The sequence below is a fragment of the Microbacterium sp. genome (assembly GCF_003248605.1).
Taxonomy (GTDB): Bacteria; Actinomycetota; Actinomycetes; order Actinomycetales; family Microbacteriaceae; genus Microbacterium.
In genome coordinates, this window is sequence record NZ_QFPF01000002.1 from 1 (window position 1) to 55,621 (window position 55,621).

The window sequence follows — 55,621 nt, forward strand, 5'->3', positions numbered from 1 at the left end:
CGCCTCGGCCAGCACCGCCATGACCTCAGCTTCGGCCGAGGCCACCCCTGCCACCGCGGCCGCGTACTTCGCCGCAAGGGCCGCCGCGACAGCATCCACGCCGTCGACGTTGTCGTCGTGCATGTCACCCCCGGGCTTCGTCTTCATGTTCGAAACTCTACGCGGGGCCTCCGACATCGACCCCCGGAAATCGACCCTCAAGAGCCCCGATCCGAGAACTTTCTTGGTGAGACCTTTCTCATCTTCACCGGCCCTTCGACAGCCCTTCGACAGCCCTTCGACAGCCCTTCACCGGCCCTTCGACAGCCCTTCGAAGGCCCTTCGACACCTCCCGCCCTCGTCGCGAGATGCCGCCCGAGACGCCTCCGCTCAGCGCCCGTCCGCCCGTCGACGTCCCCGCCGCGGCCACCACCGAAGGCGATCGCGCGCCGAACGCGCCGAAGCCGCCGACGCCGCCCGAGCCGCGGCCCGCGCCTCCACCTCCGCGGCCTCGCGCGCGGTCCGGCGCTCTCGCCACGCGTCGACCTCGGCATCCACCTCTCGCGTCGGCGTCACGACGGGAGGTCCGCCCAGCAACTGCCGGCGCGCCTCGACGACGCGGCGGTTGAAGTCCTCGAGCACCTCGCGCACGTCGGCCTCGCGCGCGAGCTCGTCGAGGCGGGCATCGAGCTGCCGGTTCTCCACCCGCAGCGTGAGCGCGGGCGGCCCCAGCCCGCGCAGCTGCTCGGACTCGATCTTGCGCTTGATCCACCAATCGGGATCATGCGACGCGCCCAGCCCGACGAGCGGCTTTCCCGCCCCCGGCAGGTCGTCGAAATCGCCGCGGCGGATCGCCTGCTGGATGGACTGCTCGATGAACGCCGCGCGCTCGGCCTGCGACATGCCGCGCGGCTCCGCGGCGTCCCCGCCAGCCGCGGCGCCCCCGCCAACCGCCCCGGGCGGCTCCTCGCCACGCGCGCGGGCCTCGTCCGCGGCCGCGCGCTCGAGCCGGTATCGTGCCGCCGCCTCCCGCGGATCCTGCGCCGAACTCACCCCTGCGTCCTACCAGCCGGTGAAGAGCAGATGCTGCACGACGATCGCGAAAACGACCTGCAGCACGAGCCCGGGACGGCGCCACGCCGGCGGCAGCAGGGCGGTGCCCACCAGCATCCACGGCACGAAGGGCAGCCAGATGCGCTCGACCTCGGCCTTGCTCATGCCCGAGAGATCGGCCAGCACGACCATCGCCAAGCCCGCCAACGCCAGCAGCACGGTCGTCGCGAGCGCCGGCGTCAGCGTGCGAAAGCCTCGCACGCGCGCGATCGCGACGGCGACCGCGGCACCCACGAGGGGCCCCGCGCTGAAGGCGAGGGCGGCGAAGTTGCCCCAGATCCAGTACTCGATCGGGCGTCTGGTCGCGATCCCCGCCCAGTAGCGCTCGACGAGCACGGGGTAGGCCTCCCACCACGCGAAACCCGCGACGGCGAACGCGAGCACCACCGCGAGCGCCGCGACGATCGCACCCGGCAACGGCTTCCATGTGCGCCCGATCACCAGCACCGTCACCGCGAGCACACCCAGCAGCGGCAGTCCATACGAGAGCATCACGCAGTACCCGAGAATGAGGCCGGATGCTGCGCTCCAGGCGATCATCGCGCCTCGGGAGGCCGCGGTGGCCGAGTACGCGAGAGCACAGATGCCCCACGCGGCGACCGCGGCGAACATGCCGTCGCCCGACACCGCCATCCAGATCGCGGCGGGCCCGAAGACGAGGAACGGCGCCGCGAGCCGGGCCGAGTCCTCCGCGCCCAGCCGGCGCAGCGTCAGCAGCACCGCGACCGGAGTCGTGGCGGCGACGAACAGCACGGCGAACCCGGCGGCGAGCCCCGTGTCGAGGCCGACCTGCACGAGCACGTAGAAGAACAGCAGCGCCCCCGGTGGGTGCCCGGCGATGTGGACCGGCCAGTTGTCGACCGAGTCGAGCGGGATGCGCGAGATGTACTCCTGCAGCGTCGCGCCGAAGTCGGTCACGGCCCGCGCCGTGTTCATGTACTCGTACTGCGTGTCGAGGATCACCCCGATGCCATCGAGCCCGTCGACGAGCGCGAGCGAGAGCAGCCACGCGGACGCCGCGAGATACACCCAGAGCAGCAGCCACCCGTAACGGGCTCGGCCTGCGATCCGGGCGGCGTACGCGACGGCGAGCCCGCCCAGCACCACGGCGGCGATCGTTCCGGGCCCGAGTCGCGGCATCCACTCGGCGTGCAGCGGCGGAAACCAGCGCACCCGAACGTTCCATCCGGTCGCGGCCGGGATGATCATGGCGGCGGCGATCAGCACGAGGGCGACCGCCAGGCCCACCCAGGCCGCGACGCGCCCCGGTGCGTGGCCGGTTGGGGCCTCGTGCCCGGGAACGCGCGGGACGCGTGGGACCGCGGGCTCGTGCGCGCGCGCGGCGGCGGATGCGGGCTCGTGCGCGGGGGTGGCGTCGGGCATCCTCCGACCCTACGAAACACCCGCGGTCCGGCGAACCCCCTTGCGCTCTGGGCGACCTTACGAATCGCGGACAGTGGCCCCCGGCATCCCCCTCGTCATACCGCGAGACGGCGGGGCGACCTAACCTGTCGACATGACGTCGCCGCAGCCGAACGCCTCGCCCGCCCGCGAGGTCGTCGATCGGCGCGTGCTCGTCGTCGAGGACGACCCGACGGTGCTCGAGGTCGCGACGAGCTACCTGCGCTCGGCGGGTCTCATCGTCAGCGAGGCCGTCGACGGCCCCGGCGCCCTGGCCGCCATCGCCGCCGATCCGCCGGATCTGATCGTGCTCGACCGGATGCTGCCGGGCATGGACGGCATCGACGTGTGCCGCCGTGTACGGGAGAGCTCACGCGTGCCGATCCTCATGCTCACGGCGCTCGGCGCCACCGACGACCGCATCACGGGGCTCGAGGCGGGCGCCGACGACTATCTGACCAAGCCGTTCTCGCCGCGCGAGCTGACCCTGAGGGTGCAGTCGATCCTGCGGCGCAGCCCCGTCGAGGCGTCGGCCACGGGCCCCGTGACCCTCGGCCCGTTCGTGCTCGACACGACCGCCCGCACCGTCACCAGCGACGGCGCACCGCTGGCCCTGTCGGTGCGCGAGTTCGACCTCTTCGCTTTTCTGCTCACCCACCCGCAGCAGGCGTTCAGCCGCGAACAGCTGCTCAAGTCCGTCTGGCACTGGGAGTTCGGCGACCTCTCGACCGTCACCGTGACGGTGCGCCGGGTGCGCGAGAAGATCGAGGCGGACCCCACCGACCCGATCTACCTCGTCACGGTGTGGGGCGTCGGCTACCGCCTCGACCTCGGAGGGGGCCACACCCGTGCTGCCGTTTCCTGACCTGGTGGCGGTCGTCGCCACCGCGCTGGTGTGTGCGGCGATCGTCGGCGCGCTCGGCCTTCTCGTGTTGCGCCTGACCCGCCGACGGTCGATGCTCGTGCAGCTCTGCGTCGTCGTGGCGGCCCCCGTCGTCGCGGTCGTGGCGGGCCTGATCGCCGTCGCCCAGGCGATGTACATCTCGCCGCACGACCTGACCGTCGCCTTCTGGATCACGGGGGTGGCGGCCGTCATGGCGCTCGGGGTGGCCCTCGTGCTCGGTCGCGCCTTCGCCCGCGACAGCCGCCGCCTTCGCGAGCTGACGCGTGCCCTCGGGGACGGTGCCCGCGTCGAGACGACAGCGACCAAGCGCGAGAGCACCGAGTTCGCGGCGCTGGCCGCCGACCTCGCCGACACGAGCAGGCGGCTGGCCGAGGCTCGCGAAGAGGTCGAGGCGCTCGATTCGTCGCGCCGCGAACTCGTGGCCTGGATCTCGCACGACCTGCGCACACCGCTGGCGGGCCTGCGCGCGATGGCGGAGGCACTGGAGGACGGGATGGCCGATGACCCCCAGCGCTTCCACCGGCAGATGCGCGCCCAGGTCGACCGGCTCTCGGCGATGGTCGACGACCTGTTCGAGCTGTCGAAGATCCACTCCGGCACCCTCGCCTTGAGCATGGAGCAGTTCTCGCTCTACGACCTCGTGAGCGACGCCGTGGCGGGCCTGGCCGACCTCGCCCGCGCACGGGGCGTGGTGCTGCGCGAGGCCGGTGCGCGCGACGTCATGGTCACGGGCGATCCCCGCGAACTCGCCCGCGTGGTCGGCAACCTCGTCACGAACGCCATCCAGCACACGCCCGCGGGCGGCGAGATCTCGGTGCGCGTGGAGCGCACCGGCGACGAGGTGGTGCTGAGCGTGCAGGATGCCGGGGGTGGAATCCCCGAGGGAGACCTGTCGCGCATCTTCCAGGCCGGGTGGCGCGGCACTCCCTCGCGCACACCCGCGCCGGTTCGCGAAGGCGGCACGGGCCCGATCGACTCCGCGGGGGCGGGTCTGGGGCTCGCGATCGTGCAGGGCATCGTGCACGCCCACGCGGGCCTGGTGTCGGTGCAGAACATCCCCGGCGGCTGCCGGTTCGACGTGCGGCTGCCGCGGCACGTCGCGGCATCGGCCTGATACGACGCCATGAACATCGCCCCCCGCCTCCAGCGCCTGCTCCATCAGACGCGCCACGCGTTGCGCGCACCCTCCCGCAACGCCCGCACGGCCGTCGTCATCGGGCGCCTGCTCGGGGCCGCCTTCCTGATCTGTTCGCGACGGGCCTCTACAGTCACTTCCTTCAGGATCCGCTGCCGTGGATGGTGTTCCCGACCCGCCCGCTCTGGCTCTATCAGGTGACCCAGGGGCTGCACATCACCGCGGGCATCGCCTGCCTGCCGCTGCTGCTGGCCAAGCTCTACGCGGTGTTCCCCCAGCTCTTCCAGTCGCCGCCCGTGCGATCTGTCGCGCATCTGCTCGAGCGGGCATCGATCGCGCTGTTCGTCGCGGCCTCCCTCGTGCAGGTCGCGATCGGGCTGCTCAACACGTACCAGCTCTACGCACTGTTCGGCTTCTCCTTCCGCACCGTGCACTTCGCCCTCTCGCTCGTCGTGATCGGCTCGCTCGCGATCCACATCGGGGTCAAGCTCCCCGTCATCGCCCGCAACTGGAGCAAGAGGAGCGCGGCGGATGCCGAGCGGGACGCCCCGACCGATCCCGACGCCGTGCTCGACGTGCCCGACGAGCTGCGCCGGCGCACCGGCGAGAGGGCGGATGCCGGGGTCACCGGGCGCCTGTTCGCGTGGATCGATCGCGCCCCGGCTCCCGAGCCGCCCGACCCGCGGGTGAGGCTGAGCCGCCGCGCCTTCTTCGCCACGACGGCGACCGCGACGGGGGCCGTCGTCCTGCTCACCGCGGGACAGTCCTTCCGCGTGCTCGATCCGATCAACGTCTTCGCGCCGCGCAAGGCGGGGGTCGGCCCGCAGGGGCTGCCGGTCAACCGCACGGCCCGCGCCGCCGATGTCGTCGAGCTCGCCACCGCGGAGGACTGGACGCTCACGGTCGCCAACGGTGCGACGACCCGCGTCTTCGACTATGCCGCGCTGACCGCGCTGCCTCAGCACGATGTGCGCCTGCCGATCGCGTGCGTGGAGGGCTGGAGCCAGATGGCGAACTGGTCGGGTCCGCGGCTGCGCGACCTGATGGACGAGGTGGGGGCCCCGGCATCCGCCGCCGTTCGCGTGGTGAGCCTGCAGACCAACAGCAGGTTCGGCACGTCGCAGATGACGCGGGAGTTCGTCCGCGACGATCTGACCCTCGTCGCCCTGCGGCTCGAGGGCGAGGTGCTCGACATCGACCACGGCTTCCCCGCGAGGATCATCGCCCCGGCCCGCCCCGGCGTGCTGCAGACCAAGTGGCTGAGCCGGCTGGAGGTGATGTGATGCCCACAGTGACGCAGCGCGCCGACGCGATGCAGATCTGGCGTGTCGCGCTCATCGCCTCGGGTGTCGTGCTGCTCGCCGGTGGCGCCCTGGTGTTCGTGCAGGACGTCCCGCCCGAGCGATATCCCGCGGTGGCCGCGTGGCTGATCGGCGCGCTCGTCGTGCACGACGGCGTCGCGGCGATGGCGGTCGTGGTGGTCAGCGTGCTCGCGCGGCGCGCCGGCCATCGGATGCCGTTCGTGCCGTTCCTCATCGCGCAGGGCGCGCTCGTCGTCGCGCTCATCATGTCGGCCGTCGTCGTGCCGCAGATCCTGAAGAAGGCGGCGGGCACCGCGAACCCCTCGGTGCTGCCGCTGGACTACGCCCTGAATCTCGGCGTCTTCGTCGCGGTGCTCGCGGCGGTCACCGCGGCGGCGATCGCCGTGTGGGCGTGGCGCGTCAGGCGACCGCGGCGGACCGGAACGAGCGGATGAGGCGCGCCGTCGCCGTCTGCGGTGCGAGGGCGGCCACGGCGTCGGCGTCGGCGATGGTGTCGACATCGCGCAGTGTCGCCAGCGTGCCGACCCGCAGGCCCGCATCGGTCAGGCGCCGCCGCTGACGGGCGCCGGTCTGGGGATGCGACATCGTCACACCCCGGATCAGATCGCCGCGGGGTTCGCGCATGCCCAGAGCCCAGAACCCGCCGTCGAGGGCCGGACCGAACCAGGCATCGATGTCGTCGGGCCAGGCGCCGAAGGCCGGCGCGAGATCGCGGGCGCGCACCTGCGGGGTATCCATGCCGATCAGCAGCGTCGGCCCCGCGCAGGCGTCGAAACCCGCCGCGAGGCGCTCGTCGAGGCCGCCCTCGGACTGCGCGATGACGTCGTAGCCGACGGCGGATGCCGGCACCCGCTCGCCCGCGTAGAGCAGCACGCGTCGCGAGGCCGGCACCGACGCCATGGCCTCGAGGGTGTCATCGATCGCGGCGGCCGCGAGCTCGGCGGCCTGCTCGAGCGAGAGCGGGGGATGCAGGCGGGTCTTCGCGCGGCCGGGAAGCGGCTCCTTCGCGATCACGATCAGCGTCGTCATGGGCGCACCCTCTCGGTCCGGCCGCGTGCGGCGTCCTTCTTGTGTTCGGCCAGCAGCTGGGACATGTCACGGATCGCCGTGATCGTGCCCTTGATCGTGCCGGTCACCTTCGATTGCCCGACGCGCGCGGAATAGGGTGTGTCGACCTCGAGGATCGACCAGCCCTCGCGGCGGGCGGTGAGCACCATCTCGAGCGGGTAGCCGCTGCGCCGGTCGCGCAACCCGAGGGCGAGCAGCGGCTCGCGCCCGGCGGCGCGCATGGGGCCGAGGTCGTGCAGGGGGAGCCCTGTCGCGCGGCGCATGAGGCGCGCGAGGGCCCAGTTGGCGAACCGGGCGTGCGCGGGCCATGTGCCGCGGCTCGTCGTGCGCCGCCTGCCCAGCACGAGATCGTGTTCGCCGGCGAGCACGGGGCCTGCTACGAGCGGCAGATCACCCGGATCCATCGAGGCGTCCGCGTCGCAGAACGCGACCACGGGTGCGGTCGCCGTGAGCAGCCCGCGGTGCACCGCCGCCCCGAACCCGCGCTGCGCCTCGTGCACGACGAGGGCGTCGTATCCGCGCGCGATGTCGGCCGAGCCGTCGGTGGAGCCGTTGTCGACCACGATCGCCCGATATCCCGCGGGCAGCCGCGTGAGCACCCAGGGCAGGGGCCCCGCCTCGTTCAGGCAGGGCAGGATCACATCGACGGCGGGCGTCATCGCGCACTCCCCGCGGGTGCGCCCGCCGCGGCGCGCAGGGGAGCGGTGGCGAACTCCCGCATGCCCTCGTCGAATGACACGGCGGGAAGCCAGCCCAGCTCGCCCCGCAGCCGCGCCGACGACGCCGTGATGTGGCGCACATCGCCGAGCCGGTATCCGCCCGTCACGACGGGCTCGGCGCCGCGCGCGTGGCGGGAGAGCGCGGCCGCGACCTCGCCGATCGTGTGCACCTCGCCGCTGCCGACGTTGAAGGCACGCGCCTCGCCTCGGGGTGCGTGCGCCGTCCATTCCAGTGCCGCGACGTTGGCCGAGGCGATGTCGCGCACGTGAACGAAGTCGCGGCGCTGCCGGCCGTCCTCGAACACGCGCGGCGCCTCGCCGCGCTCGATCGCGGAGCGGAAGAGCGACGCGACACCCGCGTACGGCGTGTTCTGCGGCATGCCGGGGCCGTAGACGTTGTGATAACGCAGCAGCGCGGCGGATCCCGCCGCCCCGCGCGCCCACGCCCGGGTCAGGTGCTCCTGCGCGAGCTTGGTGGCGGCGTAGACGTTACGGGGGTCGAGGGTCGCCGACTCGTCGAGCAGCGCGGGCTCGAGGGGTTCGCCGTCCGCCCCGAGCGGCTCGAACCGTCCCGCATCGAGATCGGCGATGCGGCGTGCGACGGGACGGCTGGGGCCGTCGGCGCCGGTGTAGGCGCCCTCCCCGTACACGACCATGGAGCTTGCGAGCACGAGTCGGGGGATGCCGGCGCCCGCCATCTCGGCGAGCAGCACAGCGGTGCCGAGGTCGTTCGAGGCGACGTAGTCGGGCGCGTCCGACATGTCGACCCCGAGCCCCACTTTCGCGGCCTGATGCGCGACCGCGTCGACGCCGTCGAGAGCGCGGCGCACGGTGGCAGCATCCCGGACGTCCCCGGCGACGAACTCGACGCCTTCGGGCGCCGCAGCGTCGGCCGCGTGCACGTCGGCGCGCAGCGAGTCGAGCACACGCACGCTCCACCCGCGCGCCGCGGCAGCGTGGACGACGGCGGCGCCGATGAAACCGGCGCCGCCGGTCACGAGCAGTCTCATCCCCCGAGTCTGGGGTCTGGGAGCGCCCGCGTCAGGGGTCTTGACGCGGCTGTCCCGGGATCGTAAGGAGTGACGCCTGGGTCACCGCTCGGCGCGCGCGAGATTGGCTTCGAGCTCGTCCGCGCTCTGGCGCACCACGTATGCGGGCTGATCGCGCTCGACGCGCCAGCTCTCGGCGAGCGCGCCGGTGCTGACGGTGTCGTAGCCGAACTCGTCGTACAGGCGCGTGATGAACTCGACGCCGACGGTGGAGTCGCTCGCGGTGGCAAGCGCCCGTCGTCCCTCTGTGCCCGCGGGTGTGCCGTCGGTGAGGATCTGTCCCGACATGATGTGGTTGAAGCCCTTGACGACGGTCGAGGCGGGCAGGCGCTCCTGCAGCATCTCGCTGGTCGTGGTCGTCTTCTCCTCGAGCTGCGCGATACGGCCGTCGCGCTCCCAGTAGTAGTTGTTGGTGTCGACGACGATCTTGCCCGCGAGGGGCTCCACCGGCACGGCGTCGATCGCCCTGAGCGGCACCGTCACGATCGCCCAGTCGCCGGCGGCCGCGGCCTCGGCGGGCGTCGCCGCCCGGGCGCGGGGACCGAGGTCGGCGACGAGTCCTTCGAGCGTCTCGGGCCCGCGCGAATTGCTGATCACGACGTCATACCCGCGGTCGACGAGACCGCGCGCGAGTGTCGATCCGATGTGTCCTGCTCCGATGATTCCTACGGTTGCCATGTCGAGCCCAACACCCGGCCCCGGCGCGAGAATTCCCGGCCGGATGAGCCGGGGATCACGGCAGGGGGCCGAGAAGATCCTGCGCGTCAGTGCTCGCGCAGGATCTCGAGGAACTCGTCGGCGTACTCGAGGTGCAGTCGCAGACGATCGCGGCGCTCGGTCGCCTCGGCCGCGATGCGCGCGAAGGCCGCGCGCTGGTCGGCGTCGTCGGGATCTGCGGCGAGCGCCGCGATCACCCCGAGCAGCTCGCCCATCTGCTCGAGCGTGTAGCCGAGCGGCTTCATCCGGCGGATGAGAAGCAGGCGGACGAGGTCGTCCTCGGTGTACAGACGGAATCCCCCCTCGGTGCGACCCGAGGGCTTGAGCAGCCCGACGTCGTCGTAGTGCCGGATCGTGCGGAGGGACATGCCGGCGCGGTCCGCGAGCTCGCCGATGTGCATCATGTCGTCATTGTGCCGTGTTTTGTTTCAGCCGAGTGAATCCGTGCGCCCACGTCGGCGTTCAGACCGGAAAGTCGGGGCGCAGATTCCAGGCGGTCTGCGTCCGGAGTCCCTCGAGCAGCGACAGGGCGTGCAGGCGCGCGTGGTCGCCGGAGACGCTCGAGTAGACATCGATGGCGAGGGGTGGCGGCTCCCCGAACTTGGGGATCTCGATCTCGGCCCAGCATCCCTCGGCGAGCGGGACGTACGGTCTTGCCGTCCGCTGATACCGCACCTCGGCATCCGCGACCAGCGCGACGATCATGAGCCCCTCGAGTTTCGTCACGGCGTTGCCGACCACGATCGTCGCGCAGTGCAGAGCGGCGGACGATTCGAAGGACGTGGCCATTGTGCGGTCCATCGTAGGCGTGTCAGGGGCAGGATGGACTCATGGTCACGATTCCCGGCATCACGCTCAACGACGGTCAGCCCTTCGCAGAGATCGGTCTCGGTACGTACAACCTGCAGGGGGAAGACGGCATCGAGGCGATCGTCTCGGCGATCGACGCCGGCTACCGCGTGCTCGACTCGGCGGTCAACTACGAGAACGAGGTCGAGGTGGGTGAGGCGGTGCGCCGATCGGGCGTCGCCCGCGACGACCTCGTCGTCACGACAAAGGTGCCGGGCCGGCACCATGGGCGCGACGAGGTGACGGCGAGCGCCGAGGAGTCGATCGAGCGACTGGGGCTCGATCGCATCGATCTGTATCTGATCCACTGGCCGAACCCGGCGGTCGACAAGTACGTCGACACCTATCGCGGCATGCTGGATCTGCGCGAGCGGGGGCTCGTCCGATCCGTCGGCGTCTCGAACTTCACCGTGCCGATGCTCGAGCGCCTCATCGACGAGACGGGCGTCGTACCGGCCGTCAATCAGGTGGAGCTGCACCCCTACTTCCCGCAGGCGGCGCTGCGGGCGTTCCACGCCGAGCACGGCATCCGCACCGAGAGCTGGAGCCCGCTGGCCCGGCGCAGCGAACTGCTCACCGAGCCCCTCCTGCGAGACCTCGCGGCGGTGCACGGGGTCACCCCGACGCAGATCGTGCTGCGCTGGCACGTCGAGTTGGGCAGCACCGCGATCCCCAAGTCGGGCGACGCCGACCGTCAGCGCGAGAACGCCGACGTCTTCGGGTTCGCCCTCGACGCCGACGAGGTCGCCGCGATCGCAGCCCTCGAGCGAGGACGCCTGTGGAACGGCGACCCCGACACGCACGAGGAGTTCTGATCCGCCCCCGCGGGTGTCGTGGTGGCGCACTCGCGCTGGGACTCCTGGTGCTGGTGGGGTGTTCCGCGCCTGCAGCCGCGCCGTCGACGCCGTCCGCGGTCGCGCCGGCGCCCTCGCCTGCGGCGTCGACCGCTGCGCCGCTACCGCAGGCGCCCACCGATGTCGTGACGGGACTTTCCGCACCGTGGTCGGTGGTCTTCGCGGGCGGTTCGGTGCTGATCTCCGAGCGCGATTCCGCCCGCGTTCTCGAGGTGACGGCGGCGGGCACGGTCCGCGAGGCGGCGGTCATCGACGGCGTCGCGACCGGCGGCGAGGGTGGGCTGCTCGGACTCGCCGTCGCCCCCGCGGGTGACGCGCTGTACGTCTACTCCACGGGGGCCGACGCCAACCGCGTGCAGCGCTACCCGCTCGAGGGCGAGGCGGGCGCCTGGGCGCTCGGCTCACCGACCATCGTGATCGACGGATTGCCCAGGGCAGGCAACCACAACGGCGGGCGGATCGCCTTCGGGCCCGACGGTGCGCTGTACATCACGACGGGGGATGCCGGCGATCCGGCCACCGCGCAGGATCCCGGCTCCCTCGCGGGCAAGATCCTGCGGGTGACGCCGGCTGGCGGCATCCCCGCCGACAACCCGGTCGCGGGATCGCCGGTCTACAGCCTCGGGCACCGCAACGTGCAGGGACTGGCGTGGGCCGACGACGGCCGCCTGTTCGCGAGCGAGTTCGGTCAGAACGCGTTCGACGAGCTCAACATCATCGAGCCGGGCGCCAACTACGGATGGCCCGAGTTCGAGGGTGCAGGGGGAGCGGCCGCGGGGTTCGTCGATCCCGTGCAGCAGTGGCCCACCGACGCGGCGAGCCCGTCCGGTATCGCCGTCGTGGGCGACACCCTCTACATCGCCAACCTGCGCGGCCGGGTGCTGCGGGCCGTCGCGGTTGATGACCCGTCGACGGCGACCGAGTATCTCGCGGGGCAGTACGGGAGGCTTCGCGCCGTCGCGGCGGCTCCCGACGGCGCCCTCTGGATCGTCACGAACAACACCGACGGGCGCGGGGAGCCTGCGCCGGGGGACGACCGCATCGTCGCGATCGACCCCACGGTCGTCAGTCCCTGAGCGCCTCAGTCCTCGGGGGCGTTGAGCGCCAGCATCCAGTCGATGCCGAAGCGGTCGGTGAGCATGCCGAAGCGGCCGCCCCAGGGCGGGGTGTCGAAGGGCATGACGACGGTGCCTCCCTCGGCGAGGCCCGCCCAGTACTTCTCGAGCGCCGACTCGTCGTCGCCCGAGACCGACACCGACATGCCGGCGGGCTAGCGGTAGGGCATGCCGCTCGGGGTGTCGGCGGCCATCAGCACAAAACCGTCGGGGGTCTCGAGCTGCGCGTGCATGACGAGGTGGTTCTCGCTCGGGTCCTGTCCCATGTCGTAGGACTCGAAGGTGTCGATCGAGAGCTCACCCCCGAAGACTGCCCGATAGTGCTCCATCGCCTGGCGGGCGGTGTCGCGGAACGAGATGTACGGGTTGAGGCTGGCCATGAGCATTCCTGTCTGTCGTTGACGGATGCCGCGCCCGGCCGTGCGGCACGCCCAGTGTGGCCCCGACCACCGACACGCACAAGGGCCCCGATGCGCGCCGTCGACGCCCTCAGTGCGGGGCGTGGTACTCGGCGGTGTCGCGCTTCCAATAGCCCTTGATGACGACCTGTTCGGCGGAGAGCCCCCAGCGCTCGAGCAGCAGCGCGCGGCCGGAGCGGACGATCGACTGCTCGGCGGCGACGAACCCGAACACAGCGCCGTCGGGGCGTTCGCCGGCCCCGATCTCGTCGAGCCGGGTGGTCAGCGCCGACCCCGCCGGCTCCGCGCCGCGGTGCACGAACTCCACCCGCACACCCACGGGGGCGGTGAGGGGCAGCTCGTGCGCGGCGTCCTGCACCTCGATCACGATCCGCCCCCGCGTGTCGGGCTCCATCAGCGCGACGAATCGGCGGATCGCCGGAATGGCGGTCTCGTCGCCCGCGAGCAGCCACGCGTCGGGGGTGCCCTCGATCACCATCGATCCACGAGGCCCGCCGACGCCGACCTCCGATCCCAGCGGGGCGTTCGCCGCCCACACGCCCGCCACGCCCGAGTCGCCGTGCACGACGAACTCGAGCTCCAGCCAGTCGTCGCCGAACGCCAGCGGCGTGTACTCGCGGCTGGGTGCCGCCCGCATCTCCTCGATCGAATCGACCGGGGCGTCCGGGAAGAACACGCGGATGTGGTCGTCGCTGCCGAGCGAGGTGAAACCGCGCAGATCCTCGCCCTGCAGACGCACCCGCACGTAGTGCGGGGTGAGCCGCTCCCGGGCGACGAGGACCGCCCTGCGGAATCGCAGCTCGAGCGGGGCGCGTCCGAGGGAGAAGCCGGAGGAGATCGCGGAATCGGTCGTCGTCATGCAAGTTAGGCTAACCTACATTCCGCCGCCGTCCCTACGGCCCCGCAACGATCTCGCAGTCCGATCCGGGCGCGAGGATCCCCTCGTGGCCGTCGTCATAACGCACCACCAGCAGGGGTTCGTCGTCGCGTCCGCGGATCTCGATGACTTCGCCGGTGCGTTCCGGCGTCCCGACCGTGCGCCCGTGGATGAGCACGCGGTCTCCGACTCTGGCTCGCATGCCGCTCACCTCCTGCCGCACACGATACGTCGCCTACGCCGCGGAGGGTAGGCCCCGCACGACGGATCGCCCGCTACAGCTGGATGCCGTGATCCTCGTCGTTCACGCCCACGTTGCGTCCCCGCCAGGACTCGTAGGCGAGCAGCCAGCCGAGCGAGACGATGACCCCGATCGTGAGCCCGAGCAGCCAGTTCTGCAGGACCAGTCCCACGAGCACGCCGGCCGCGAGCAGTCCGATCGTGCCGAGTAGCCAGGTCCATCGGCCGCGCGGCCAGGGGGTTCGCTCCGTCATGCGCCCCAGCCTAGGGCTCGCCGGGCGTGTGGGCCGGGAGCGGGTCTTGCCGCACCCGCCCCGGGTGGAGTTGAGTAGTCGTGGAGTGTGATCGCATGTCCAGGCATCTGCTGCTTCTTTCGCGGGGGCTCGGCGCCCTCCCCGAGTTCGTCGAGACGAGGGTGCGCAAGCACCCCGGTGCCGTGCGCGTCGCGTTCGTGCCGACTGCCGGCCGCGAGCGCGCCGACTCCGGCCTTGTCGACGCCGACCGGCGCGCGCTCGCCGCGATCGGATACGACGTGCACGATGTCGACATCGCCGAGGTGACCGGTTCGCGCCTCAGCGCCGCGCTGCGTGAATCCGACCTGGTCTACGTCGCGGACGGCGATGTGTTCGTGCTGCTGCATCACATGCGGGCCTCGGGATTCGCGTGGATGCTGCCCTCTATGCTCGATGAGGGACTCGTCTACGTCGGAACGGGCGCCGGGGCGGTCGTGATGGGCCCCGACGTCTCGCCCCTGACGCCCATGCACGACCGCGCGAGCGCGCCGGATCTGACCTCGACGACGGGGCTGCACCTTCTCGGGGTGGTTCCGCTGCCGCACGCGGACGGGGCGCTCTTCGGACGGGAGGTGATCGAGCGGGTGCGCGCGCAGTACGCGCGCGAGTTCCACCTCGAGCCTCTCACCGACGATCAGGCCATCATCGTCGAGGACGACGCGGCCGCCGTCGTCGAGTCGGTGCTGGTCGATGTCGCGTCCTCGCCGGGCTGAGTCGGCGGGGTCACCGGTCTCGGTGGTCCTCGGGGGCCAGGCGCGGCCCCCGCCTCGGTTCGACGACGCCGCTGGCGTAGATCAGCCGGATCACGCGCTGCCGATGGCCCGCCCACGGCGAGAGCAGCTCCAGCATCCCGTCGTCGTCGGTGCGCCGCCCCGTCAGGGCGAAGCCGACCTGATGCGCGAGGTGGTAGTCGCCCACGCTCACGGCGTCGGGGTCGCCGAAAGCGCGTATGCGCGCCTCTGCGGCGGTCCACACGCCGATGCCGCGCACGCTGGTCAGCACCGCATCACGATCGGCGCCGGTCGCCGCGGCGGCACGGGCGAGCGAGGGTCCCACGCGGGCGGCCTCGACGATGGTGCGGGCCTGCGGCGGCTCGAGCCCCGCGCGGTGGAAGTCCCACGACGGGATCGCGCGCCAGCCCTCGATGCTCGGCGGCGCGTACATCGGGGCCGGTGTCGGTCCGGGGGCGCGCTCGCCGTGCCAGGTGACGAGTCGTCGCCACGCCGCGAAGGCCTGCAGCCCCGTGACCTTCTGCTCGATGATCGCGCAGACGAGGGGGTCGAAGACGATGTCGGTGCGGCCGAGGCGCAGTCCGGGCGAGCGACGATGCGCGTCGGCGACGAGGGGGTGCAGCCCGGCGTCGAACCCCGTGGTGTCGTCCTGTGCGCCGCACAGCGCGGGCAGCTGATCGAGCGCCCATTCGGCACCCGGCCCCCACGCGGCGCCGCGGACGACTCCGCCCGGCGCCGCGCGAAGCGCAAGCGTCGCGACTCCGCGGGGGGTGCGACTGGCCCGCCAGATCACCGGCCCGTCGACGACAAAGGCGGGATCGTTGCGTCCCCGCTTCTGCACACCGACCACCCGGCGCAGATCGAGAGGGTGCGCGGGGCGGTACTCCGTCTCGAGGGGGCGAGCGGATGCTGTGGTCACAGCATCCCGTCTCGTCGTCATGGGGCCACCCTACGTCGCCCCGCCGACGTCAGAACCGGTCGGGCGAAGGGGTGCCGTGGCCGTAGCGGATCGAGACGTCCGCGTGCCGGTCGAAGCGGTAGCCGACCCCGCGCACGGTGCGCACGATGTCTTCGTAGCGGCCGAGCTTGGCGCGCAGACGCCGCACGTGCACGTCGATCGTGCGCTCGCCGGGCGCCTCGTCGTCGGTCGATGCCGACCAGAGCGACGAGACGAGCTCGGTGCGCTCGATCGTGCGTCCCTCGCGCAGCACGAGGTACTGCAGCAGCTCGAACTCCTTGTAGGTGAACGCCGCCGAATCACCGTCGAGGAACACCTTCTTGCGCGAGATGTCGACGACGACGCCCGCGGGGGCGCGGTTCTCGTCCTCGTCATCCGGCTTGGCGCGGGCGACCGCGCTGGGCTCGTGCAGCGCCAGACGCACCAGGTCGACGTCGCGGCCTCCCGCGTTGGTGGGAGCGAGGGCGACGGTGGCGTACGTCTCGGCGGAGGGGGCGATCTCGGCGAGGGTGCGGCGCAGTGCCTCGACGATCGTGCCGAGGCTCACGCCGTCGGCGGCGGCCTTGGCCTCGTCGAGTCCCACGTAGAGCGCGAAGCCGCGGGGTGCGGTGCCGGCAGGAAGGGCGCGTGCGGCGGGAGCTGCGGGTGCGGCCGCTGCGGGTGCGGGCTGCACGGGTTCGACGGCGCGAAGGTGCGAGGGGCGAGTGGCGGGACGCTCGAGAAGGGCGGTGTTCGACATGGTGGTGGTGTCCTCGGAAGGAAGGGAACCCTGCGGGTTCGGAAGTGCTGCGATGGTCCGGCCCGGGGCCGGGGGCGAAGCATCCGGATCGACGCGCGTCTCGCGCGGATCCTGTGCTCGGGGGCTCTTCACCGTGGTTTCAGAAGCGGCGGACGAGCCCGGCGGTATCACCGAGTCAGCGGCACATTCGACAGCACATGACAACGCGGCCGGCCATCATCGTGCCGGCACTCCCGTTCGCCTCCCAGGCGGACAGCGGGCGTGCGTAGTCAGTCATGCGCCTGATTATGACCGAATGAGTCGGAATGTGTCAAACCGCACGGATGCTGCGGCGCCACGCCCGAGGAGATGTGACAGATTGCTCAGCCCGCACCGAAGCGCTCTCGCAGGTCAGAGTCGATCGCGCAGCCAGGCCACCTGGTCGTGCCAGTGGCGCATGCTGCCGCCCTCGTGTCCGTTGAAGGCGTAGACCTCGATCCGCTTGTCCGTGCTCGTCGCCGCGTTGTAGGCCGCGAAGACGGTCGAGGGGAGGACGATCTCGTCCATCAACGCGACGGAGAAGAGCGCCGGCTGCGTGATCTTCGCCGCGAGGACGGCGCCGTCGAAGTAGGAAAGCGTCCGGAAGACGTCGTCCACCCGGTCGCGGTGGATGGAGAGGTACCGCGTGATCTCGGTGAACGGCGGCTCGGGCGTTCTGGTGATCGCCCGAGGGAAGTCGCAGAGGAACGGCACGTCGGGCAGAAGAGCGAAGGGGATGTTCGAGAGGGCGGCCGCCGCGAGGGCGATGCCGCCGCCCTGGCTGGCGCCGGAGACGGCGATGCGAGACGCGTCCACGAACGCGAGCGCCGCCACGTGATCGAGCAGGCGCACCGCGTCGGTGTACACGCGACGGTAGTAGTACGTCTCCGCATCCTCGATTCCGCGCGTCATGAAGCCGGCAGTCGCAGGCCCTGACCCGTGCGGGTCGGCTGTTGCGCCGCCATTGCCCCATCCGCTGCCCTGGCCGCGCGTGTCCATCAGCACATGCACAAAACCCGCGGCGGCCCACGCGAGCTTCTCACCGGGCACACCCCGCCCCCCGTTGTATCCGACGTACTCGACGACGGCGGGCAGCGGCGAATCCGCGCGCGGCCGCGTGATCCAGCCGCGTATCGGCTCGCCGGCGAATCCCGGAAAGGTCAGGTCTTCGACGATCAACTCGGTGAACGGCGAATCGAGAGGGTGCACCTCGACGGCGCCCTCGGGCGATCGGGCCTCGCGCAGAGTCCGCTGCCAGAATTCGTCGAGGTCGCCGGGAACGTCGAGCGTCGGCCGGTACTCCCGCAGGAGTTCGAGCGGCATATCGGTGTGGGAGAGGGCCATGATCGCTCCGTCCGCGGGATACATCGGATGTTTACTGCCGAAAGGGCTTGACTTTTTGTTTCACATGAGGACAAAATGCCGTTGGGTCGAGCGTAACATCCGACAACCTGCGACCGCGCCGGCCCGATCCCACAGCGAATGAACGCGACGGGAGATGACAGTGTCGTCTGGAAAGGACATCTGATGATTGCAAGGACGCGTGGTCAGCGCCCCGTCATGCGAGCCGCCGCGGCTGCCGCGGCGGGTGCGCTCCTCGTGGGAGGTCTCGCCGCCTGCTCCGCGAGTGGTGGCGACGACACCGCAGACGGCGGTGTGCGGGAGGTGGACTTCTGGGGCTGGGTGCCCGGCCTGGAGGATCTGGTCGCCCAGTGGAACGAGGAGAACCCCGAGATCCAGGTGAGCTTTCATCGGATGACTGGCGACGACGGGCAGAAGGTCGAAGCGGCCGTCGATGCGGGTCAGGGACCCGATCTCGTGCAGCTGAGCACACACGATCTGCCCGACTACGTCATCGCCGAGCGTGTGATCGACATCACCGATTACGTCGCCGAGGACGAGTCGAACTACACGCCCGCCTCGTGGGCGTCGGTGTCGTTCGACGGGCGCGTGTACGGGGTGCCGCAGGGGATCGGCCCGGCGGGCACGATGTACCGCACGGACATCTTCGAGCAGTACGGGCTCGAATTCCCCGAGACGTGGGACGAGTACCTCGACGCGGCTCGCGCGCTCAAGGCCGCCAACCCCGACATGTACATCGCCAACCTCTCGCCGAGCGAGATCGGCCAGTGGGCACAGGAGATCCAGCAGGCCGAGAGCAGCTGGTACGGCATCGACGGCGACGCATGGACCGTCGGCGTGAACGACGAAGGCAGCCAGCTCGTCGCCGAGCGCTGGCAGACCCTGCTCGATGAGGGACTGGTCACCACCGAGCAGATGTGGACGCCGGAGTACTGGGCGCTGGTGAACAACGGCACGATCGCCACGATCAGCTACGCGGCCTGGTTCCCGAGCATCCTCGCGGAGAACGCGTCAGGGCTCGCCGGGCAGTGGGCGGTGGCCCCGCTCCCCAAGAATGCAGGGTCGGAGAACTCGGGTGATTCGGGCGGCGCTGCGGTCGTCGTGCTGAAGAACACGGAGGATGCCGAGGCGGCCGCGGAGTTCGCCAGCTGGCTGAACGGCTCGGACGACACGCAGGAGACGCTCATCACCGTCGGCGGTCTCTTCCCCTCCACCCTGAACGGGCTCGCCTCGCCGGCGCTGCTCTCGGAGAACGAGTTCTACGGGGGACAGGTCATCAACGAGGTGTTCATCGAATCCGCCGAGGAGACACCCGCGACCTGGGTCGAAGGCCCCAACTACGGCACCATCCAGACCGCGATCCTGGACGAGTTCGCCAAGGTGATCAACGGTGAGCAGACGTTCCTCGAGGCGCTCGACATCGCGCAGGCCGCGGCGATCGCCGACCTCGAGGCACGCGGACTCAGCGTCGTCCAGTGATGACCTCGCTCGCCTCCCCCCGGGTTCCCCGGCGCCGGTTCTCCGGCGCCGGGGGGCCCTGGGCCCCCTACCTGTTCGTCGCGCCGTTCGTCGTCCTCTTCATCGTCTTCCTCGTCGCGCCGATCGTCGTGGCCGTGGTGAACAGCCTCTACTCGCGTCAATCGAGCGGGCTGGGGTTCGGCGGATCGGCGATCGAGTTCGTCGGGCTGGACAACTTCATCCGTGCCTTCGGCGATCGCGACTTCCTGATGGGCTTTCCGCGGGTCATCCTCTACGGCGTCGTCCAGGTGCCAGTGATGATGATCATCGCTGCGGGCCTCGCCCTTCTCTTCGACACCGCTCTGGTGAAGGGGCGGCGCTTCTTCCAGTTCGCCGTCTTCCTTCCCTACGCCGTGCCCGGTGTGATCGCCGCCCTGCTCTGGGGCTTCCTCTACCAGCCGTCGGTGAGCCCGATCCTGCAGTTCTTCTCGTCGATCGGCATCGATCTCAACCTGCTGGCGCCGGGCACCGTGCTCTGGTCGATCGCCAACATCAATCTCTGGTCGCTCATCGGCATCAACATGATCATCCTGTTCGCCGCTTTGCAGTCCGTGCCGCGCGAGATGTACGAGGCGGCGCGATTGGACGGCGCCGGCGAGGTGCGCACCGCGCTGCAGATCAAGCTCCCGATGATCGCCCCGGCCATCCTGCTCACGACCCTGTCCTCGATCATCGGAACACTGCAGCTGTTCAACGAGCCGCAGGTGCTGCAGACGATCACCTCGAACATTCCGAGCGATTACACGCCCAACATGGCCATCTACGCCGCCTCGACACTGGGCAAGGACCCCAACCTCGCGTCGGCGATGGCGGTGATCCTGGGGTTGGCGACTCTCGTCGTCTCGCTCCTCGTGCTGTCCGTGAACCGGCGAACGACGAAACGAGCCGCAGATGGCATTTAGCACCCTTCCCGTCGACGCACCGGTCGAGCCGGCGGCGTCCCAGACCCCCGAACCGACACCTCGACGGCGCACGGCCTTCGTCAACGGCGACCGCGTGAGCCGCGGATGGATGATCGTGGTGACGGGTGTCATGGTCGTCGCGGCCGCGTACTTCCTCATCCCGGTGCTGTGGCTCGTCATCGCCTCGACCAAGTCGACGGGCGATCTGTTCTCGACGCCCGGCTTCGCGTTCGCCGAGTTCAATCTGTTCGAGAACCTCGCGGAGCTCAGCACCTACGACGGCGGCATCTTCTGGCGATGGGGCCTGAACTCCATCATCTATTCCGTCATCGGATCGGCGTTGACCACCCTGGTGTGCGCGATGACCGGCTATGCCCTGGCCGTCTACCGATTCCGGGGGCGCAACGTCCTGATCTCGGTGGTGCTGGCCAGCCTCCTGGTCCCGGGGACGGTGATCGCCCAGCCCACCTACGTGCTGCTCGTCGGCATGGGCCTCGACAACACATACGCCGGGCTTCTGCTGCCGGCCCTCGTCTACCCGTTCGGCGTGCTGCTGTGCTTCATCTACGCGCAGTCCTCCGTGCCGATCGAACTGGTCGAGGCGGCGCGTCTGGACGGTGCGAGCGAGCTGCGCATCTTCGCCTCACTCGGGCTGCGCCTGATGGGAACAGGATTGGTGACGGTGCTGCTGTTCGCCTTCCTCGGCAGCTGGAACAGCTACATCCTGCCCCTGCTGGTGCTGACCGATCAGGAGCTGATGCCGCTCACTGTCGGACTGACGGGATGGAGCCAGGCCTCCATCACCATCCCCGGCCTTCAAATCCTCACCGTGGTCGGCTCGCTCGTCTCGATCATCCCCATCGCGATCGTCTTCGTCTCGCTGCAGCGGTTCTGGCGGGCGGGTCTCACGGCCGGCAGCGTGCGTGGATGACGTGTCACGATTGATCTACCGCACCCCCGCGCACGAGTGGGTCGAACGGCTTCCCCTCGGCAACGGCGCGCTCGGGGCGATGCTCGACGGCGACCTGCCCACGACGCGGATCCTCCTCAACGAGGAGACGGCGTGGTCGGGTTCGCCCTCGAGCGAGCGCTCGGGCGGTGTCGTGTCGGCCGAGCGCGCCGCGGGCCTGCTGAGCGCGGCGCGCGAGGCGGTCGGCGGCGACGACCCCGGTGCGGCGGCCGCGGCCCTCGCCCCTCTCCAGGTCCCGTACTCGCAGGCCTACCTCCCGCTGGGTGAGCTGCGCCTCACGCGGAGGGGGACGTCGGACGCGCCTGGGTACCGTCGCGCACTCGACCTCGCCACCGGCATCCACCATGTGGGCCTCGGCGGATTCGACGAGCATACGTTCGTCTCCTACACCCGGGGCGTGCTCGTGCACCGCATCCGCGGTGGCGGTGAGGCGGCGTGGCACCTCGATTCCGCCCATCACGTCCTCGCTCGCGCCTCCGGCAGCGACGGCGCCGAACTGCAGCTCCGGCTGCCATCCGATGTCGCGCCCACCCACGAGCCGCAGGCCGTGCCCGTGACCTGGTCGGATGCGCCGGGGGACGCGCTCGAGGCCGCTGTCGTCGTCGGCGTCCGCCGCGACGAGGGTGAGATTCTTCTCGTCCTCGCCGCAGAGACCACCTTCACTGATATGGGCCGACCCCCGGAGGGATCCGCCGCAGACGCTGCCGAGCGCGCGCGAGAGCGGGTGGATGCCGCGTTGGAGGCGGGCTGGTCGGAACTCGCGGCAGAGCACACGACCGAGTTCGCCATGCGGATGTCCCGATGCGCGGTCGACCTCGGCTCGGTCCCGCTGTCGGAGTCCGGCGAAGAGCTCCCCACCGACATCCGGCTTCGCCGCGCTCAGAGCGCCGCATCCGGTCCGCTCGCCGAGGATCCGCACCTGGCTCAGGTGCTGTTCGACTACGGCCGGTACCTGCTGCTCAGCTCGTCGCGACCCGGCGGGCTGCCCCCGACGCTCCAGGGCATCTGGAACGACACCATGCAGCCCCCGTGGAGTTCCAACTACACGCTGAACATCAACATGCAGATGAATCACTGGGCGGCGCACCCGACGGGACTCGATGAGAGCGCGGAACCGCTGTGGGATTTCATCTCCGCGCTCGCGATCGCCGGCACCGAGACTGCGGCTCGCCTCTACGGCGCGCGCGGGTGGGTGGCGCATCACAACTCCGACGCCTGGCTCCTCTCCTCGCCGGTCGGGGCAGGTCACGGGGATGCGCGATGGACGGCGTGGCCGATGGCCGGGCCATGGCTCGTGCTTCACATCGCGGACGCGATGGGCTTCGGGGCCATCGACTCGGCGCGCCTTCGGAGGCTGTGGCCCGCGATGCACGGCGTCGCGATGTTCCTCCTCGACTGGGTCCGCCCCGACGGAGCGGGTGGCTGGTCGAGCGCGCCCGCAACATCGCCCGAGAACGCGTTCGTCATGGCGGACGGGAGCATCGGCGCGATCGACGCGACGACGACGATGGATCTCGCCCTCGCGCGCGAGGCGCTGCACGCCGTCGCCCAGGTGGCCGATCGTCTCGGTGAGGGTGATGATCCCGTCGCCGTCGCAGCGCTCGCCCTGGCCCGCTCCCTTCCCGGCAGCCCCGCGGTCGACGGCGGCCTGCTCCGGGAATGGGCGCGTCCTCGTGCGGAGGAGGACGCGCACCACCGCCATGTCAGTCATCTGGTCGGCCTCTTTCCGGGAACCCAGCCATGGGACCTGCCGACGAGGGACGCGGCGGCGGCATCCCTCACTCGTCGAGGCGACGAGTCCTCCGGCTGGTCACTGATCTGGAAGAGCGTGCTCTGGGCGCGGCTCGGGCGCGGCGATCGCGCCGAGGATCTGCTGCGGCTGCTCTTCCGGGACGCGGCGCAGGTGACCGGACCGTGGGCGGGTGGGCTCTATCCCAATCTGTTCGCGGCGCACCCGCCGTTCCAGATCGATGCGAACCTCGGCTACCCGGCTGCGCTCGCCGAGATGCTGCTGCAGAGCCACGACGATCTGAGGCTGCTGCCCGCGCTTCCCCCCTCGCTCGCCGCGGGGTCGGCCCGGGGGCTGATCGCTCGACCCGGAGTGATCGTCGACCTGACGTGGCGTGACCGCGCGCTGGTCACGGCGAGCCTGCGAACCCGCGACGAGCGGACGCGCAGCGTGCGCGTCCGCTCGGGCGCATCGGTCCTCGATGTCGTGCTCGACGCGGGCAGCACCGTCGTTCTGACCGCATCCGACTTCCGCGCCGGCGCCCGCAGAAGCGTCGGCGGAGGGGAGTTCTAGGCTGTGGTCGTGTCCGCCTCCTCGCCGGTGATCCCGCGTTGGCCCGGTCTGCCCGATACGGAGCGGCTGGTTCTGCGCGAGCTGCTGCTGCATGGATCGCAGTCCAGGGTGCGCATCGCAGAGAAGCTCGGACTGTCCCGCACGAGCCTGACCCGCACGACACGAAACCTGATCGACGCGGGGCTGATCGTGGAGGGGCCGGCGCAGGCACTCGGCACGCGGGGGCGTCCCGCCGAGATGCTTGAGCTGCGACCGGAGGCGGTGCACTTCGCCGGGGTCAAGCTCACCGCCGACACGATGTACATGGTGCTGACGGACATGCGGGGGCGAGCGGTGGCCGAGTCGGTCCAGACCTTGCCCAGTCGCGATGTCGCCGACGTCGTCGCGCTCATCGCGCGCTCGATACCCGCGCCGCCGCGGGGAGCCGGCCCCGTCGCGGGCCTGGGCATCGCCGTCGCCGGCGATGTCACCGAATCTCCGGAGGGTGCGGTTCTGCGCCACTCCAACTTCCTGGGGTGGGATGCCGTCGCCCTGGCTCGGCTGGTCACCGAGGCGACCGTGCTGCCCGCGACCGTCGTGAATGACGTCCATGCGCTGACCGGCGCGCAGCACTGGTTCGGATCGGGTCCGCCGCGCAGTTCACTCGTGGTGTTCGGCATCGGCGCGGGCATCGGCTCGGGAGTCGTGATCGCCGGTGAACTCCACCAGGGCGCGCACGGCCGGGCGGGCCGTGTGGGGCACAGTCGCATCGGGGGTCGGGGGCGTCGCTGCGAGAACGGGCACACCGACTGCATTCACAGCTTCGTGACGATTCCGGCGATCGAGCACAACGCCGGCGTCGGCCCCGGCGAATACGACACCGTGATCGACCGCGCCCGCGCGGGCGAGGCGCGCGCGGCGGCGGCCGTGCGTGACGCGGCGCGCGCCGTCGGGACCGTCATCGCGGAGGCGGTGAACGCCTTCGATCCCGACGCGGTGGCGCTCATGGGCGAGGGGCTCGACATGGTCGAGCTCGCGCCCGAGCCGCTGCGTGCATCGCTCGTGGAGTTCCTCGAGCAGGGTGAACCCGACGACGTCAGCATCCTGCGCCCGCGCTTCGACTTCGGGCTCTATGCCCGGGGGGCGGCCGTCGCCGCCATGCGGGAGCTTCTTTCCGCATGATATTGTTTCGTTGATTGACAAAATAGTCGGTGACCCCGCATGGCAGCGGGCGGCGCGATGATCGCGCACGGCGACCCGACCGAGACCTCGTAAGGAAGCGGAGATCCGATGCGGCACGAACGCCTGCGGAGAGAGACGATCCACTCGCGCGCGGCGGACCTCTCCGCCGGGAGGTCCTTCCCGTGGCTTGCGGATGGCCTCGTGTTCGGTGGTGACTACAACCCCGAACAGTGGCCCGAATCTCTGTGGCCGGAGGACATCGAGCTGATGACCCGCGCCGGCGTCAACGTCGTCAACCTCGGGATCTTCTCCTGGGGGCTTCTCGAGCCCCTCGACGGGGTCTTCGAGTGGGCGTGGCTCGATCGCATCATGGGGATGCTCGCGGGCGCCGGCATCGGGGTGAACCTCGCCACGCCGACGGCCGCACCCCCGATGTGGCTGCTCGACGCGCATCCGGAGATCGCCACCGTCGATGCGCGCGGAGTGCGCACGTCGCGGGGCGGCCGGTTGGCCTGGTCGCCGAGCTCGCGGACGTTCCGGGACTATGCGCTGCGGATGGTGCGCGCGATCGCGGAGCGTTACGCGGGGCATCCCGCGCTGCGGTCCTGGCACGTCTCGAACGAGATCGGCAACGAGAACTCCTCGTGCTTCAGCGACGAGACGGCACAGGCGTGGCAGCGGTGGCTGGAACGCAAGCACGGGACGATCGGTGCACTCAATGCCGCGTGGGGCGCCGCCTTCTGGGGACACACCTACGGCGACTTCGCCCAGGTCATGCCGCCGCGGGAGGTGCGCACGAGTCACAATCCCGCGCTGCGACTCGACTTCGAGCGGTTCACGTCGGACGCCCTCCTCGGGCACTACGTCGCCGAACGCGACGTTCTGCGCCAGATCACGCCGGACATCCCGATCACGACGAACTTCATGATCCAGCGCGGACCCGGAGCCGCGGACTACGCACGGTGGGCGCGCGAGGTCGATTTTGTCGCCAACGACCACTACACGACCGCGGACCACCCGCAGCGTCATGTCGAACTCGCCTTCAGCGCCGATCGGGCACGCGCCGTCGCGACGGGCGAACCGTGGCTCCTCATCGAGCACTCGACCGCCGCCGTCAACTGGCAGCCGGTGAATGCGGCGAAGGTGCCCGGCGAGATGATGCGCAACACCCTGTCGCACATCGCGCGGGGCGCGGACGGCGCGATGTTCTTCCAGTGGCGCCAGTCGGCACGCGGCTCCGAGCAGCACCACTCCGCGATGGTGCCCCACGCCGGCAGCGATTCGACGATCTATCGCGACGTGGAAAGGCTCGGCGCGGCGTTGAAGGCTTTGGCCCCGATCCGGGGCACGCGGGTCGAGCCCGCCCGGGTGGCGATGATCTTCGATCACGACTCGGCGTCGGCGTGGCGAAGCGCGCGCACCCCCAGCGAGGCGCTCGACGTCCTCGATCTGCCGCTCGCTCTCTACGGGCTGCTGCTGGCGCGGGGCATCAACATCGACGTCCTCCCCGCGGGCGCCGACCTGACGAAGTACGGCGTCGTGCTCCTGCCCACGCAGTATCTCGTCACGGACGCCGATGCCGCCGCGATCAATCGGGCGGCCGAGCGGGGCGCCCATGTCCTAGTGAGCTACTTCTCGGGCATCGTCGATCACGACAACGCCGTGCGGCTCGGCGGATACCCCGGCGCATTCCGCGACCTGCTGGGCGTGCGCGTCGATGAGTTCTTCCCGCTCCTGGGAGACGAGCGGGTACAGCTCGACAACGGCTTCACGGCGAGCACCTGGACCGAAAGGGTCCGTGTCGACGACGCCGAGATCATCGCGCGCCTCTCGACCGGACCCCTCGCCGGCTCGCCCGCGATCACGCGACGCGTGACGGGGCGGGGCAGCGCCGTGTACCTGTCCGCGCGGGTATCCGACACCGACCTCGACCAGCTGCTCGAGACGCTGCTGGAGGAGGCCGCGATCGCCCCGATCGCCGTCGCCGAGCGCGGCGTGGAACTCTCGCGACGAGAGGACGGGTCATCCCGCTACCTCTTCGCGATCAATCACACCGACACCGACCTCACGGTCGAGGCCACGGGCGTGGATCTGCTCACGGGGGAGCGGCTCGCCGCTCCCGCCACCGTGCCCGCAGGCGCCGTTCGCGTCATCGAGGAGACATCATGAAGCTGACCGACGGTTTCTGGGAGCTGCGCCCCGGAGTGAGCGCGGTGTACGGCCAGGAGGCCTACGACATCTGGCGGAGCGAGGACACCGTCGACGGTCCGGGCCTTGTCGTCACAGCTCCCACGAAGGTGATCGAGCGGCGCGGCGACACGTTGAACCGACCGGTCCTGACGGTCACCCTCTCCTCCCCGCTCGAGGGCGTCGTGCGCGTGCGCATCGCGCACCACGAGGGCAGGGCCTGGCACGGTGGGTTCGAACTGCCCGGCGCGTCGACGGGTGGCCGCGGCGCAGCATCCGTCACCGACGCGGGCGGCACGCTCACGACGGGAGCGCTCACCGCGAGCGTGCGGCGCGGCGCCCCCTGGTCGCTGTCGTTCGATCACGCCGGCCGACGGCTCACCGGCAGTGGACACAAGGCGCAGGCCTACGTCGAGATCGACGCCGACGCGCACGTCGACCGCGGGCCCGTCGAGCTCACCCGACACGGCGGCGCCCCCCGCGACCGCACCCTGGTGCAGGAGCAGCTGGACCTCGGCGTCGGCGAGCTCGTGTACGGCCTCGGCGAGCGGTTCGGGCCCCTCGCCAAGAACGGGCAGAGCGTCGACATCTGGAACGCCGACGGGGGCACCTCCAGCGAGCAGGCCTACAAGAGCGTGCCGTTCTACGTCTCGAACCGGGGCTACGGGGTACTGGTGAACGACCCCGGCCGGGTGTCGTTCGAGATCGGCTCGGAATCGGTCGAGCGCGTGCAGTTCTCCGTCGACGGCGAGGTGCTGGAGTACTTCGTCATCGACGGCCCCACGCCCAAGGACGTCCTGGAGCGGTACACGGCCCTCACCGGCCGCCCTCCCGTCGTGCCCGCGTGGTCGTACGGGCTGTGGCTCTCGACGAGCTTCACGACCGACTACGACGAAGCGACCGTGACGGGCTTCCTCGAGCAGATGGCGGCGCGGGAGCTGCCCGTCTCGGTGTTCCACTTCGACTGCTTCTGGATGCGCGAGTTCAACTGGTGCGACTTCGAGTGGGACCCCCGGGTGTTCCCCGACCCCGACGGCATGCTCGCGCGCCTGCACGAGCGCGACGTGCGCATCAGCGTGTGGATCAACCCCTACATCGGGCAGCGCTCGCCGCTTTTCGACGAGGCGCGCGCCGCCGGATACCTTGTCCGCCGCCCCGACGGGTCCGTGTGGCAGTGGGACATGTGGCAGGCCGGCATGGCGCTGGTCGATTTCACCAATCCGGATGCTGTGGCCTGGTTCCAGGGCAAGCTCCGGGCGCTCGTCGACCAGGGCGTGGACTGCTTCAAGACCGACTTCGGCGAGCGTATCCCCGTCGATGTGCGCTGGCACGACGGCTCCGATCCCTACCGCATGCACAACCTCTACGCGCAGCTGTACAACAGAGCCGTGCACGATGTGCTCGTCGACGCGCGCGGCTCGGGCGAGGCCGTGCTCTTCGCGCGGTCGGCCACGGCCGGCGGCCAGACGATGCCCGTGCACTGGGGTGGCGATTCGACGTCGACGTTCGAGTCGATGGCCGAGACGCTGCGCGGCGGGCTCTCGCTCGCCTTCAGCGGCTTCGCGCACTGGTCGCACGACATCGGCGGGTTCGAGGGCACTCCGGATGCCGGGGTGTACAAGCGCTGGACCGCCTTCGGTCTGCTCTCCAGCCACAGCCGCTTCCACGGTTCGCAGTCCTACCGCGTGCCGTGGGTGTTCGACGAGGAGGCGGTCGATGTGACGCGCCGATTCACGCACCTGAAGATGCGCCTGATGCCCTACCTCTACGCTGCCGGGCTCGAGGCCGCCGAACGCGGCACGCCCGTCATGCGACCCATGGCGCTGGAGTTCCCCGACGATCCGGCCGCCGCGTACCTGGACAGGCAGTACATGCTCGGCGCCGACATCCTCGTCGCCCCCGTCTTCACCGCCTCGGGCGAGGTCGAGTTCTACCTTCCGGAGGGGGAGTGGACCTCTCTCCTCACGGGCGAGACGGCGCACGGCGGGCGATGGCTGCGCGAGACGCACGGCTTCGACAGCCTCCCGCTGTACGTGCGCCCCGGCGCGGTGATCCCGTGGGGCGCACGCGAGGACCGCCCCGACTACGACTACCTCGACGGGCTGCGGCTGCGTGTGTTCGCCGGGGGCGAGGGACAGACTGAGGTGACCGTGACGACGCCGGACGGGCGTGCGGAGACGTTCGCGGTCGATACGACGAAGGTGACGGAGTGAGCATGGCGCAGCAGGGCAGCAGAGACTACCGGGACTCGGGTCTCGTCTTTCCCGAGGGTTTCACCTTCGGGTCGGCGACGGCGTCGTATCAGGTCGAGGGCGCGTTCGACGAGGACGGCCGCGGGCCCTCGATCTGGGACACGTTCAGCAAGACCCCCGGCAAGGTGTGGAACGGCGACACGGGCGATGTCGCATGCGACCACTACCACCGCGTCGACGAGGACCTCGATCTCATGAAGGAGCTCGGCCTCGGCGCCTACCGGTTCTCGATCGCCTGGCCCCGCATCCAGCCGACCGGCTCAGGAACCGTGAATCAGGCGGGCATCGACTTCTACTCGCGCCTCGTCGACGGCCTGCTCGAGCGCGGCATCCGACCCGTCGCGACGCTGTACCACTGGGACCTGCCGCAGCCGCTCGAGGATGCCGGGGGCTGGGCCTCGCGCGCCACCGCCGAGGCGTTCGAGCGCTACGCCGAGATCATGGGCGCCGCGCTCGGCGACCGGGTGCACACCTGGACCACCCTGAACGAGCCGTGGTGCTCGGCATACCTCGGTTACGGACAGGGTGGACACGCCCCGGGGCGGCACGAGCCGGCGGCCGCGCTCGCCGCGGTGCACCACCTGAACCTCGCCCACGGCCGCGCGGTGCAGGCGCTGCGGACCACCTCGACCGGCGACCCGGACTACTCCGTGACCCTCAATTTCCATGTGCTTCGGGGGCAGGGCGAGGGTGCCGCCGAGGCGATGCGCCGCATCGACGCGCTGGCGAACCGCGCCTTCACGGGGCCCATGCTGCGCGGGGAGTACCCGGCCGACCTGCTCGAGGACACGGCATCCGTCACCGACTGGTCGTTCGTGCGCGAGGGCGACCTCGCGGCGATCCACCAGCCGATCGACGTGCTGGGCGTCAACTACTACTCCACCGCCACGGTGCGCCTGTGGGACGGCGTCTCGCCCAGGCAGGCGCACGACGGTCACAAGGGCGCCGAGGGTGGCACCGCGTGGCCCGGCAGCAACGAGATCGTCGAGTTCGTGGAGCAGCCCGGCCCCTACACCGCCATGGGCTGGAACATCGCCCCGGAGGGCCTCGAGGAGCTGCTGCTGTCGCTGCGCGAGCAGTTCCCGGATCAGCCGCTCATGGTGACCGAGAACGGCGCCGCCTTCGACGACGAGGTCGCCGAGGACGGGTCGGTGCCCGATCCCGAACGGCTCGACTACCTGCGCCGGCACTTCACCGCCGCGCACCGCGCGATGCAGGCCGGGGTCGACCTGCGCGGGTACTTCGTCTGGTCGCTGCTGGACAACTTCGAGTGGGGCTACGGCTACGCCAAGCGTTTCGGCATCGTGCGCGTCGACTTCGACACCCTCGAGCGCACGGTCAAGGACTCCGGCCTCTGGTATCGCGAACTGGCGACCACGCGGGTGCTGCCCGGGTGACGTCTGCACGACCGGTCGGGCCGGGGCGCCTCACCCGTCACACGGTGGCACTCCCGCCCCGCCGGTCGTGCAATCGGTCGTGTGCGAGCACCTCACAGCCCGCTCGCAGGCCCGATGTCTGCGGGCGGGCTTAGTCTGCCGTGGTGACCGAGTTGATTTTCGAGAAGCAGCCCGACGCCTCGCGCTGGACCCTGCGCCGCGGCGACGACCTTGTCAGCGTGCTCGACTACCGCGACGACGGACAGACCGTCGCGATGACCCGCGCCTACACGATTCCGACGTTCCGCGGCCACGGATATGCGGGCGAGGTCGTCGAGCGCGCCGTCTCCGAGCTCGAGGCGGCCGGAGACCGGTCGGTGAGCCCGGTGTGCTGGTACGTCGCCGACTGGTTCGCCGCGCACCCCGAGCGCCGCGGCATCCTCGCGCAGCGGCGCAGCGCGTAGCACCATCTAGACATCGGATGTATCGCTAGGCTGGTTGCGTGGCCGTGACAGACGAGGCGATCCTCCGCATCAAAGAGATGATCGTCTCGGGGCAGATGCCGCCGGGCTCGCGGCTTCCGCCCGAGAAGGAGCTGAGTGACGCGCTCGGCCTCTCCCGCAGCTCGCTCCGCGAGGCGGTCAAGGCGCTCGAGGTCATCCGCGTGCTCGACGTGCGCCGCGGGGACGGCACGTATGTGACGAGCCTCGAGCCCCGCCTGCTGCACGAGGCGCTCACCTTCGTCGTCGATCTGCATCAGGACGACTCGATCCTCGAGATCCTCGCGGTGCGGCGCATGCTCGAGCCTCAGGCTGCGGCGGCCGCGGCTCAGCGGGCCACCGCACCGGCGCTCGCCGCGCTCGCCGCGGCGGTGGAGGTGTCGCCGGACGCCGACGTCGAAGGCCTGGTCGCTCATGACGTCGAGTTCCACCACGCCATCGCCGAGGCGGCGGGCAACGCCTATCTGACGAGCCTGCTCGACTCCCTCTCGAGTCACACCGTGCGGGCCCGTGTCTGGCGCGGTATCACCGAGGGTGGCTCGGTCGCCCGCACCATCGATGAGCACCGGGCGATCCTGGCCGCGGTCGAGGATCACGACGCCGAGCTGGCGGCGGCCCTCATGGTCGCCCATGTCTCCGGGGTGGAGAGATGGCTGCGCCAGGCGCTCTGACCTCGGGGATCCTCGATGCCCACGCGCACGTGTGGGACCCGGGCACGCTGCGCTATCCGTGGCTCGACGGGCACCCCGCGCTCGCTCGCGCCCGGCTTCCGTCCGAGCTCGACGACGCTGCCGGACGGGTGTCGGGTTGGGTGTTCGTCGAGGCAGACGCGCGCATCGAGGATGCACAGGCCGAGGTCGAGTGGGTGGCGGCGCTCGAATGGCGGGGTCTCGCCGGGCTCGTCGCGCACGTCGACCTGGCCGACCCGGCCTTGGGGCAGGCCCTCGACGGCTTCGCCGCGCACCCGCTCGTGTGCGGCGTGCGCGCCACGCTGCAGAACCGGCCGGTCGGCCACCTGCGCGAGTCCGCGGTGGGGCGCGGGCTCGCCGCCGTCGCCGCGAGAGGTCTCGTCTTCGACGCCTGCGTGCGCGCGGGCCAGCTCGACGAGCTGGCGAGCGCCCTCGAGCGCGTCCCCGACCTCCCGGTCGTGATCGATCACCTGGGCAAACCGCCGATCGCGCAGGGTGTGCACAGCGAAGCGGGAGCCGCGTGGGAGCGGGCGTGGCGCCGGCTGGCGGGCCTGCCTGCCGTGCACGTGAAGTGCTCGGGTTTCGCCGCCGAGGTCGCCGACCACGATCTGCTGCGTGCGCACGTGCCGGGGTTCCTGGCGGTGACCGCCCGTCTGTTCGGCTCCCGGCGCTGCATGTTCGGCAGCGACTGGCCGGTGAGCGGGGTGGATGCCGGGGGTCTGTCGACCGCGCAGGCCATCGACATCGTCGGTGCGGCGTTCGCGCCGCAGGAGCACGTCGCGGTGTTCGGCGGCACCGCGCGCAGGTTCTACGGTCTCTCGGGCTGAAACGCCTCGGTGAGGCCCTCGTCGCGCAGCTCGTCCCACAGCGCGTCGGGGATCACCGAGCGGGCATGCTCGAGGTTGGCGCGCAGCGACGAGACGCGAGCGGTGCCGACGACCACCTCGTCGACCGCGGGATGCCGCAGCGGAAACTGCAGCGCCGCGGCCGGCAGCGCGACGCCGTGCCGTCCGCAGATCCGGGCCAGCCGCCGAGCGCGCGCGGCGACGTCGGGCGGCACGTCGCCGTAGTCGTAGTGCGCGGATTCGGGGCGGTCGACCGCGAGCAGGCCCGAGTTGAACACGGCGGCCGCGACGACGCGCACGCCCCGCTCGGCGCACAGCGGCAGCAGCTCCTCGGCCGCCGGCTGCTCGAGCAGGGTGTATCGGCCGGCGATCATGACGGCGTCGACGTCGGCTTCTCGCACGGCCCGCAGCGCAGCATCCACCGTGTTCACGCCCACCCCCACCGACGACACGACGCCTCGATCGCGCAGGGCGATCAGCGCGGGCAGGCCGATCCCGATGCCGGCATCGAGGTCGTAGACGTCGGGGTCGTGCAGGAACAGGGTGTCGACACGGTCGAGGCCCAGGCGCCTCAGCGAGTCGTCGAGGCTTCGCGCGACGCCGGCGGGGGAGGGATCCCACCGGCGCACGAGGTCGTCGGGGACGACGAAGCCCTCGGTGTCGCGGCCGGAGCGCGGGCCGGGGTTCGGCTCGAGCACCCGGCCGACCTTCGTCGACACGACAAACCCGTCGCGGGGTCTGCCGGCGAGGAAGGCCCCCAGGCGCCGCTCCGACAGCCCGAGCCCGTAGTGGGGCGCCGTGTCGAACGAGCGGATGCCGCCCGCCCACGCCGCCTCGAGCACGGCCTCGGCGTCGGTGTCATCGACCTCGCGGTAGAGGTTGCCGAGCGATGCCGCGCCGAATCCGAGGCGCTCGATCATGCGGTCGGGACCCCCGTGACGCGGTCGCCGTAGCGCGCGATGGAGGCAGCGTGCATCTCGGTGCCCGCGCCGGCGGCGAGGGGCGCACGGTAGCGGCCGTCCCGGACGTCGGTCGGGGTGACGAAGTGCTCGTGCAGGTGGTCGACGTATTCGATCATGCGGCCCTCCATCGTGCCCGAGACCGCGACGAAGTCGAACATCGACAGGTGCTGCACGGCCTCGCACAGGCCGACCCCGCCCGCGTGCGGGCACACCGGCACCCCGAACTTCGCCGCGAGAAGCAGATGCGCGATGTTCTCGTTCACGCCGCCGACCCGCGCCGCGTCGATCTGCATGACCTGCAGGGCGTCGGCCTGGAGGAACTGCTTGAACATCACCCGGTTGTGGGCATGCTCGCCGGTCGCGACCCGCACGGGGGCGATGCCGCGGGCGATGCTCGCGTGGCCGAGGATGTCGTCGGGGCTCGTCGGCTCCTCGACCCAGGCGAGGCCGAAGGGCGCGAGCTCGCGCACCCAGGCGATCGCGGTGCCGACGTCCCAGCGCTGGTTCGCGTCGATCGCGATCGGAAAGTCATCGCCGCACACCTCCCGGGCGATGCGCAGACGCCGGATGTCGTCGTCCAGGCTCGTGCCGACCTTGAGCTTGATCTGCCGGTACCCGTCGGCGATCGCCTCGCGGCACAGCCGGGCGAGCTTCTCGTCGGAGTACCCGAGCCAGCCGGGGCTGGTGGTGTAGGCGGGGTAGCCCTCGGCGAGCAGGACGCGCTCGCGTTCGTCGCGACCCGGGGCCGCGGCCTCGAGGATCGCGATCGCCTCGTCACGGGTGAGCGCGTCGCTGAGGTAGCGGTAGTCGACGAGGTCGGCGATCTCGGCGGGGCTCATCCGCGACAGCAGCCGCCAGAGCGGCAGGCCCGCGCGCTTGGCCTTGAGGTCCCACAGCGCGTTCACGACCGCGCCGATCGCCATGTGCATCACGCCCTTCTCGGGGCCGAGCCAGCGCAGTTGCGAGTCGTGCGTGAGCAGGGCGGATGCCGCGCCCATGTCGGCGAGCAGCGCTTCGGCGTCGCGGCCCACCAGGTGGCCCTCGAGGGCCCGGATCGCGGCGACCTGCACGTCGTTGCCGCGCCCGATCGTGAACGCGAAGGCGTGCCCCGCGAGCCCCGCGTCGGCGCCCGTCGCATCGGTGGTGATCGTGACGTAGGCCGCCGAGTAGTCCGGATCGGGGTTCATCGCGTCGGAGCCGTCGAGCGACAGCGACGTCGGAAAGCGGATGTCGGCCGTCGCGACGGAGGTGATCGTGCTCATGAGGTGCTCACAGCGCCATCTAAACATCCGATGTCTGCGCGGTCAAATGATAATGTGGGCCGAAGCGGGGGCACGAACGCCCCCAGCGATCAGATGTTCGGGAGTTCTATGCGTTTCGCTCGAGTCGGTGAAGCGGGCGCCGAGACGCCCGCGGTCGTGGCCGACGACATCCTCTACGATCTGTCGGGTCTGACGGCGGACATCGACGGCGCGTTCTTCGCCGGGGGCGGCATCGCCCGCGCGCGGGAGGCGCTCGCCGCGGGCGTGCTCTCACCGCTCGAGGGCCCGCCCCCGCGCATCGGCGCGCCGATCGCCCGACCCTCGGCGATTCTCTGCGTCGGCATGAATTACGCGGCCCACGCGGCCGAGTCGGGCTCGCAGCCCCCCGAGAACCTCGTGATGTTCCAGAAGACGCCGAACACGATCGCGGGGCCCCACGACGACGTCGCGATCCCGCGCGGCAGCGAGAAGACCGACTGGGAGGTGGAGCTGGGCGTCGTCATCGGCAGCCGCGCGCTCTATCTCGAAAGCCCCGCCGCCGCGTCGGCGCACATCGCGGGCTTCGTGCTCGCGAACGACCTGTCCGAGCGGGCGTGGCAGCTCGAGATCTCGGGCGGCCAGTGGGGCAAGGGCAAGTCCGCGCCCGGCTTCACGCCGACGGGTCCGTGGCTGGTCACCCCCGACGAGGTCGACCCCTCCGACCTGCGGCTGCGCAGCCGGGTCAACGGCGAGCCGCGACAGGACTCCCGCACCGCCGATCTCATCTTCGATGTGCCGTACATCGTCTGGCATCTGTCCCAGTTCATGGCACTCGAGGCGGGAGACCTGATCCTCACCGGCACCCCGGAGGGCGTTGCGCTCTCGGGGCGATTCCCCTATCTGCGGGCGGGGGACGTCGTCGAGCTCGAGATCGACGGTCTCGGCAGCCAGCGCCAGGTGATGGTGTGAGCGCCTCAATGGAGGGTCTCGTCGCCATCGTCACGGGCGGCGCGTCGGGCATCGGTGCGGCGATCGTTCGACGGCTCGCGGCCGACGGCGCGACGGTCGTCGTCTTCGATCGTGACGAAGCGACGCGGGATGCCGGGGGTCACACGGTCGACGTCGGCGACGACGTCGCAGTCCGGGCGGCCGTGGCCGCCGTCGGCGCCGACCACGGTCGCATCGACATCGTCGTCAACAACGCCGGCATCGGAGCCGCCGGCTCGATCGAGGACAACGACGACGCCGAATGGCATCGGGTCTTCGACGTGAACGTGGTCGGCATGGTGCGCGTCGCGCGCGCGGCGCTGCCGTGGCTGCGGCGGTCGGACGCGGCATCCATCGTCAACATGGCGTCGATCGCCGCGACCGCCGGGCTGCCCCGGCGCGCGCTGTACGGCGCGAGCAAGGGGGCGGTGCTCGCGCTGACCCTGCAGATGGCCGCCGATCACGTGCGCGAGGGCATCCGCGTCAACGCCGTCAGCCCCGGCACCGCCGACACCCCGTGGGTGGGCCGGCTGCTCGGCGCGGCCGATGACCCCGCCGCGGAGCGTGCCGCCCTCGAGGCCCGTCAGCCGCACGGCCGTCTCGTCAGCGCGGACGAGGTCGCCGACGCCGTCGCCTACCTCGCGAGCCCGCGCGCCGGATCGACCACGGGCACCGCGCTCGCCGTCGACGGCGGCATGTCGGGTCTGCGCCTGCGTCCGCGCTGACGCCGGCCGGCGCTCTAGGCTGACCCCGTGGATATGGAGCACGTCTTCACGGCGATCGCGGTCGGCTTCGAGGCGACCGGCGCGGCCGCGATGATCATCGGCGCGATCATCGCCCTCGTGCTGGGGGCGCGCTCGCTCTCGCGGCACGAGGGCGGCCGCACCGCGTTCCAGACGCTGCGCAACACGCTCGGGTCGGCGATCCTGCTGGGGCTCGAGATCCTCGTCGCCGCCGACCTGATCCGCACGATCACCTCCAAGCCCTCGCTCGAGGATGCGCTGATCCTCGGGCTCATCGTGCTGATCCGCACGATCCTGTCGATGTCGATCCAGATCGAGATCGAGGGGGTGCTGCCGTGGCGGCGGGCGCTGCTGACCAGCGGCGGTCAGCTGCTGGCCGGCCAGGTGCGCGACGACGCGCGGCGGGGTCGCGACGCCGCGCGCGGCGAGTAACCCCCGGCATCCACGCCGTCAACCCCCTGGGCACCGCGAAGCGGGCGCGGGATGCTGGGGCTCGACGAAAGGGGTGCGCCATGACCGCGGACCACGACCGAGATCTTCCCGAGGGTGTCATCGACGCCGACCCGCCCGGCGGCTGGGAGAGCGGACAGACCGCCGACGGCGAGAGCGCCGAGCAGAACGCCGACGCGATCGGTTCGCCCGAGCTCAGCGACGCGGGACTGCCCGTCGAGGGGCCGGAGTCGACGCAGAACGCCGATCCCGACCTCATCCAAGACGACGATCTCTCCGAAGAGGAGTCATGATGTCGAACACGCAGGACGATCCCGCCATGGATCAGCACCCGACCACCGACGCCGCCAAGCTCGCCGGCATCGTCGATCAGACTCGCGCCGATGTCGGCGACAAGGACGCCGAGGCGATCGAGCACGTGCTGCGTCAGCGGCTCGAGCAGGTCGGCATCGAGCTCTCGGACGCCGACATCCGCGACACCGCTCAGAAGATCGCCGCGGGCTAGCTCAGCCGCCGAGCCACTCCACGATCCGGCGCGCGGCGGGGCCGCCGTCGCGGATCATGGTCTCGTGCCCGTGGCCGGGCACCTCGACGAACTCGCCGTGGGGCAGCGCGCGTACGACGCGCTCGCACCAGTCCCGGGGCGAGACCGGATCCTCCTCGCCGCGCAGCACGAGCACCGGCACGGCGATGCGGGGGTAGGTCCGCTCCGGGCGGTGCACGAGCATCGCCCGCGTCTTGCGGATCAGGTGCGGCCGGGCCCGCAGGTATTCGCGCGCACCCAGCAGCAGCACCTTGGGGCTCTCGTCGAGCAGGTCGGTCACGAGCAGCCGCAGCTGCGTCAGCGCGCGGCGGGCACGGTCGTTCACGGTCGGCGCGACGAGCACGACCGCGGACGCGAGGCGGTGCCGGGCCTCGACCTCGGCCACCACCTGCGTGCCCATCGAGTGGCCGATCAGCACGGGCCGCTCGATCCGCTCGGCGCAGAGCAGCGCCGCGACGGTGTCGGCCATGCGCTCGATCGTCGGCGTCCGGGGCGGCTCGGGGGACTCTCCGTAGCCGGGCAGGTCGACCGCGATCACCCGTCCGGTCCGTTCGAGGTGCAGCGCCACGTCGCCGAAGACCTTGCGGCCCATTCCGATGCCGTGCACGAGGACGAAGGTGCGCGCCCCCGTCCCGCGCTCGCCGACGATGAGCGTCGACCCGTCGTGGGTGAAGGGACGGGGTGGATGCTCGGGGTCGGGCGTTCCCGTGACCTCGTCGATCAGGTGGTCGGCGCTCTCGGCGAGATCGCCGAACGGATCGAGGTCGTCGCTCACCCCACCACGCTACCCGCGCGTCGCGCGCGTGCCCGACGGCGGCTGCGGGGCACTAGCGTGGGGAGAGATGTCGGATTCAGCCCACGCGCCAGGCGGCGCGCCGCGCACCCAGAGCATCCCCCTCTCGTCGGCGCAGCGCTGGCGCGCCTTCTGGGTCTGCGTCGCCGTGGCGGGCATCACGATCCTCGACCTGTCCAAGGTCAATGTCGCGCTGCCCTCGATCGAGGCCGCGCTCGGGGCCGGATCGACCGAGCTGCAGCTGATCGTGTCGGGCTACGTGCTCACGTTCGGCCTCGCGCTCGTGCCGATGGGCCGCCTCGGCGATCAGCGATCCCGTCGGATGCTCTTCATCGTCGGGCTCACCCTGTTCACCTTGACGAGCGTCGTCTGCGCGCTGGCACCCAACACGGCGGTGCTGCTGGCGGGGAGACTCCTGCAGGGAGTGGCCGCCGGCATCCAGATGCCCCAGGTGCTGGGGCTGATCCAGCAGCTGTTCCAGGGCAAGGAGCGCGGCCGCGCCTTCGGCCTGTTCGGTGCGACGATCGGCGTCGCGACGGCGGTCGGCCCGACCCTGGGCGGTCTCATGATCGCCCTCGGCGGCCCCGACGACGGCTGGCGCCTGATCTTCTGGATGAATCTGCCGCTCGGAGTGATCGCCATCGCGCTCGCGGCGTGGGTGCTGCCCTCGACGCGCGCACGATCGCGTCGCCGGCTCGAGCTGGACCCCGTGGGCGTCGTGCTTTTCGGCATCACGGTGCTCGCGCTGATGTGGCCGTTCCTGTTCACCACCGGATCCCCGGACGACGATCCGCTGCGCTGGTGGCTGCTGGTCGTGTTCGCCCTGTTCGCGGCGGCGTTCGTCGCCTGGGAGCGCGGCTACAGCGCGCGCGGGCACAACCCGCTGATCCCGCTGAGCCTGTTCGGGGTCTCCTCCTTCCGCAACGGCACGCTCATCGCCACCACCTACTTCGCCGGCGCGCCCGCGCTGTTCCTGCTCACGACGCTGTACCTGCAGAGCGGCCTGGGCCTGGAGCCCGTGTTCGCCGGCATGGTCTCGATCGGGTTCGCGCTGGCGAGCGCCGTCGCGTCGTGGCTCGGCGGCAACCTCGTCGGGCGGTACGGTCGCCCCATCGTCGTGTGGGGTCTTGCGGCCGTGCTGCTGAGCGTCGGCGGTCTCGTGCTCGCCGCGCTGTATCTGCCTTCGGCATCCGTCGCCTTCGTCATGGCGGGGATCATGGCGGTCGGCGGGTTCGGGGGAGGCCTCGTGATCGCTCCCAACCAGACGCTCGCGCTCGCCGAGATCCCGGTCCAGCAGGGCGGTCTCGCCGGCTCGGTAGGGCAGCTCGGTCAGCGCATCGGCACGGCCGTGGGCACCGCCGTCGCGCTGTCGCTGTTCTACGCGGCGGTCTTCCGCGAGCAGGACGAGGCGCCGCCGCTCGTGGTCTACCACGACGCCTACATGTACGGGATGCTGGCGGTCGCCCTGTTCTTCGCGATCGCCTTCGTGCTGGCCGTGGTCGACCTCACGTCGCGCCGGCGGGGCCGCACGAGAGCCTGAGCGCCCTCAGGCGACCGCCCGGCGCTCTTCGGCAACGACCGTGGCGAGGTCGTCGCCGAAGGTGTAGCGCGCGGCGATCCGCCCGCCGCGCAGCACGTCGGGCAGCCAGCGACCGGCGTCGTCCCACATGCGCGCGTAGGGCACATCATCGAGTGCGAACCAGCGCGGCACGATCTCCTCGGTCTCGACGGGCTCGCCCCGCCAGGTGGTGCACGTGAACACGTGCGAGCGCTGCGACCACGAGGGCTGGGAGGGGAACAGGTAGTCGAGCACGCCGGCCGGCTCGAGGTCGTCGGCCTCGATGTGCAGTCCGGTCTCTTCGTGCACCTCGCGCACGGCCCCCTCGCGGACGCTCTCGCCCGCCTCGACCTTGCCGCCGATGCCCACGACCTTGCCGAGGCCGAGCCCGGTGCGCTTGTAGCCCAGCAGCACGTCGGTGCCGCCTGCCGCGCCGGGGCGCAGCAGGTAGACGACACAGACGTCGGGCAGGTCCATGCGGTCAGGGTACGCCCGGTGTGTTTCGCGGGCGTGTCGGCGCGTGCGCTCTCGGCGAACCGCGGGGGCGCTTCCGGTCGATGTCGGAGACCGACCGTAGCGTGTGGGCATGCGCATCCTGCACACCTCCGACTGGCACATCGGCCGCTCCTTCCACGGCCACGCCACCCTCGACGCGCTGCACGGCGTGCTCGAGACGCTCGCCGGCCAGGTGCGCGATCGGGGCGTCGACGTCGTGGTGCTCGCGGGCGACGTCTTCGACTCCGCGACGCCCGCCGCCGCGTGCTACACGCTGCTCACGGACGCGCTCGCGGCGATCCGCGATGCCGGCGCCGAGGTCGTGGTCACGAGCGGCAACCACGACTCCGCGGCGCGGCTGGGATTCCAGGCGCCCTTCCTCGCACGGGCCGGCGTGCACGTGCGCACCGATCCGCGCACGCTCGCCGATCCCGTCACGATCGACGATGAGCACGGTCCCGTGCACTTCTACGGCATCCCCTACCTCGAGCCCTCGATCGTGCGGCCGCTGTGGCCCGACGAGACGCTGCGCACGCAGGCGCAGACGATGTCGCACGCCATGTCGCTCGTGCGCGCCGACCTCGCGGTGCGCGGCGGGCGGTCGGTGGCGCTCGCGCACTGCTTCGCCGCGGGTATCGAGCCCACGCCCGGCGTCGAGCGCGAGATCCGACAGGGCACGCTCGACGTCGTGCCCCTGTCGGTGTTCGACGGTCCCGACTATGTCGCCCTCGGCCACATCCACGGCCGCAGCGAGCTCTCGGCACGTGTGCGCTACGCCGGTGCACCGCTGCACTACTCCTTCGGCGAGCAGCACAAGCCGCGCGGCTCGTGGCTGGTCGACCTCGATGCGCGGGGCCTGGCGGGCGTCGAGTGGCTGGGACTTCCGGTGCCCCGGCCGCTGGTCACCCTGACCGCGCCGATCGACGAGCTCCTCGGCGACGAGCGCTTCGCCGTGCACGAGGACTCGTGGGTGTGCGCGCAGTACACCGACACCGCGCCTCAGGTCGACCCGATGCGACGCCTGCGCGCCCGCTTCCCGCACTGCGCGACCGTCGTGCACGCGCCGGCCATCGTGGCCGAAGACTCCGGCTCGACGTACCGCGAACGTCTGCGCGACGCCGTCAGCGACACCGAGCGCATCGACGCCTTCCTCGACCACGTCCGCGCGGGCGAGGGGCCCTCCGAGCGCGAGCGCGAGCTGCTGGCCGACGTGCTCGATGACCGAGTGCGCGCCGAGGCCCTCGCATGAGGCTGCACAGGCTCGAGGTCGAGGGGTTCGGGCCCTTCCGTGAGCGGCAGGTCGTCGACTTCGACGCCTACGCCGACGACGGCATCTTCCTGATCACCGGGCGCACCGGCACCGGCAAATCGAGCATCCTCGACGCGGTGTGCTTCGCCCTCTACGGAGGCGTGCCCCGGTACGAGTCGGGCGAGCGGCGCCTGCGCAGCGACCACTGCGCGCCCGACGACGTGAGCGAGGTCATCGTCGAGTTCAGCACGGGCGAGCGCCGGTTCCGCGTCACCCGGGCACCGGAGTACGAACGACCCAAGCGGCGCGGATCGGGGATGGCGCTCGAGGCGCACCGCGCCGCCCTCGAGGAGCACAGGGGCGGGGTCTGGACGGGTCTGGCGGCCCGCCCCGTCGACGTCGCACACGAGCTCGAGCAGATCCTGCAGCTGACCCAGCAGCAGTTCCTGCAGGTGATCCTGCTCGCTCAGGGACGGTTCGCGCGCTTCCTGCTCGCCAAGAACGATGAGCGGCAGGCCCTCCTGCGCACGCTGTTCGGCACTCGCCGCTTCGAGGAGTACGAGAAGGCCCTCGAGCAGCGCCGCAGGATCGCCGAGGCGGCGGCGGGGGCCGGCGCCGACCAGATGGCGATGGTGCTCGACGAGGCGCGCCGCGTCGCGACGGACGCGGGCATCGAGGTCGCCGCGTCCGCGGATCCCGCCGAGGTGGCCCGCGTCGCCGATCGCGCGGCGTATCGGGCCGAGACGGCGCAGCACGCGCATGTCGCGGCCGAGACCGCCCTGCACGCCGCCGAGGCTGTGCTGGCCGCCCGCACGGCCGAGGGCGAGCGTCAGCGTCAGCGTGACCGCTCGCGTCTGCGCCTCGCCGAGCTCGAGTCGCAGACGCCCCGCATCGACGACGACCGCCGCACCCTCGCGGAGGCCGCGCGTGCCGAGGTCGTGCGCGCCGACGTCGAGAAGGCTCGCGACGCCGCGACGGTGGCCGCAGGCGCCCGAGCCGACGAGCGCGCGGCCCGTGCCGCGTGGGCCGATCTGCCCGCACACGCGGTGCCGCGCGAACTCGCCCTCGGCGACGAGATCGTTGACCACGACATCGTCGCCCTGCGCGCGCTGGCCGACGAGGCGACGGCCGACCGCGGAGCCTGGCGGGCCGCGGCGCTCGCCGAGGCCTCCCTCGATGACCTCGCCGCGGCCACGGCCGCGGCGCAGGTGGTGCTCGCCGATCTGGATGAGCGCCGGTTGTGCGCCGACGAGGCGGCAAGGGGCCGTCCGGCCGCTCTCGCGGCGCTCGATGTGCGACTCGAGACGGCGCATGCCTCGGCGGCGCTCCTGCCCGCCGCACGCGAACGGCGGCGGGCGCTCGGCGACCAGCGCGACGCCGCAGCGCGCGCCGAGAGCCTGGCCGAGGCACTGCGCGCGGCCGAGAGCTCCGCGCGAGACGCCGGCGAGGCGCTCGCCGCCGCGGCGGCGCACGTCGCGGCGCTCCTGCGCCTGCGCCTGGACGGCTTCGCCGGCGAGCTCGCGGCGACGCTGGTACCCGGCGACCCGTGCGCCGTCTGCGGCGCGCGCGAACACCCGCACCCGGCCGAGCGCGCACCCGGCGCCGCCGACGCCGACACGATCTCCGCCGCGGAGCAGGCCAAGGCCGCCGCTGCCCGGGCCGATGCCGAGGCGACCTCCGCGCTGGCGGACGCCCGCGCTCGCCACGCCGAGGCCGCGGCCTCGGCGGGAGGGCGCTCGAGCGCGCAGCTCGACGCCGAGCTCACCGCGGCGACCTCCGCGCTCGAGACGGCCGAAACGGCCGAGACACTCGTGCAAACGTTGCGCGACGAGCGCGCGGCACTCGTCGCCGAGAACGAGCGCGCCGCAGAGGAGCAGGCGGTGCTGGCCGCCCAGCGGGCGACAGCGGCCGAGACGCTCGCGGTCGCGACCGAGCGCCTCGATACCGCGCGCCGCACCGTGGCGCAGGCGCGCGGCGATCACGCCACGGTCGCCGCGCGACTCGACGCCATCGCGCGGGTGATCCGGTGCGCGCGCGACCTCGCCGACGCCGCCGAGGAGCGTGCGGCGGCCGTCCTGGGGGCGGAGGACGCCGCCACCGCACGCGACGCGGCGCTGCGCCGGCACGGGTTCGACGACGAAGCCACCGCGCTGACGGCGCTGCGCGACGACGACACGCGCGCTGAGCTCGAGGCGCGCATCCGCGCCCACGACCTGGCCCTCGCGACCGAGCGGGCGACCCTCCTCGAGCTCGAGCTCGAGGTGCTGCCCGAAGAGCCGATCGACCTCGCCCCGTTCACGTCCGCCGTCGACCTGGCCCGCGCGGAGCGCGCCACGGCCGCCGCCGCGCTGGCGCGCGCCGAGCAGGTGGCCGAGACCCTGCGCGCGCTCGCCGCTCGGGCAGCGCACGCCGATGCCGACACCGCGCGACTGCGCGACGAGCACGAGATCATCGCCCGCCTCGCGCACACCGTGGCGGGCAAGGCGCCCAACACCCGCCGCATGACACTCGAGACCTTCGTGCTCGCCGCCGAGCTCGAAGAGATCGTGGCGGCCGCCAACCTGCGCCTGTCCGACATGTCGGACGGCCGCTATCGCCTCCGCCACACCGACGCGCGCGCGGCGCGTGGAGCCGCGTCGGGGCTCGGCGTCGAGATCATGGACGCCCACACCGGGCGTGCCCGTCCCACCCAGTCCCTCTCGGGCGGCGAGACCTTCCTCGCCTCGCTCGCCCTCGCGCTGGGACTTGCCGAGGTCGTCACGGGCCGCGCGGGCGGCATCCGGCTCGACACCCTGTTCATCGACGAGGGCTTCGGCTCCCTCGACCCCGAGACCCTCGACGTCGCGATGCGCACACTCGACGAGCTGCGCCAGGGAGGCCGCACGATCGGGCTGATCAGCCACGTCGAGACGATGAAGGATCAGGTGCCCGCGCAGCTGCACGTCGAGGCGTCGGCACAGGGACCGAGTGTGATCCGGCAGCGCGCGGCCGTCCCCCACTGATATGCCGCCGCCGAACCTTGTGTGCCGCGCTGGGGCGGGTATAGCCTGCCCGCCAGGCACCGTCGCCGCCGCAGATTCGCTGGGGACGCCGGGCGCGTCGCGGGGGAAACCGGCGGGCCCGGCGGGCGTTCCCGCTCGCACCGGCGGTTAGGCTGGATGGATGAAGAGCGGAACCCTCTGGACGATCCTCGGCGTCATCGCCGCCGTGCTCATCGCGTGGTTCCTCGTGAACGTGCTGTTCTCGGTCCTCGCGTTCGTCTTCAAGCTGATCGTCGTCGCCGTCGTCGCCGCGATCGTCTTCTTCGTGCTGCGCGCGGTGTTCGCTCGCGGCGACGACGACTGACTCACACGCCGTAGTCGGCGCGGAAGACCTCCCACAGCTGCGCGCTGCACGCCGTCACGGCCGTGCGCCAGTCCGTGATGGCGTCATCCTGTGCCCGATCCGAGACGGCCTTGAGCACGCGGATGGGCACCCCGAACTCCTGCGCCACCCAGATGTAGGCGTACGTCTCCATGTCGACCATGCTTGCCCCGAGCGGCCGGATCGTCGCCACAGCCTCCGCGTCGTCGACGAAGTGATCGCCGGTCGCGATCGTCACCTCGTCGAGCACGCGCCGGGGGGCAGCATCCACCGCCCGCGTCTCGACGCGAGCGGGCATCGACACGTGCTGGCCGACGATGCCGTCGATATCGGTGACGTCGTGCTGCACGGCGGCGGTGACCTCGTAGACCGCGGCACCCAGGCGCGGGTCGATCGCCCCGCCCGTGCCCACGACCACGATCTCGTCGTAGGTCTGCGCGGTGAGCGCGCGGGTCAGCCCCACCGCTCCCTTCAGCTTGCCGGGTCCGGTCACGAGGCGCCCGAAGCCCTCGATCTCGGCGGGAAATGCCACGAGTTCGGCGTCCAGCGCCGCGACGAGAAGTCTCACGTCATCCATTCTCCCGGATCAGCGCGGACCCCCGGCCGGCGTCACACCGGCGAAACACGCGTGAGACAGGATGGCCGGCGATGATCTCGTACCCCGACTACCTGCAGCTGCTGCCCAAGACCGAGCTGCACTGCCACTTCACCTCGACCATGAGCGCCGAGCTGTTCGTGCGGCTGGCGGCGAAGCACGGCGTGGCGCTTCCCACCACCGACCCCGAGCGGCTGTTCGACTACCGCGATCTGCGGGACTTCCTCGCGGCGTTCACGATCGCGCACGACGTGCTGCGCGATCCCGAGGACTTCCACGCCGTCGCCCTCGACGGAGTGCGGATCGGCGTGGAGACCGGCAACCTGCGCTACCGCGAGTACTACCTGAATCCGCAGTACTTCGCCGGCCGTGGGATGTCGTACACCGACGTGGTCGACCCCGTCATCGAGGGCCTGGAGGCCGCGCAGCGGCAGTGGGGGGTGGGCTTTCGCATCGTCGTCGCGATCAACCGGGCCGACACTCCCGAGTCCGCGCTGCGCCTCGTCGAGCAGATGGCCGAGCACCGGCATCCCGCCGTCGTGGGTCTGGGGATGGATGATCTGACCCCCGATGGGCGCGAGGCGCCCGAGACGTTCGCGAACGCGTACGCGCTCGCGCGGGCGGAGGGCTTCCGGCTGACCGCACACGTCGGGGAGACCGACCGCTCGGAGGCCGACGCGGTGCGCATCGCCCTGCACGATCTCGGCGTCGATCGCATCGACCACGGCTACCGCATCATGGACGATCCGGACCTCGTCGCCGAGGCGCGCGCGAGCGGGATCGGATTCACGACGACGCCGATCTCGACGACGATCTGTTCGGGCTGGACCCTGGATCCCGCCCACCGCATTCGTCGCATGATCGATGCGGGGCTCACCGTGACGGTCTCGACCGATGACGCGATGTTCTTCCGCACCGACATCGGTCGGGAGTACCGCGAGGGTCTCGCGGCGCTCGGGGTCGATGCCGAGGGCGCGGCCCGCATCGCGCTGGCCGGGATCGACGCGGCATTCTGCGACGATGACGAGAAGGCCCGGCTGCGCGCGCAGTTCGGCGCCGAGATCGCGGCGCTCGACGCGCAGCACGAGAGGGATTGAACGATGGACCTTGCCCACTTCGCCACGGGTTACACGGTGCAGCTGCCGTCCTGGGTCGCCGACGAGCTCGCGGGCGTGCCCGACATCCTGCCCGATGTGGCCGATCGCATGGCGCTCGTCCACCGCCTCGCCGATCGCAACTGGCGGGAGGGCAACGGCGGGCCCTTCGCGGCGCTCGTCGCCGAGACCGAGACCGGTCGGATCGTCTCGGTCGGCGTGAACGTCGTGCTCGGCAGCGGGGTGTCCTCGGCGCACGCCGAGGTGACGGCACTCGGCACCGCGCAGGCGCGCGTGGGGTCGTGGGATCTCGGCGGCGCCGACCTTCCCGAGCACGAGCTGGTGGTCAACTGGCGCCCGTGCGTGCAGTGCTACGGCGCCACGATGTGGTCGGGCGTGCGCTCGCTCGTCGTGGCGGGGGCGGGCCCCGAGCTCGAGCAGATCTCGACGTTCGACGAGGGGCCGATGGTCGACGACTGGGCCGAGCAGTTCGAGGCCCGCGGCATCCGCGTCACACAGGACGTGCTGCGCGACGAGGCGCTCGCGGTGTTCCGCGCCTACCGCGCGGCGGTGGATGCCGGGGGCATCACGGTCTACAACGCCCGCACCGCCGAGGTCTGACCCGCGTCAGAGCAGGCGGTAGCCCGCGCCGCGCACGGTCTCGATGCGATCGGCGCCGAGCTTCTGCCGCAGGTAGCCGATGTACACGTCGGCGACGTTGGAGCCCGGATCGAAGTCGTACCCCCACACACGACTGAGCAGTTGCTCGCGGCTGAGCACCTGACCGGCGTGGCGGATGAGTTCCTCGGCGAGGGCGAACTCGCGTGCCGAGAGCTCCACCGCATCGCCGGCGACGTGCGCTTTGCGCGTGCGGACATCGAGCGAGATGTCGCGGTGGCGCAGCTCGGGGGCTGCGGCGGACTCTTCCTTGCGCATGCGCAGTCGGATCCGGGCGAGCAGCTCGTCGAAGCGGAAGGGCTTGCCGATGTAGTCGTCGGCCCCGCCCTCGAGACCCGCGACGGTGTCGTGAAGCTCGACGCGGGCCGTCAGCATGATCACCGGCAGACGCGATCCCGACCCGCGCAACTGCTCGAGCACGGCGAAGCCGTCCATGCCCGGCATGTTCACATCCAGCACCAGCAGGTCGAACTCGCCCGTCTGGGCCAGATGCAGCGCGTCGGGCCCGGTCGCGGCGATCGTCGTGGCGAAACCCGCCGATCGCAGGCCCTTCTCGATGAATCCCGAGATGCGCTTCTCGTCGTCGGCGATGAGGATCGACGCCATCAGCGCACCCCGCTCAGCGCGTCGGCGGCCGTCGGGAGCGGGGGCCGTGGGGGAGTCGCGTCGGTGAGGGGGAGCGTGATCGCGAAGACCGCGCCCTGTGCGCCCTCGGCATCCACCACCCGCGCCGTGCCGCCGTGGGCGCGGGCGATCACCTGCACGATGTTCAGGCCGAGACCGCTGCCGGCCCTCGTGTCGTCGGCGCCGCGCTGGAAGCGCTCGAAGATCCGCTCCTTCAGTGCATCGGGCACGCCCGGACCGTAGTCGCGCACCCACAGCTCGAGCCCTGCCGAGACCCTGCGGCTGCCGATCACGAGGCGTCCGCCGCCGTGTGTGACGGCGTTCTGGGCCAGCTGCAGCATCGCCTGGGTGATGCGCTCGGGATCGAGCACGGCGACCACGTCGGCGACCGGACCGGGCGCGACGTCGGCGCCCTCGATCCCCTCCGCCTTGCGCACGATCTGGCGCAGGAGGTCCGCTGCATCGACGGGGCGCGGGGCGATGGGGCGCGGGCCGTGCAGGGAGGCCGCGCGCGCGAGGTCCTGGACGAGGCTGCCCATCCGATCGAGTTCGTCGACCGTGAGTGTCTGCGTCTCGCGCACGTCGGCGGGATCGTCGGGATCCATGACCTCGACATAGCCGCGCACGATCGTGATCGGTGTCTTCAGCTCGTGCCCGACATCGTGCAGCAGGCGGCGCTGCGAGTCGAGGGATTGATCGAGGCGGTCGAGCATGGCGTTGATCGTCTCGGCGAGCTCGGAGACGTCGTCGCGGCCCTCGATCGGCAGGCGCTCGGAGAGGGAGTGCGCCGACACGCGTTCGGCGGTCTCGCGCATCGTGCGCAGTGGCCGCAGCAGCCGTGTCGCGACGAGCCACGCGACGCCGGCGATCGCGATCAGGGCGATGCCGGCGGCGATGAGGTACACGCGCGCGGCGACGTTGATCTCGGCGAGCTCCGCCTCGATGTCGTAGGCGAGCGTGAACAGCGTCGTCTCCGGGGCGGGGGAGCCCTCGACCGTGATCGGGGCGGCCAGGTACTGCCAGGTGACGCCGTCGTCCGCGTAGACGCCGATGACCGGGTCGCCGTCGGCGGTCGCCGCCACGATGTGGGGTACGAATCCCGGAGCGGACTGGAGGTCGACGTCGAGGGGCACACCGGGTGCGAGGGCGGCGGCGCCGTCGATGATGCCCAGCGCGCCCGTGTTGTCGTCCGGGCTCATGCGCTGCACGACAGCCGTGAGCGCCTCGCTCGAGGTCGTCCAGCTGCCGTCCTGCACACCCTGCTGCACGAGAAAGCGCGCCGAATCCAGGCTCGACTGCAGCTGACCCTCCATCTGCGCAAGGATTCGCGCGCGCTCCACGGCGTACACCGCGACACCGACCGTCAGCATCCCGAGGGCGGCGACGATCGTGATCACGGCGATGATCCGCGTGCGCACCGATACCCGGGCAAGGCCGGTGCGCCGCGCGGGTGGGGGAGTCTGCTCGGTCACCTTTTCAGTATGGCCGGGGGGCCTTCGGCGGGATCGACCCTAAGAGAGGTCTCACACACGTCCTTAGCGCGACGTGCTGGAATCGGAATCGTGCCCACTTCCGCCGATGCGCCCGCCGGGGCCGATGCGCCCGCCGAGGCCGGTCTGCTCGCCGACGCGCTGGGCGTCGACTCCGGCGATCTGCGGATGCTCAGCCGCGAACCCCTCGGTCGAGGCTCCGTCGCCGGGTTCGACGTCCGCCGTGACGGCGACGCGACCGAGACCTGGTTCGTCGACACGTCGGGGCTCGAGGTGACCGCCGAGACGGGGCTGGCCGCCGAGGGTGTGCGGGTGTGGCCCCATCCCGCCGATCCGCACCTGCCGGCCCTCGCGCCGGCGGCGTTCGGGGGCGCGGCCGCGGTGCTGCTCGAGCGCCTCGGCGTCGCCGTCGAGGGCCAGCCCCGCATCATGGCGTACCGCGCCGGGCGTCGTGCCGTGCTGCGGATGCCGTCGGCCGGCGCCGCGACGTGGGTCAAGGTCGTCCGGCCGGGGCGCGTCGAGCGCGTGGTGTGGGCGCACGCGGCGTTCGCGGCCGCGGGCATCCCCGTGCCGGCCGTGCGCGGATGGTCGCCGGAGGGACTGCTCGTGCTCGACCAGGCCGACGGCACCCCCGCCACCGAGGTGGTGTGGCAGCCCGAGGCGCTGCTCGACCTCGTCGACGAGCTGCGCCGACGGATCGCGACCGTGCCGATGCGCGTGCCTGCCCGCACATCGCTGCTGGCGCGCCTGCCGTGGTACCGCGCCCGCCTGATCGCCGCCGGCCTGCCCGGGGCGCTCGTCGACGACCTCGCCGCGCGCGCGGAGGCGCTGGGCGCGCAGGCCGGCGGCGTCGAGACAGGCATCCACGGTGACCTGCACGTCGGCCAGCTCTTCCTCACCGGCTCGGGAGACAGCATCCACCTGGCATCCCTCATCGACGTCGACACGGCGGGGCGCGGCGACCCCGCCGACGACGCCGGCGCCTTCCTCTCGCACGCCGTCGCCAGTGCGCTGCTGACCGAGGGGTGGGGCGATGCCGAACGGGCCTGGGCGCTCGCCGAGGGCGCGCGACGCCGGTTCGCCGACGACCCCGCGGTCGCCGCGCGCGCCATCGTGCAGCTGCTCGGTCATGCACTCGCGGCGGCCGAGTCGGCGGATCGGGTGCGGGCCGATCGTCTGCTCGCAGCGGCAGACCTCGTGGATAAGAGCGGCCTCACGGTCGCTTTCGAGGCGCCTTAGCCCCGACCCGCAGGCTGGAGATCGTTCGGGAAGCCCCCCACCCGGATCACCCCAGAAGGAGAACCGATCATGAACAAGAAGAAGTGGATCGCCTACGGAGCCGTCGGAGCCGTGGGCATCGGCCTGCTGGCCGGCGGCGCGGCCGCCACCGCGAGCACGATGGACCTGCGCACCACCGACGGAACCGTCGTGCCGGGCGGTGCCATCACCGGGCGCGACGGCGTCCTGGACCGCCCGGGCGGCGTGCAGCTCAACGTCAGCGACACGTCGGTCTCGGTCGTCTCTGCCCCGAGCCCGACCCCGGTGACGCCGTCGGTCCCCTCGGTACCGAGCGTGGCATCGCCGGTCACCCCGCCGCCCGCCCCGGCCCCTGCCCCCGCACCCCCCGCGCCCGCTCCGGCGCCGGTGCCCGACTCGCCGGCCAGCGCACCCAGCGCCTACAGCGCCCCGAGTCCCGCGTCCCCGGCATCGGTCGCCTCGGTCGCATCCGCCGGCTCGAACTGAGCCGACCGAGAGCCCCCGGGTCCCCCCCGCCCGGGGGCTCTCGCGCGTCCGACGCACGATCGATCGGCGCGCGTCACGCCCCGGCAACACGCCCGGGCGTATCCTGAGACATGGCGCACTCCACTGCAGACACCCCCGCGGGAGCGTCGATGCGCGGCACGGTCGTCGCAATCGTCGGCCCCTCCTCCGATTCCGCCCTCGCATCCCTGGCCGGTCTGCCCGGCATCGACACACTGTCGCTGCGCGAGGCGGACCCCGACGTCGCGTCCCGCCGGATCGCCGCGTGCGCGATGCCCTGGATCGTCCACGACGCCGACCCCCTCGAGCACGTCGCCGCGGCGTGGATAGAGCTCTACCAGGAGCGCGCGACCCTCGGCACGCTCGAGATCGAGGTCGAGACGGCGCTCGACGCCTTCGAGCACGGGCGCGCCCTGATGCCCGACTACTACATCGTCCTCGACCCGGCATCCGCCGATGGCGCGTGGCGGCACTGGTGGTGCGGTGCACTCGGGCAGCATGCTCCGCGTCGCGTGCTTCCCGCCGAGACGCCCGGGCACGCACGGGATGCCGCCATCCGGCGCATGCTGACCGCGCTGCCCTCCTCGCGGCCGTGGCCGGATCCCTCGACCTGGCTGCCGGGGCTCGCGTTCGAGATCCCCGACCGGGTGGGCCTGCGCGACCGCGTGCGTGACGAACCGGAGATCAGCGGGTCGTGAACTGCGGCAGCGCCTGACGCAGCTCGTCGAGCCACGCGCGCGCGTTGCCGTCCGAGGGGGCGCGCCAGTCGCCGCGGGGCGAGAGCGAACCCGCGGCGGCGACCTTGGGTCCGTTCGGGATCGCCGAGCGCTTGAACTGAGCGAACCCGAAATAACGCTGCAGGAACACCTCCAGCCAGCGCACGATCTCGGTCAGGTCGTAGGAGTACCGATCCCTCTCGGGAAAGCCGGGGGGCCAGGCTCCGGCATCCGCGTCCTTCCACGCCTCGAGGGCGATGAAGGCGATCTTCGAGGGGCGCATGCCATAGCGCAGCACGTGGAAGAGGGTGAGGTCGTGCAGGGCGTAGGGACCGATCTTGTCCTGCGTCGACTGCACCTTGCCGTCCTGCCCGGCGGGCACCAGCTCGGGACTGATCTCGGTGTCGAGCACGGATTGGAGCACTCGCGCCTCGCCCGCATCCACACCCTCGCCGGCGGCGATGACCCACCGGATCAGGTGCTGGATGAGGGTCTTGGGAACGCCCGTGTTGACGGCGTAGTGACTCATGTGGTCGCCGACCCCGTAGGTCGCCCAGCCGAGGGCGAGCTCGGAGAGGTCCGAGGTGCCGATGACCATGCCGCCGTTCTGGTTCGCCAGGCGGAAGAGGAAGTCGGTGCGCAGCCCCGCCTGCACGTTCTCGAACGTGATGTCGTAGACGGGCTCGCCGCCGGAGAAGGGGTGTCCGATCTCGGCGAGCATGAGCGCGGCGCTCTCGCGGATGTCGATCGTCTCGATCGTCGCGCCCACCGACTCGGCCAGCGCGATCGCGTTGGAGCGGGTGTGGTCGCTCGTCGCGAATCCCGGCATCGTGTAGGCGAGGATGTCGGAGCGCGGCCGCCCCATACGGTCCATCGCGCGAGCCACGACGAGCAGGGCGTGCGTGGAGTCGAGACCGCCGCTGACGCCGATGACGGGCTTGGGATCGCCGATCGCGCGCATGCGCTGCACGAGGCCCGACACCTGGATGTTGAACGCCTCGTAGCAGTCCTGGGCCAGGCGTTCGGGGTCGTCGGGGACGAACGGGAACCGGTCGAGCGTGCGTCGCAGCCCTGCCGCCGTGCGGGATCCGAGCGTGAACGGGATGCGGAAGAACTCGTCCGCGCGCGCGGCGTGGGTGCGGCGGTTGTCATCGAACGTGCCCTGCCGGGCGCGATCCTGACGGATGCGGTCGAGGTCGACGTCGGCGATGCTGCGGCGCGGTCCGTCGGGGAACCGCTCGGTCTCGGCGAGCAGGTTGCCGGCCTCGTAGATCATGGTCTGCCCGTCCCAGGACAGGTCGTTCGTCGATTCGCCGGCGCCCGCGGCCGCGTACGCGTACACGGCGAGGCAGCGCAGCGACTGCGACTGGCACAGCGCCTTGCGATCGTCGGCGCGGGCGATCGTGATCGGGCTGCCCGAGAGGTTGACGAGGACTGTCGCTCCCGCCAGCGCAGCCTCGGCCGAGGGCGGGATCGGCACCCAGACGTCTTCGCACACCTCGGCGTGCAGCACGAGGCCGGGGACGTCGGTGGCCTCGAAGAGCAGGTGGGGACCGAACGGCGCCTCGACGCCCGCGACGGTGATCCATCGGGCGTCGGCTCCCGTGAGGTCGTCGCCGGGCGCGTACCAGCGCCGCTCGTAGAACTCGCGGTAGGTCGGCAGATACGACTTCGGCGCGACGCCCAGCAGCTCCCCCCCCTGGATCACGAGGGCGCAGTTGTAGAGGCGGTGGCGGTGGCGCAGCGGGGCACCGACGACGAGCACCGTCCCGAGATCGGCGGACGCGTCGATCACTCGGGCGACGGCGTCCTCGACGGCGTCGAGCACGGCATCCTGGAGCACGAGGTCGTCGATGCTGTACCCCGACAGGCACAGCTCCGGGAACACCGCGACGGCCACGCCCTCGGCGTCGACCGCGCGCGCCTCGTCGATCACGGCGTCGGCGTTCGTGCGGGGATCGGCGATCGCGACCGGGATGGTGCACGCCGCGATCCGGGCGAACCCGTGCCGGTAGGGATTCTCGAACGGCAGGCTCTCGTTCACCCGCCCAGTCTTGCACCGATGCCGCCGGGTGGATGTCGGAGCCCGCCGCTAGCCTCGAACCGATGCGTTACACACCCGCCACGGCTGAAAGCCCCGCCCGCCTCGTCACCAGCGCCAGCGACCTCAAGGCCGCGTCCGAGTGCGAGTTCGCGTGGCTGCGGGCGATCGACGCGAGGCTGGGTCGGGTGCCCGCGGTGCAGGAGCCCGAAGACCTCACGCTCGAGCGCGCGGCACGCCTCGGCGACCGCCACGAAGAGCGCGTCCTCGAGCGCTACCGCGCCGAGCTGGGGGCCGGTGTCGTCGAGATCCCGCGCGCCTCGTCGGCCGACGCCGCAGCGCTGGCCGAGGCCGCGCGGGCGACCCGCGAAGCGCTCGGCTCCGACGCCCGCGTGGTCTTCCAGGCGGCGTTCGCGACCGACGACTTCGTGGGCTTCGCCGATTTCCTCCTGCGCGACCCGGACGGGCGCTGGGTCGTGCAGGACACCAAGCTGGCCCGCCGCGCACGCGTGACCGCGCTCATGCAGCTCGCGGCATATGTCGAGCAGCTCGACCGGCTGGAGGTGCCGCGCGCCGATCGTGTCGAGCTGCTGCTCGGCGACGGCACGACGAGCGTGCATGCCGTCGACGACGTGCTGCCGGTGTACCGGCTGCGGCGCGCGCGCCTGTCCGTCCTGATCGAGGACCGCCGCATCGCCGAGGGCCCCGCGATCGCGCCCGCGGTGTGGGGCGATGACCGCTTCGTCGCCTGCGGCCGCTGCGCCACCTGTCAGATCGAGGTCGAGTCGGCACGGGATCTGCTGCTGGTCGCGGGCATGCGGCCCTCGCAGCGCGACCGGCTGCGGGCGAACGGGGTGCAGACGATCGACGAGCTGGCGGCAGCCGACGTCGCGGCCGTGCCGCCGGGGATGAACCCCGAGGTCTTCGCGCTGCTGGTCACCCAGGCGGCGCTCCAGCTCGAGGCCCACGAGTCGGCAGCGCCGCCCTACCGTGTGGTCGCTCCGCGCGCGCTCGGAGCACTGCCTCCCGCCGATCCCGGCGATCTCTTCTTCGATTTCGAGGGCGACCCGCTCTACACCGAGGGATCGGGGGGAGTGTGGGGGCTGGATTACCTCTTCGGCTGGGTCGACGATCGCGAGCAGTTCTCCTCGATCTGGGCACACTCGTTCGCCGCCGAGCGCGAGGCGCTCGAGCGCTTCCTGGCGTTCGTCCGGGTGCATCGCCTCGCGCACCCCGGCATGCACATCTACCACTACGCCCCCTACGAGACCAGTCACCTGTTCGCCATGGCTGCGCGCCACGGCGTCGGCGAGGCCGAGGTCGACACCCTGCTGCGCGATGGTGTGTTCGTCGACCTGTATCCGATCGTGCGGCGGGCGCTGCGCGTGGGGTCGCGCTCGTACTCGATCAAGAAGCTCGAACCCCTGTATATGGGCGAGGAGCGCCGCGAGAGCGACGTCCAGCGCGGCGATGAGTCGATCGTGCGGTACGTCGAGGCGCGGGCGCTGGCCGATGAGGGCGAGACGGCGGCAGCGCAGCGCATCCTCGACGACATCGGCGACTACAACCGGTACGACTGCGTCTCCACGCGGCGCCTGCGCGACTGGCTGCGCGAGCGCGCCGCCGAACACGGCGTGCCGGCGGCAGCCGATCCCGAGTCCGAGAGCACGGGG

The 55,621-nt window shown here is 71.5% G+C and carries 57 protein-coding genes (1 of these 57 cut by a window edge); 33 read left to right on the forward strand and 24 right to left on the reverse strand.

Annotation, left to right across the window (positions count from 1 at the left end; all coding sequences use genetic code 11):
* Positions 1-369 precede the first annotated feature (369 nt).
* Positions 370-1,032: a DUF1992 domain-containing protein gene (locus DI573_RS00430; RefSeq protein WP_292809496.1), complete on the reverse strand. Its 663-nt coding sequence runs from the start codon at positions 1,030-1,032 to the stop codon at positions 370-372.
* Between the two features lie 9 nt (positions 1,033-1,041).
* On the reverse strand, positions 1,042-2,475 hold the full coding sequence (locus tag DI573_RS00435) for a hypothetical protein (RefSeq protein WP_292809498.1): 1,434 nt from the start codon (positions 2,473-2,475) through the stop codon (positions 1,042-1,044).
* A gap of 133 nt (positions 2,476-2,608) precedes the next feature.
* Here DI573_RS00435 and DI573_RS00440 point away from each other — a divergent pair, with 133 nt between their 5' ends.
* From DI573_RS00440 to DI573_RS00455, 4 genes are all read left to right on the forward strand, one after another.
* Entirely contained in the window at positions 2,609-3,358 is a 750-nt protein-coding gene (locus DI573_RS00440) for a response regulator transcription factor (RefSeq protein WP_292809500.1), read from the forward strand.
* Positions 3,342-4,511, forward strand: coding sequence for a HAMP domain-containing sensor histidine kinase (locus tag DI573_RS00445; protein ID WP_292809502.1), 1,170 nt, complete (start codon positions 3,342-3,344; stop codon positions 4,509-4,511). The genes DI573_RS00440 and DI573_RS00445 overlap by 17 nt, the downstream gene beginning before the upstream one ends.
* Before the next feature lie 182 nt (positions 4,512-4,693).
* Positions 4,694-5,815 carry a molybdopterin-dependent oxidoreductase gene (locus DI573_RS00450; RefSeq protein WP_292809504.1) on the forward strand — a complete coding sequence of 374 codons (1,122 nt, stop codon included), beginning with the start codon at positions 4,694-4,696 and terminating at the stop codon, positions 5,813-5,815.
* Positions 5,815-6,288, forward strand: a complete 474-nt coding sequence (locus tag DI573_RS00455; protein ID WP_292809506.1) for a hypothetical protein — start codon at positions 5,815-5,817, stop codon at positions 6,286-6,288. The genes DI573_RS00450 and DI573_RS00455 overlap by 1 nt, the downstream gene beginning before the upstream one ends.
* On the opposite strand, the gene DI573_RS00460 is transcribed toward DI573_RS00455, so the two are convergent.
* From DI573_RS00460 to DI573_RS00485, 6 genes are all read right to left on the reverse strand, one after another.
* Positions 6,254-6,883 carry a DUF2064 domain-containing protein gene (locus tag DI573_RS00460; RefSeq protein WP_292809508.1) on the reverse strand — a complete coding sequence of 210 codons (630 nt, stop codon included), beginning with the start codon at positions 6,881-6,883 and terminating at the stop codon, positions 6,254-6,256. The genes DI573_RS00455 and DI573_RS00460 overlap by 35 nt on opposite strands.
* The gene (locus tag DI573_RS00465; RefSeq protein WP_292809510.1) at positions 6,880-7,581 is read right to left on the reverse strand and encodes a glycosyltransferase family 2 protein; all 702 of its coding nucleotides are present in this window, start codon (positions 7,579-7,581) and stop codon (positions 6,880-6,882) included. Before DI573_RS00465 ends, DI573_RS00460 begins: the two co-directional genes overlap by 4 nt.
* Positions 7,578-8,651: an NAD-dependent epimerase/dehydratase family protein gene (locus DI573_RS00470; protein WP_292809512.1), complete on the reverse strand. Its 1,074-nt coding sequence runs from the start codon at positions 8,649-8,651 to the stop codon at positions 7,578-7,580. Before DI573_RS00470 ends, DI573_RS00465 begins: the two co-directional genes overlap by 4 nt.
* Positions 8,652-8,732: 81 nt before the next feature.
* Entirely contained in the window at positions 8,733-9,368 is a 636-nt protein-coding gene (locus DI573_RS00475) for an NAD(P)-binding domain-containing protein (RefSeq protein ID WP_292809514.1), read from the reverse strand.
* Positions 9,369-9,454: 86 nt separating this feature from the next.
* Positions 9,455-9,808 carry a MerR family transcriptional regulator gene (locus tag DI573_RS00480; protein ID WP_292809605.1) on the reverse strand — a complete coding sequence of 118 codons (354 nt, stop codon included), beginning with the start codon at positions 9,806-9,808 and terminating at the stop codon, positions 9,455-9,457.
* 61 nt (positions 9,809-9,869) lie between these two features.
* Complete coding sequence (locus tag DI573_RS00485) at positions 9,870-10,196, reverse strand: hypothetical protein (RefSeq protein ID WP_292809516.1); 327 nt, start codon at positions 10,194-10,196, stop codon at positions 9,870-9,872.
* A 41-nt stretch (positions 10,197-10,237) separates the two neighbouring features.
* Here DI573_RS00485 and DI573_RS00490 point away from each other — a divergent pair, with 41 nt between their 5' ends.
* On the forward strand, positions 10,238-11,071 hold the full coding sequence (locus DI573_RS00490) for an aldo/keto reductase (protein ID WP_292809518.1): 834 nt from the start codon (positions 10,238-10,240) through the stop codon (positions 11,069-11,071).
* Between the two features lie 164 nt (positions 11,072-11,235).
* Complete coding sequence (locus DI573_RS00495; protein ID WP_363331317.1) at positions 11,236-12,186, forward strand: PQQ-dependent sugar dehydrogenase; 951 nt, start codon at positions 11,236-11,238, stop codon at positions 12,184-12,186.
* Between the two features lie 5 nt (positions 12,187-12,191).
* On the opposite strand, the gene DI573_RS14720 is transcribed toward DI573_RS00495, so the two are convergent.
* The 5 genes from DI573_RS14720 to DI573_RS00515 form a co-directional block, all read right to left on the reverse strand.
* A complete protein-coding gene (locus DI573_RS14720) occupies positions 12,192-12,371 on the reverse strand; it encodes a VOC family protein (protein ID WP_363331318.1) in 180 nt (59 codons plus the stop codon).
* A gap of 9 nt (positions 12,372-12,380) precedes the next feature.
* A complete protein-coding gene (locus DI573_RS14725; protein WP_363331319.1) occupies positions 12,381-12,605 on the reverse strand; it encodes a hypothetical protein in 225 nt (74 codons plus the stop codon).
* Positions 12,606-12,714: 109 nt separating this feature from the next.
* On the reverse strand, positions 12,715-13,503 hold the full coding sequence (locus tag DI573_RS00505) for a siderophore-interacting protein (protein ID WP_292809522.1): 789 nt from the start codon (positions 13,501-13,503) through the stop codon (positions 12,715-12,717).
* 34 nt (positions 13,504-13,537) lie between these two features.
* Entirely contained in the window at positions 13,538-13,723 is a 186-nt protein-coding gene (locus DI573_RS00510; RefSeq protein WP_292809524.1) for a DUF1918 domain-containing protein, read from the reverse strand.
* 73 nt (positions 13,724-13,796) lie between these two features.
* On the reverse strand, positions 13,797-14,015 hold the full coding sequence (locus tag DI573_RS00515) for a hypothetical protein (RefSeq protein ID WP_292809526.1): 219 nt from the start codon (positions 14,013-14,015) through the stop codon (positions 13,797-13,799).
* Between the two features lie 95 nt (positions 14,016-14,110).
* Between DI573_RS00515 and DI573_RS00520 the strand changes: the two genes are divergently transcribed.
* Positions 14,111-14,767 (forward strand): Type 1 glutamine amidotransferase-like domain-containing protein, encoded by a 657-nt coding sequence (locus tag DI573_RS00520; protein WP_292809528.1) that lies wholly within the window; start codon positions 14,111-14,113, stop codon positions 14,765-14,767.
* 10 nt (positions 14,768-14,777) lie between these two features.
* Here DI573_RS00520 and DI573_RS00525 read toward each other — a convergent pair whose 3' ends face one another.
* From DI573_RS00525 to DI573_RS00535, 3 genes are all read right to left on the reverse strand, one after another.
* Entirely contained in the window at positions 14,778-15,725 is a 948-nt protein-coding gene (locus DI573_RS00525) for a DNA-3-methyladenine glycosylase 2 family protein (protein ID WP_292809530.1), read from the reverse strand.
* A gap of 28 nt (positions 15,726-15,753) precedes the next feature.
* Positions 15,754-16,482, reverse strand: a complete 729-nt coding sequence (locus tag DI573_RS00530) for a winged helix-turn-helix domain-containing protein (RefSeq protein WP_292809532.1) — start codon at positions 16,480-16,482, stop codon at positions 15,754-15,756.
* A 390-nt stretch (positions 16,483-16,872) separates the two neighbouring features.
* Positions 16,873-17,844, reverse strand: coding sequence for an acetylxylan esterase (locus DI573_RS00535; RefSeq protein ID WP_292809534.1), 972 nt, complete (start codon positions 17,842-17,844; stop codon positions 16,873-16,875).
* Between the two features lie 183 nt (positions 17,845-18,027).
* Between DI573_RS00535 and DI573_RS00540 the strand changes: the two genes are divergently transcribed.
* The 11 genes from DI573_RS00540 (at position 18,028) to DI573_RS00590 (ending at position 32,546) form a co-directional block, all read left to right on the forward strand.
* Positions 18,028-19,341 (forward strand): extracellular solute-binding protein, encoded by a 1,314-nt coding sequence (locus DI573_RS00540; protein ID WP_292809535.1) that lies wholly within the window; start codon positions 18,028-18,030, stop codon positions 19,339-19,341.
* Positions 19,341-20,282 (forward strand): sugar ABC transporter permease, encoded by a 942-nt coding sequence (locus DI573_RS00545; RefSeq protein WP_292809536.1) that lies wholly within the window; start codon positions 19,341-19,343, stop codon positions 20,280-20,282. The genes DI573_RS00540 and DI573_RS00545 overlap by 1 nt, the downstream gene beginning before the upstream one ends.
* Positions 20,272-21,213: a carbohydrate ABC transporter permease gene (locus tag DI573_RS00550; RefSeq protein WP_292809537.1), complete on the forward strand. Its 942-nt coding sequence runs from the start codon at positions 20,272-20,274 to the stop codon at positions 21,211-21,213. Before DI573_RS00545 ends, DI573_RS00550 begins: the two co-directional genes overlap by 11 nt.
* Before the next feature lies 1 nt (position 21,214).
* Complete coding sequence (locus tag DI573_RS00555) at positions 21,215-23,554, forward strand: glycoside hydrolase N-terminal domain-containing protein (RefSeq protein WP_292809538.1); 2,340 nt, start codon at positions 21,215-21,217, stop codon at positions 23,552-23,554.
* Positions 23,555-23,563: 9 nt separating this feature from the next.
* The gene (locus tag DI573_RS00560; RefSeq protein ID WP_292809539.1) at positions 23,564-24,715 is read left to right on the forward strand and encodes an ROK family transcriptional regulator; all 1,152 of its coding nucleotides are present in this window, start codon (positions 23,564-23,566) and stop codon (positions 24,713-24,715) included.
* A 108-nt stretch (positions 24,716-24,823) separates the two neighbouring features.
* Positions 24,824-26,884 (forward strand): beta-galactosidase, encoded by a 2,061-nt coding sequence (locus DI573_RS00565; RefSeq protein WP_292809540.1) that lies wholly within the window; start codon positions 24,824-24,826, stop codon positions 26,882-26,884.
* Positions 26,881-29,115 (forward strand): alpha-xylosidase, encoded by a 2,235-nt coding sequence (gene yicI, locus DI573_RS00570; protein ID WP_292809541.1) that lies wholly within the window; start codon positions 26,881-26,883, stop codon positions 29,113-29,115. Before DI573_RS00565 ends, yicI begins: the two co-directional genes overlap by 4 nt.
* A 2-nt stretch (positions 29,116-29,117) precedes the next feature.
* On the forward strand, positions 29,118-30,551 hold the full coding sequence (locus DI573_RS00575) for a GH1 family beta-glucosidase (RefSeq protein WP_292809607.1): 1,434 nt from the start codon (positions 29,118-29,120) through the stop codon (positions 30,549-30,551).
* Between the two features lie 143 nt (positions 30,552-30,694).
* On the forward strand, positions 30,695-30,994 hold the full coding sequence (locus tag DI573_RS00580; RefSeq protein WP_292809542.1) for a GNAT family N-acetyltransferase: 300 nt from the start codon (positions 30,695-30,697) through the stop codon (positions 30,992-30,994).
* Between the two features lie 38 nt (positions 30,995-31,032).
* Complete coding sequence (locus tag DI573_RS00585) at positions 31,033-31,701, forward strand: FCD domain-containing protein (protein ID WP_292809543.1); 669 nt, start codon at positions 31,033-31,035, stop codon at positions 31,699-31,701.
* On the forward strand, positions 31,680-32,546 hold the full coding sequence (locus DI573_RS00590; protein ID WP_292809544.1) for an amidohydrolase family protein: 867 nt from the start codon (positions 31,680-31,682) through the stop codon (positions 32,544-32,546). The genes DI573_RS00585 and DI573_RS00590 overlap by 22 nt, the downstream gene beginning before the upstream one ends.
* Here the strand turns inward: DI573_RS00590 and DI573_RS00595 are convergent.
* Positions 32,528-33,484, reverse strand: a complete 957-nt coding sequence (locus DI573_RS00595) for an aldo/keto reductase (RefSeq protein WP_292809545.1) — start codon at positions 33,482-33,484, stop codon at positions 32,528-32,530. The two genes, DI573_RS00590 and DI573_RS00595, sit on opposite strands and share 19 nt — an antisense overlap.
* Positions 33,481-34,788 (reverse strand): enolase C-terminal domain-like protein, encoded by a 1,308-nt coding sequence (locus DI573_RS00600; RefSeq protein WP_292809546.1) that lies wholly within the window; start codon positions 34,786-34,788, stop codon positions 33,481-33,483. Before DI573_RS00600 ends, DI573_RS00595 begins: the two co-directional genes overlap by 4 nt.
* 108 nt (positions 34,789-34,896) lie before the next feature.
* On the opposite strand from DI573_RS00600, the gene DI573_RS00605 reads away from it, so the two are divergent.
* The 5 genes from DI573_RS00605 to DI573_RS00625 all read left to right on the forward strand — a co-directional run bounded on the left by DI573_RS00605 (position 34,897) and on the right by DI573_RS00625 (position 37,452).
* Complete coding sequence (locus tag DI573_RS00605; RefSeq protein WP_292809548.1) at positions 34,897-35,736, forward strand: fumarylacetoacetate hydrolase family protein; 840 nt, start codon at positions 34,897-34,899, stop codon at positions 35,734-35,736.
* Between the two features lie 8 nt (positions 35,737-35,744).
* The gene (locus DI573_RS00610) at positions 35,745-36,479 is read left to right on the forward strand and encodes an SDR family oxidoreductase (RefSeq protein ID WP_292809609.1); all 735 of its coding nucleotides are present in this window, start codon (positions 35,745-35,747) and stop codon (positions 36,477-36,479) included.
* Positions 36,480-36,512: 33 nt separating this feature from the next.
* A complete protein-coding gene (locus tag DI573_RS00615; RefSeq protein WP_292809611.1) occupies positions 36,513-36,929 on the forward strand; it encodes a DUF1622 domain-containing protein in 417 nt (138 codons plus the stop codon).
* 80 nt (positions 36,930-37,009) lie between these two features.
* A complete protein-coding gene (locus DI573_RS00620) occupies positions 37,010-37,240 on the forward strand; it encodes a hypothetical protein (protein WP_292809550.1) in 231 nt (76 codons plus the stop codon).
* A complete protein-coding gene (locus tag DI573_RS00625) occupies positions 37,240-37,452 on the forward strand; it encodes a hypothetical protein (protein WP_292809552.1) in 213 nt (70 codons plus the stop codon). Before DI573_RS00620 ends, DI573_RS00625 begins: the two co-directional genes overlap by 1 nt.
* 1 nt (position 37,453) lies before the next feature.
* Here DI573_RS00625 and DI573_RS00630 read toward each other — a convergent pair whose 3' ends face one another.
* A complete protein-coding gene (locus tag DI573_RS00630) occupies positions 37,454-38,266 on the reverse strand; it encodes an alpha/beta hydrolase (RefSeq protein ID WP_292809554.1) in 813 nt (270 codons plus the stop codon).
* A gap of 67 nt (positions 38,267-38,333) precedes the next feature.
* On the opposite strand from DI573_RS00630, the gene DI573_RS00635 reads away from it, so the two are divergent.
* A complete protein-coding gene (locus DI573_RS00635; RefSeq protein ID WP_292809556.1) occupies positions 38,334-39,824 on the forward strand; it encodes an MFS transporter in 1,491 nt (496 codons plus the stop codon).
* Positions 39,825-39,830: 6 nt separating this feature from the next.
* Here DI573_RS00635 and DI573_RS00640 read toward each other — a convergent pair whose 3' ends face one another.
* Positions 39,831-40,319, reverse strand: a complete 489-nt coding sequence (locus tag DI573_RS00640; RefSeq protein ID WP_292809558.1) for an 8-oxo-dGTP diphosphatase — start codon at positions 40,317-40,319, stop codon at positions 39,831-39,833.
* 109 nt (positions 40,320-40,428) lie between these two features.
* Here DI573_RS00640 and DI573_RS00645 point away from each other — a divergent pair, with 109 nt between their 5' ends.
* From DI573_RS00645 to DI573_RS00655, 3 genes are all read left to right on the forward strand, one after another.
* Complete coding sequence (locus DI573_RS00645) at positions 40,429-41,586, forward strand: exonuclease SbcCD subunit D (protein ID WP_292809560.1); 1,158 nt, start codon at positions 40,429-40,431, stop codon at positions 41,584-41,586.
* Positions 41,583-44,588 (forward strand): SMC family ATPase, encoded by a 3,006-nt coding sequence (locus tag DI573_RS00650; RefSeq protein WP_292809562.1) that lies wholly within the window; start codon positions 41,583-41,585, stop codon positions 44,586-44,588. Before DI573_RS00645 ends, DI573_RS00650 begins: the two co-directional genes overlap by 4 nt.
* A gap of 160 nt (positions 44,589-44,748) precedes the next feature.
* On the forward strand, positions 44,749-44,931 hold the full coding sequence (locus DI573_RS00655) for a hypothetical protein (RefSeq protein ID WP_292809564.1): 183 nt from the start codon (positions 44,749-44,751) through the stop codon (positions 44,929-44,931).
* Position 44,932: 1 nt separating this feature from the next.
* On the opposite strand, the gene DI573_RS00660 is transcribed toward DI573_RS00655, so the two are convergent.
* Complete coding sequence (locus DI573_RS00660) at positions 44,933-45,517, reverse strand: nucleoside phosphorylase (RefSeq protein WP_292809566.1); 585 nt, start codon at positions 45,515-45,517, stop codon at positions 44,933-44,935.
* Positions 45,518-45,597: 80 nt separating this feature from the next.
* Here DI573_RS00660 and add point away from each other — a divergent pair, with 80 nt between their 5' ends.
* Together add and DI573_RS00670 are read left to right on the forward strand one after the other, a co-directional pair.
* Positions 45,598-46,641 carry an adenosine deaminase gene (gene add, locus DI573_RS00665; protein WP_292809568.1) on the forward strand — a complete coding sequence of 348 codons (1,044 nt, stop codon included), beginning with the start codon at positions 45,598-45,600 and terminating at the stop codon, positions 46,639-46,641.
* A 3-nt stretch (positions 46,642-46,644) separates the two neighbouring features.
* Entirely contained in the window at positions 46,645-47,259 is a 615-nt protein-coding gene (locus DI573_RS00670; RefSeq protein WP_292809570.1) for a hypothetical protein, read from the forward strand.
* A gap of 6 nt (positions 47,260-47,265) precedes the next feature.
* Here DI573_RS00670 and DI573_RS00675 read toward each other — a convergent pair whose 3' ends face one another.
* The gene (locus tag DI573_RS00675) at positions 47,266-47,922 is read right to left on the reverse strand and encodes a response regulator transcription factor (RefSeq protein WP_292809572.1); all 657 of its coding nucleotides are present in this window, start codon (positions 47,920-47,922) and stop codon (positions 47,266-47,268) included.
* A complete protein-coding gene (locus DI573_RS00680; RefSeq protein WP_292809574.1) occupies positions 47,922-49,412 on the reverse strand; it encodes a HAMP domain-containing sensor histidine kinase in 1,491 nt (496 codons plus the stop codon). The genes DI573_RS00675 and DI573_RS00680 overlap by 1 nt, the downstream gene beginning before the upstream one ends.
* A 90-nt stretch (positions 49,413-49,502) precedes the next feature.
* On the opposite strand from DI573_RS00680, the gene DI573_RS00685 reads away from it, so the two are divergent.
* The 3 genes from DI573_RS00685 (at position 49,503) to DI573_RS00695 (ending at position 51,889) form a co-directional block, all read left to right on the forward strand.
* Entirely contained in the window at positions 49,503-50,669 is a 1,167-nt protein-coding gene (locus DI573_RS00685; protein ID WP_292809576.1) for a hypothetical protein, read from the forward strand.
* Between the two features lie 69 nt (positions 50,670-50,738).
* The gene (locus tag DI573_RS00690) at positions 50,739-51,173 is read left to right on the forward strand and encodes a hypothetical protein (RefSeq protein WP_292809578.1); all 435 of its coding nucleotides are present in this window, start codon (positions 50,739-50,741) and stop codon (positions 51,171-51,173) included.
* A gap of 110 nt (positions 51,174-51,283) precedes the next feature.
* On the forward strand, positions 51,284-51,889 hold the full coding sequence (locus tag DI573_RS00695; RefSeq protein ID WP_292809580.1) for a hypothetical protein: 606 nt from the start codon (positions 51,284-51,286) through the stop codon (positions 51,887-51,889).
* Here the strand turns inward: DI573_RS00695 and DI573_RS00700 are convergent.
* Positions 51,876-53,951 carry an NAD(+) synthase gene (locus DI573_RS00700; RefSeq protein ID WP_292809582.1) on the reverse strand — a complete coding sequence of 692 codons (2,076 nt, stop codon included), beginning with the start codon at positions 53,949-53,951 and terminating at the stop codon, positions 51,876-51,878. The genes DI573_RS00695 and DI573_RS00700 overlap by 14 nt on opposite strands.
* Before the next feature lie 62 nt (positions 53,952-54,013).
* Between DI573_RS00700 and DI573_RS00705 the strand changes: the two genes are divergently transcribed.
* Positions 54,014-55,621 carry the start of a bifunctional RecB family nuclease/DEAD/DEAH box helicase gene (locus tag DI573_RS00705; RefSeq protein WP_292809584.1) on the forward strand. 1,893 nt of this gene lie beyond the right edge of the window, so only the first 1,608 of its 3,501 coding nucleotides appear in the window; the start codon lies at positions 54,014-54,016; the stop codon falls past the right edge of the window.

Bases quoted from the DNA above. Each gene is read 5' to 3' on its own strand.
- DI573_RS00435 (WP_292809498.1), bottom strand. From the start codon at position 2,475: ATGCCCGACGCCACCCCCGCGCACGAGCCCGCATCCGCCGCCGCGCGC.
- DI573_RS00440 (WP_292809500.1), top strand. From the start codon at position 2,609: ATGACGTCGCCGCAGCCGAACGCCTCGCCCGCCCGCGAGGTCGTCGAT.
- DI573_RS00450 (WP_292809504.1), top strand. From the start codon at position 4,694: ATGGTGTTCCCGACCCGCCCGCTCTGGCTCTATCAGGTGACCCAGGGG.
- DI573_RS00455 (WP_292809506.1), top strand. From the start codon at position 5,815: ATGCCCACAGTGACGCAGCGCGCCGACGCGATGCAGATCTGGCGTGTC.
- DI573_RS00460 (WP_292809508.1), bottom strand. From the start codon at position 6,883: ATGACGACGCTGATCGTGATCGCGAAGGAGCCGCTTCCCGGCCGCGCG.
- DI573_RS00465 (WP_292809510.1), bottom strand. From the start codon at position 7,581: ATGACGCCCGCCGTCGATGTGATCCTGCCCTGCCTGAACGAGGCGGGG.
- DI573_RS00470 (WP_292809512.1), bottom strand. From the start codon at position 8,651: ATGAGACTGCTCGTGACCGGCGGCGCCGGTTTCATCGGCGCCGCCGTC.
- DI573_RS00475 (WP_292809514.1), bottom strand. From the start codon at position 9,368: ATGGCAACCGTAGGAATCATCGGAGCAGGACACATCGGATCGACACTC.
- DI573_RS00480 (WP_292809605.1), bottom strand. From the start codon at position 9,808: ATGCACATCGGCGAGCTCGCGGACCGCGCCGGCATGTCCCTCCGCACG.
- DI573_RS00485 (WP_292809516.1), bottom strand. From the start codon at position 10,196: ATGGCCACGTCCTTCGAATCGTCCGCCGCTCTGCACTGCGCGACGATC.
- DI573_RS00490 (WP_292809518.1), top strand. From the start codon at position 10,238: ATGGTCACGATTCCCGGCATCACGCTCAACGACGGTCAGCCCTTCGCA.
- DI573_RS14720 (WP_363331318.1), bottom strand. From the start codon at position 12,371: ATGTCGGTGTCGGTCTCGGGCGACGACGAGTCGGCGCTCGAGAAGTAC.
- DI573_RS14725 (WP_363331319.1), bottom strand. From the start codon at position 12,605: ATGGCCAGCCTCAACCCGTACATCTCGTTCCGCGACACCGCCCGCCAG.
- DI573_RS00505 (WP_292809522.1), bottom strand. From the start codon at position 13,503: ATGACGACGACCGATTCCGCGATCTCCTCCGGCTTCTCCCTCGGACGC.
- DI573_RS00510 (WP_292809524.1), bottom strand. From the start codon at position 13,723: ATGCGAGCCAGAGTCGGAGACCGCGTGCTCATCCACGGGCGCACGGTC.
- DI573_RS00515 (WP_292809526.1), bottom strand. From the start codon at position 14,015: ATGACGGAGCGAACCCCCTGGCCGCGCGGCCGATGGACCTGGCTACTC.
- DI573_RS00520 (WP_292809528.1), top strand. From the start codon at position 14,111: ATGTCCAGGCATCTGCTGCTTCTTTCGCGGGGGCTCGGCGCCCTCCCC.
- DI573_RS00525 (WP_292809530.1), bottom strand. From the start codon at position 15,725: ATGACGACGAGACGGGATGCTGTGACCACAGCATCCGCTCGCCCCCTC.
- DI573_RS00530 (WP_292809532.1), bottom strand. From the start codon at position 16,482: ATGTCGAACACCGCCCTTCTCGAGCGTCCCGCCACTCGCCCCTCGCAC.
- DI573_RS00535 (WP_292809534.1), bottom strand. From the start codon at position 17,844: ATGGCCCTCTCCCACACCGATATGCCGCTCGAACTCCTGCGGGAGTAC.
- DI573_RS00540 (WP_292809535.1), top strand. From the start codon at position 18,028: ATGATTGCAAGGACGCGTGGTCAGCGCCCCGTCATGCGAGCCGCCGCG.
- DI573_RS00545 (WP_292809536.1), top strand. From the start codon at position 19,341: ATGACCTCGCTCGCCTCCCCCCGGGTTCCCCGGCGCCGGTTCTCCGGC.
- DI573_RS00550 (WP_292809537.1), top strand. From the start codon at position 20,272: ATGGCATTTAGCACCCTTCCCGTCGACGCACCGGTCGAGCCGGCGGCG.
- DI573_RS00565 (WP_292809540.1), top strand. From the start codon at position 24,824: ATGCGGCACGAACGCCTGCGGAGAGAGACGATCCACTCGCGCGCGGCG.
- yicI (WP_292809541.1), top strand. From the start codon at position 26,881: ATGAAGCTGACCGACGGTTTCTGGGAGCTGCGCCCCGGAGTGAGCGCG.
- DI573_RS00575 (WP_292809607.1), top strand. From the start codon at position 29,118: ATGGCGCAGCAGGGCAGCAGAGACTACCGGGACTCGGGTCTCGTCTTT.
- DI573_RS00590 (WP_292809544.1), top strand. From the start codon at position 31,680: ATGGCTGCGCCAGGCGCTCTGACCTCGGGGATCCTCGATGCCCACGCG.
- DI573_RS00595 (WP_292809545.1), bottom strand. From the start codon at position 33,484: ATGATCGAGCGCCTCGGATTCGGCGCGGCATCGCTCGGCAACCTCTAC.
- DI573_RS00600 (WP_292809546.1), bottom strand. From the start codon at position 34,788: ATGAGCACGATCACCTCCGTCGCGACGGCCGACATCCGCTTTCCGACG.
- DI573_RS00605 (WP_292809548.1), top strand. From the start codon at position 34,897: ATGCGTTTCGCTCGAGTCGGTGAAGCGGGCGCCGAGACGCCCGCGGTC.
- DI573_RS00610 (WP_292809609.1), top strand. From the start codon at position 35,745: ATGGAGGGTCTCGTCGCCATCGTCACGGGCGGCGCGTCGGGCATCGGT.
- DI573_RS00615 (WP_292809611.1), top strand. From the start codon at position 36,513: ATGGAGCACGTCTTCACGGCGATCGCGGTCGGCTTCGAGGCGACCGGC.
- DI573_RS00620 (WP_292809550.1), top strand. From the start codon at position 37,010: ATGACCGCGGACCACGACCGAGATCTTCCCGAGGGTGTCATCGACGCC.
- DI573_RS00625 (WP_292809552.1), top strand. From the start codon at position 37,240: ATGTCGAACACGCAGGACGATCCCGCCATGGATCAGCACCCGACCACC.
- DI573_RS00635 (WP_292809556.1), top strand. From the start codon at position 38,334: ATGTCGGATTCAGCCCACGCGCCAGGCGGCGCGCCGCGCACCCAGAGC.
- DI573_RS00640 (WP_292809558.1), bottom strand. From the start codon at position 40,319: ATGGACCTGCCCGACGTCTGTGTCGTCTACCTGCTGCGCCCCGGCGCG.
- DI573_RS00645 (WP_292809560.1), top strand. From the start codon at position 40,429: ATGCGCATCCTGCACACCTCCGACTGGCACATCGGCCGCTCCTTCCAC.
- DI573_RS00650 (WP_292809562.1), top strand. From the start codon at position 41,583: ATGAGGCTGCACAGGCTCGAGGTCGAGGGGTTCGGGCCCTTCCGTGAG.
- DI573_RS00655 (WP_292809564.1), top strand. From the start codon at position 44,749: ATGAAGAGCGGAACCCTCTGGACGATCCTCGGCGTCATCGCCGCCGTG.
- add (WP_292809568.1), top strand. From the start codon at position 45,598: ATGATCTCGTACCCCGACTACCTGCAGCTGCTGCCCAAGACCGAGCTG.
- DI573_RS00670 (WP_292809570.1), top strand. From the start codon at position 46,645: ATGGACCTTGCCCACTTCGCCACGGGTTACACGGTGCAGCTGCCGTCC.
- DI573_RS00675 (WP_292809572.1), bottom strand. From the start codon at position 47,922: ATGGCGTCGATCCTCATCGCCGACGACGAGAAGCGCATCTCGGGATTC.
- DI573_RS00690 (WP_292809578.1), top strand. From the start codon at position 50,739: ATGAACAAGAAGAAGTGGATCGCCTACGGAGCCGTCGGAGCCGTGGGC.
- DI573_RS00695 (WP_292809580.1), top strand. From the start codon at position 51,284: ATGGCGCACTCCACTGCAGACACCCCCGCGGGAGCGTCGATGCGCGGC.